The following is a 57671-nucleotide window of genomic DNA, read 5'->3' on the forward strand; positions in this document are numbered from 1 at the left end:
CTTTGCCCAGTCCCGCTAGTTTGACCATGAAAATCTCGCTCCTGTTATACTGCCTGCATCACGCGGGCGCCTTCAGGACCCGCGATGATGGCAAGCGATGCCAAATTTATGAAAAGTCCGTGCTCGACGACACCGGGAATCGTGTTCAGCTCGCGTGCTAGCGCTTCTGCATCAGGAATACGGCCAAAAGATGCGTCAAGGATGAGGTGTCCACCGTCGGTCATGAAGGCGCCATCGCCGGACGAGCGCATCGTCAACGCGCCCGAAAGACCGGATCGTGCCGCCAGCTTCTCGATGGCGATGCGCGTTGCCACCTGGCCGAATGGGTTGATTTCGATGGGAAGCGGAAAGGCGCCAAGCGTCTCGACGACCTTGCTCTGGTCGGCGATGACGATTACGCGGGCGGATGCCGCAGCCACGATCTTTTCGCGCAGAAGCGCGCCGCCGCCGCCCTTGACGAGACGCAGCGCATGATCGACCTCGTCGGCGCCATCGATGGTCAGATCGAGTTCCGGCAATTCATCGAGGGATTTCAGCGGCACGCCAAGCTCGACGCACAGGCGCGCGGTGCGCTCGGATGTCGGCACGCCCTCGACCTTGAGACCGGCTGCGACCTTCTCGGCCAGAAGCCGGACAAATTCCTCGGCCGTCGAACCCGTGCCGATACCAAGCCGCATCCCGTCCTGCACGTGGGACAATGCGGCCTCGGCGGCCTTGATCTTCATCTGGCGGGCATCCATGTGCCTGAAACTCCGGTAGCTTTGTCGTCGCCGTGCTGTTTACACGGGTCGAAAGCCAAACGAAAGCCTTTTTCAAGGCAACGAACAGAACGTTGTGACGCGGTTGCAAAGACAGGCCCGTTTGCCTAGGCTTGGCGCAAATGAAAGCACCCATATCCCAGCATCCGCATTCTCCAAGAGGCCAGTTCCCGTGACAACCCGCACGCTCTCCCCGCTCGCCATTTTCGATCTCGACGGCACGCTGGTCGATACCGCCGCCGATCTCGTCTCGAGCCTTAACCACACCATCGCTGCAGCCGGGCTTGCCCCCGTTACCTATGACGACCTGACGCATCTCGTCGGCCAGGGCGCTCGGGTGATGATCAAGCGCGCCTTCGCACTGCGCGAGACGGAACTGCCGGAAGCCGAGATCGATCCGCTCTATGAGCGCTTCATCACCCATTACCGGGCCGAAATGCCCGGCGAAAGCCTTCCCTATCCGGGCATCGTCGCGGCTCTGGACGCGCTAAAGGCCGCCGGCATCACGCTTGCCGTCTGCACCAACAAGACCGAAATCCTCGCTGTGCCGCTACTCGAAAAACTCGGCCTCACGCCCTATTTCGCCGCCATCACCTGCGGCGATACCTTTGAGTACCGCAAGCCCGATGCGCGCCACATCCTCGGCACCATCGAAAAGGCCGGCGGTGACACGCAACGCACGGTGATGGTCGGCGACAGCATCAACGACATCCTCGCCGCAAAGAACGCTGGCGTGCCATCGATCGGCGTCACTTTCGGTTATACGGATGTGCCGATGGTGAAACTCGAGCCGGATGTCGTGATCGACGATTTCAATGAATTGACGCCGGCGCTGTTCGAAGAACTGGTTGCTAAGGGTGCCGCAGCGGCCTGAGAGGCTGTGGGCTAGGCGGAAAAAGCGAGGGAGCGGCACACTCAACCGCATTGAGGGTTGCGCGCCCCTTCTTCCTTCATGCCGGACTTGATCCGGCATCCAGCCACGGCGCGTCTGCACCGTGAGAAGAGTCTCTCGCGATCAAGGACTTGATCGCGCTGGACCCCGGATCAAGTCCGGGGTGACAGAGTACGGTGTTGCCGTTAACGCCAAATGTAGCAGGCGGACCCTACCACCAAACAAATCGGGAAGGCCTTCCCTTCAAACAAAAAAGCGCCGTCTCCGGCGCTTTTTCTCTTGATGGTATGCTGATCAGATCGACGCGGCCCGCGCCTTCGTCGTCACGGCGAACGCCTTCTGTACATAGCTGTCGCGATCATAGACATCGTCGAAGAATTGCACCTTGCCATCCTTGTCCGGCCATGCGGTGAAATAGGCCACATAGACAGGAACCTTCTCCGGCACCTGCACGGCCCGGTTCTTGCCGGATGCGATCTGCTCGCCAACCTTGTCGACGCTGGTGCCGAGAACGGCCGCGGCCATGCGGCGCGGATCGACCAGGCGGATACAGCCATGGCTCAGCGCCCGCATGTCGCGGTTGAAAAAGCTCTTGGCCGGCGTGTCATGCATGTAGATGGCATGCGCATTGGGGAACAGGATCTTCAGGTCGCCCAGCGCATTGTCGCTGCTCGGCGGCTGACGAACGGAAATCGCGTTGGTCGAGCCGTACCAGTTGACGCTGGTGGAAGAAACAGCACGGCCGCCCACCTGCACTTCGTAACCCAGACGGTCGAGATAGGACGGATCACGGCGCAGCTTCGGCAGCATCTCGTTGACGATGATCGACTGCGGCACGCCCCAATAGGGGTTGAACTCGACGGTCTGGATCTCATCCTGGAAGAAATAGGTCTGGTTGGCCTTCGAGCCGACCACCACCTTCATGCCGAACTGTTCCAGGCCGTCATTGTGGTAATAGGCCATGAAAGCGGGTTGGTTGATGAAGACGTAACGCTGGCCGAGATCGGCCGGCAGCCAGCGGACCTGCTCCATGGCCACCTGCACCTTGGCGATCTTGGCGTCATTGCTTTCGCCGACCATGGCGCGCACGGTCGCGCGGCCAATCACGCCATCCGGCTTCAGGCCGTTTTCGCTCTGGAACGCCTTCACCAGATCGACGAGATCAGGCGTATAATCCGGCGTCTGCTGATAGGCGGAAATGATCGCCGCATGCTCGGCCTTGAAGGCGGGCGAAGCACGATGTTCGATGGCCTTGACGACATTGGCCATATCCGCGCTGCTGTTGCCGGGCTTCAGCACCAGATCGGCGGGAACGCGCACGACATGTGCCGCATCACCCTCGCCGCGCAGGCCGGCAAGTTCGGTCTTCAACGCAAGATATTCGGCGCTAGACGGTTCGCGGCTGCGAAGATAGGCGGCGACATCGGGGCTGAGACCCGCAAGCTTCAGCACGGGTGCGAGGTTCACCGTCTTGCGCTTGAAATCATGGTAGCCAGAAAGCCGGTTCGGATCGACACGGCCACGGGTCGTATCCTGCACATAGGCAAGAACCTTGGCGGAGAGCGCAAGTTCGAACTGCATCTGCGCCCGCTGATAGGCGTCGGATACTGGTGCCGAGGCGGTTTCGACCGGCGTACCCGTTGCAGTCGTGCCGGCAGCGTTGCTGCTGATGCTGGCGGTCACGTCCTTTGCCGGTGCGGAAATGCTGTAATCGGCCGGATCGAGGCCACTTTCGCCCACCGTCTCGAAAAAGGTGATGACGGCATTGGCGCGCGCGGTAAGCTCACCTTCCGAAACCCACAGCGTCTTGCCGCCGGCGCCATAATAGGCTTCCAGCGCCTTGGCGATCTCAGGCGTGGCGCTGAACTTCAGATTGGCGAGACCTTCGCCGAAATTCGCGGTGTTTACGACACGGGCCGTATCCGCCTTGTAGTCGTAATAGCGCGGGCCGGAAACGCGCGGCAAAGGCTCGGGGTCGGAAGCGTCCGCACTCTGTCCTGCGCCCGGTCCAGAGGTCGAGGGCGAGGTGACGATGCCGGCCGGCGGCAATTCACCGCGATCACGCGCGATCTTGCCGGGGCCGCCGCGCAGGAGGTCCATCAGCGTTACCGCCCCGGCGCTGCCGGGAAGAGCGGTGGAAACGGAAAGACCGAGAGCCAGCACCAGCGCTGCCGATGATTTTCCAGATGTGACTTGCAATTTGATCCTCGTAGCACCCAGCACCGCCAGCAAAGGGCGGGCATCAGTTTCATGCCTGTCTAGCCGATCGCCGGCCCGTTGAAAAGAAAACGCCCAAAGCCCACAACCGTGCCGAAATGAACCTTATGATACAGCCAAAGCCATAAAAACGTAATTTCCAGAATTGGCGAGAATGGTTAAATTTCTATTTATTTCATTCACTTTACCCTGCCCCAACGGAGCGTCAGCGCACCCGGTAAAGCCCGGTTTTCCGGCCATTTCGCGTCGTAGTAAAAATGACACGCCGACGCCTTTTTCTCCGCGCACCACGCCACACGGTAAAATCGCTTTTGCACGGCGGGAAATATCTGCCTCCGCCCCATTGCAGCGCTTTCATTGCCGGCGCGATGATTCTATATATCGGCCGCGCAAGGCGGGCGAAGGCGCCGTTTTGGCGGAGGAACACGAGTAAAAAGGCAATACTGATGACAGCCACACGCACGGAAACCGATACATTTGGACCCATTGAAGTTCAGGCCGATCGCTATTGGGGCGCGCAGGCGCAGCGCTCGCTCGGCAACTTCAAGATCGGCTGGGAAAAGCAGCCCGCCTCTGTCGTTCGCGCGCTCGGCATCGTCAAGCAGGCAGCGGCCCGCGCCAACATGGCGCTTGCAGGCCTCGACCCCAAGGTCGGCGACGCCATCATCGCGGCCGCACAGGAAGTCATCGACGGCAAGCTGACCGAACATTTCCCGCTCGTCGTCTGGCAGACCGGTTCCGGCACGCAGTCGAACATGAACGCCAACGAGGTGATTTCGAACCGCGCAATCGAAATGCTCGGCGGCGAAATGGGCACCAAGAAGCCGGTTCACCCCAACGACCACGTCAATATGAGCCAGTCCTCGAACGACACCTACCCGACGGCGATGCACATCGCCTGCGTGGAAGAGATCGTTCACCACCTGCTGCCGGCCCTCAAGCACCTGCACAAGGCGCTGGAAGCCAAGGTCAAGCAGTTCGAGCACATCATCAAGATCGGCCGCACCCACACGCAGGATGCGACGCCGCTGACGCTCGGCCAGGAATTTTCCGGCTATGCCGCGCAGGTCGCCTCCGCCATTGCCAATATCGAACTCACCCTGCCCGCACTATCCAAGCTCGCCCAGGGCGGCACGGCTGTAGGCACGGGCCTCAACGCGCCAATCGGCTTCGCCGAGAAGGTCGCGGAAGAAATCTCCAAGATCACCGGCCTGCCCTTCGTCACTGCGCCAAACAAGTTCGAAGCGCTCGCTTCGCACGATTCCATGGTCTTCTCCCATGGCGCGATCAATGCGGCTGCCGCAGCCCTGTTCAAGATCGCCAACGACATCCGCTTCCTCGGTTCCGGCCCGCGCGCCGGTCTCGGCGAATTGTCGCTGCCGGAAAACGAGCCCGGCTCGTCGATCATGCCGGGCAAGGTGAACCCCACCCAGTCGGAAGCATTGACGCAGGTTTGCGCCCACATCTTCGGCAACAATGCAGCGCTCTCGTTTGCCGGTTCGCAGGGCCACTTCGAGCTCAACGTCTATAACCCGATGATGGCCTACAACTTCCTGCAGTCGGTCCAGCTTCTGGGCGATGCGGCCGTCTCCTTCACCGACAATTGCGTTGTCGGTATCGAGGCACGCGAAGATAACATCCGGAAGGGCGTCGAAAACTCGCTGATGCTGGTGACTGCGCTCAACAGCAAGCTCGGCTACGATATCTGCGCCAAGATCGCCAAGACCGCGCACAAGAACGGCACGACCCTGCGCGAAGAAACGGTCGGTGGCGGATACCTCACCAACGAGGAATTCGACCAGTTTGTACGCCCGGAAAACATGATCGGCCCGAAATAAGCCGGTCGGGATTTATCGCTGGAATTGGAACGGGCCTTCGGGCCCGTTTTTTATTGCCGGATGGATAAGGACAGGCTCCAAGCTGGACAGGCTGCGATGGTCCGGTATTGACCTCACCTGCCGTTTTGAAGATCGTCCTTGTGAACCGGTCTCCGGCGCACATGCCGAAACCCCAAGCGCGATGAGGATGACGCCATGATGTGCCGCCGCAATCTCCTGCTGGGCGGCGCGCTTTTCGCGGCGGCCTTGAAAATCCCAGATGTCTTGGCCCGGGACAGGCGGCTGCAAATACCTCTCTGGCCCGGCCCGCCTCCCGGCGGCAGCGGTCCGGGTGGCGCTCTGGAGATCAGCAGGAAAGGCGCGGTCAGCAATATCAGCCTGCCGAGCCTCGAAATATTCGCGCCCGATGAACCAAACGGTTCCGCCATCATTATCGCGGGTGGCGGTGGATATAAACGCATCGAAGAAGGCAAGGAATCCTATCCTGCAGCACGCTGGCTTGCCGCAAGGGGTATCCACGCCTTCGTCCTCACCTATCGCCTGCCGATCGAAGGCTGGGTCGCCGGTCCGCTTGCCCCGCTTCAGGATGCACAGCGTGCCGTCAGGCTCATCCGCGCCCGCGCTTCGCAATGGCAGATCGATACGCACAAGATCGGCGCGCTTGGCTTTTCTGCGGGCGGCCACCTGATGGGCCTGACTGCGGCCCGCTCCGCCTTCTCATCTTACGATGCCCTCGATGATATCGACAGGCAATCAGCCCGGCCGGATATCGCAGCGCTGATCTACCCGGTCATCACGCTATCGGCTCCCTATGACGATACCTCGACCCGCAAATCGCTTGTCGGCAGACATCCGACGGATGCGGCAACGCGGCAATGGTCGGTGGAAAGCCATGTGGGCAAGGATTGCCCGCCGATTTTCCTGACGCAGGCTGATGACGATCGCATTTCCGATCCGACCAACAGCCGTATCATGCAGCAGGCCTGCGAAAAGGCCGGCGCGGATGTCGAGTTTCATCCAATCGCGTCCGGCGGTCACGGCTTTGGCATGGGCAAGCCCGGAACTCTCACCGAAGCATGGCCGACATGGTACGAAGCGTGGCTTAAGAAACGCAGCTTTCTGACCTGATGCATGTGGCGCATCGCGCGTCCCAAGCCCATTATCACCAAACAAAAAAGGGCCGCAAAAGCGGCCCTCTTCATCTCATTCAAACTGTCAAACCAGCCGGCTCTGCTCCACCGCCGCTTCGACGAAGCTGGCGAAAAGCGGATGCGGATCAAGCGGACGACTCTTCAGTTCCGGGTGGTACTGCACACCGATGAACCACGGATGGTCAGGATATTCCACCGTTTCCGGCAGGACACCATCAGGAGACATGCCGGAGAAGACGAGGCCGCAATTTTCCAGCCGGTCCTTGTAGTCCACGTTCACCTCGTAGCGGTGGCGGTGGCGCTCGGAAATATCCGTGGTGCCGTAGATTTCGGCGATCTTGGTATCTTTCTTCAGCGCCGCCTTGTAAGCGCCAAGACGCATCGTACCGCCGAGATCGCCCTTGGAGGAGCGCTTCTCCAGCTCGTTGCCCTTCACCCATTCGGTCATCAGACCAACGACGGGTTCCGCCGTCGGGCCGAATTCGGTGGACGAGGCATTTTCGATACCGGCCAGATGACGGGCCGCTTCCACGACCGCCATCTGCATGCCGAAGCAGATACCGAAATAGGGCACGTTGCGCTCACGCGCGAACTGCGCCGCCATGATCTTGCCTTCGGAACCACGCTCGCCGAAACCGCCCGGCACCAGAATGCCGTTGACCTTTTCGAGATAGGGTGTGGGATCTTCCTTTTCGAAGACCTCGGACTCGATCCATTCCAGCTTGACCTTGACGCGATTGGCGAAGCCACCATGATGCAGCGCCTCGATCAGCGACTTGTAGGCATCCTTGAGGCCGGTGTATTTGCCGACGATCGCAATAGTCACTTCGCCTTCCGGCGTGCGGATGCGGTTGCAGACCTCTTCCCACGGCTCCAGACGCGGCTTGGGCGCCGGCTCGATGCCGAAGGCGGCCAGCACTTCCGAATCGAGGCCTTCCTTGTGGTAGGCAATCGGAACGTCATAGATATTCGCCACATCCAGCGCCTGGATGACGGCGGAAGGACGCACGTTGCAGAACAGCGAAAGCTTGCGGCGTTCCGCTTCCGGGATTTCCCGGTCGGCGCGCACAAGCAGGATGTCGGGGTGAATGCCGAGCGCCTGCAGTTCCTTCACGGAATGCTGGGTCGGCTTTGTCTTCAACTCGCCGGCTGCCGGAATGTAAGGCATCAGCGTCAGGTGAAGATAGATCGCCGTGCCGCGCGGCAGGTCGTTGCCGAGCTGGCGGATCGCTTCCATGAACGGCATCGCCTCGATATCACCCACCGTGCCGCCGATCTCGCAGATGACGAAGTCGTAATCGTCATTGCCCTCGATCACGAAATCCTTGATCTCGTTGGTGACATGCGGAATGACCTGAACGGTTGCGCCGAGATAGTCGCCGCGCCGTTCCTTGTCGATGATGTTCTTGTAGATACGACCGGTCGTGATGTTATCGGTCTTGGTGGCCGAACGCCCCGTGAAGCGCTCATAGTGGCCAAGATCGAGGTCCGTCTCGGCACCGTCGTCAGTCACGAACACTTCGCCGTGCTGTGTCGGGCTCATGGTGCCGGGATCGACGTTCAGATAGGGGTCGAGTTTACGAAGCCGCACCCGATAACCACGGGATTGCAACAAAGCTCCGAGTGCTGCCGCAGCGATGCCCTTGCCTAGAGAGGAGACCACGCCGCCTGTGATGAATACATATCGCGCCATGGGATTCACCGGATACCTTTTTACCTCTGATTCCGCCAGCCCAAAATTAATGGTTTCGAAAATTCGCTGTTGACGAATCCGCGATGGGGCGAGCCGGAATGCGAACAAAAGAAAACCGGCAGGCTTTTGGCCTGCCGGAGCGTTAAATCAAAACCGGGCTTATTGACCGGTCGGAACTGCGTTCGGATCGGCGGGCTGCGCCGGTGCCGGGGCGGCCGTGCCGGAAGCGGCAGGGGCCGGTGTCGTCTGCGCCGGAGCGGCCGCACCATTATTTGTCGGAACGCCATTTTCAGCCGGAGCCGGGGCCGGCGTCGTGGACGGGCCGAGCGTGTCGAGAATGCCGTTGCCCTGACCCTGCGTGGCCGGAATACGGTTCAGGATGTCGGTCGGGCGCGATTCGTAGCGGGTCATAAGACCAAGGCCGAGCGACGTCAGGAAGAACAGCGCGGCGAGGATGCCCGTTGTGCGGGTCAACGCATTGGCCGTTCCGCGCGCGGACATGAAGCCCGAACCGCCGCCGATACCGAGGCCGCCGCCTTCGGAACGCTGAATCAGGACCACGCCGACAAGCGCCAGCACGATCATGAGGTGAATAACAATCAAAACGGTCTGCATGACAATCCATTCCATGCCCCGCGCGGAGCACCATAAAGAAGGTTTTGCGGCTCTTTACATGAGGCGACGGCTTATTCCAAGCCCCTTTCCCGCCACTCGTGCAGGAAAGCTTCGATCAAGCCGTCAGTTGCTCGTATGCCGCATAGATGGAAAGGAAGTCGGAAGCTTTCAAGCTCGCACCGCCAATCAGCGCACCATCGACGTTCTCGACGCCCATCAGTTCCAGCGCATTGGCCGGCTTTACCGAGCCGCCATAGAGGATGCGCATGGTCTTGCCGGCATCGCCGAAGCGCTTGACGAGTTCGTCGCGCATGAAGGCATGGGCCTCGCGCACGTCTTCGACCGTCGGCGTCAGGCCCGTGCCGATTGCCCAGACAGGCTCATAGGCGATGACGGTATTTTCGGCCGTCGCCTCATCCGGCAGCGAGCCGGCAAGCTGGCGCTTGAGAATATCGAGCGTCTGGCCCGCCTTGCGCTCATCCGCCGTCTCGCCGATGCAGACGATGGCGATGAGGTCGGCCTGATGGGCGGCAGAGGTCTTGGCGCGGACCAGATGATCCGTCTCGGCATGGTCGGTGCGGCGCTCGGAATGGCCGACGATGACATGGGTGCCGAAGCAGTCGGCGATCATCTCGGCGGAAATATCGCCGGTATGAGCGCCGGATGCGTTCTGGTGGCAATCCTGCGCGCCGATCATCAGCGGGCTGTCATCACAGAGCGCTGTTGCGACATAGAGCAGTGTCGAGGGCGGGCAGATCAGCGCATCCACCTTTTCGGACAGCGCGCCCTTGACGCCTTCTGCCATGGCCTTGATCTGATCGAGCGAGGCACGGGTGCCGTTCATCTTCCAGTTTCCGGCAACAAGCGGTCGAACATTCGGCGTCATGCGTATCCATTCCCTTTGTCTCTGGCCCCGCCTTTGGCGGCGCCCCATCCCTCAGCCGCAACGCGGCCCTTAATCACGACAGAAATACTGCCGGAAATCCCGGGATATTCCTTTAACCGCAGCCGGCAACAAATGGTACAAAAAAGCGGCCCGAAGGTTCAAAACGACGGCCGATTTCGCAAATTTCGCCGCCGCTGACCCAAATTGAGGCCTCAGCGGCTCAAAATCCAGTTCAAAACCGCCCGCCAGTCGGTCATGCGCACCGGCGTGCCGTGGCTGCCGGTCTCATACCGCGTGAACCGCGCCGGCTCACCGGCCTTCAGCAGGGTACGGAAGATCGTCGCCTGCTGATCGGCCGAATAGACCTTGTCGGCGCTGCCGTGGGTGAACCACACCGGCTTCCTGGCCTTGGCAAAGGCACTTTTCGGAAAATCGGGATCGACCGCACCACCGAGGATCGCCATGCCCTTGAGCTTGGCGACAGCAGCCTTGTCGCGGCTGATGCCATAGCAGATGAAGCTGCCCATCGAGGCACAGGTTAGTACGACCGGCTTGCCGCCCGATTTTTTGGCCGCATCGGCAATCAGCGCCGCGACATCTGCAACGCCGTTCTCATCGAAGGAACGCACGCTCGGCACATAATAGGTGCCGCGATTGGCGACGGCCAGGTTCTTCAGCCGGTTGAAGTTGCCGCCGAAGGTGTAGTCATTCATGCCGAGCCGCCGGTCACCGCCGCGCCCGTGGATGAAGATGACGGTGAAAGCCTGCCCGCTTGCCGGCCCGACGCGGCCGACCTCAAGCGCCCTGCCCTCAACGGATATGGTTTCGAGCGCCTGCGCGCTCTTCGGCGCCATATCCACATATTGTCGCTTCACCCGTCGCTCCGGCACCTCGTCGCGGCCGTTGATGTCGCGCATCTCCTGATAGTCGATGACCTCGGATGCGCCGCCATCACCGGTGGAAAGCACCGTCTGGCTGGAAAACAGCTCATCCTTGAAGGGGCGCAGCGGCCCGTCGGAGGCCGAAGCCGCAACCGGCATGGCCGCAACAGTCAGGCTGAAAAGAGTACAAAACGTGAAATGAGCTGTGGACATGCCTTGGCTAACCGTTCATTCGTGGCTGCGAGACTTGCCATTGCAAGGCCGGCAGCGCAATCCTCCTGTTGCGAAACCCTGACACAATCGTGGCATAGGATGCGCCGCGTTTGCCCGACGGACCCACTTCAATCGGACGGGAACCGCGTTTGGCGTTATGATTGACGCTACTGGCATAATGATTCGCATGGCGAAATTCTGACACACGCTTTTGAACTTTGGACATGATGGACGACAGCAACGATCTCTTCTCCGGTCTTCCGGCAGCACGAAACAGCGATACGGAAACGAACGAGGACGCCGCGAAGACGCCGGCGACCGCGGCCGCCAACGTGCCCGCCAACCTGAATGTGCAGCCGAAACCCGCAGCCGTTGCGGCCGTTACGCCGCCTGCCCCTCCGGCCCCCGTGTCTCCTTCCGGTGACGACTACGGTGCTTCGTCGATCCGCGTGCTCGAAGGGCTGGAACCGGTGCGCATGCGCCCCGGCATGTATATTGGCGGCACCGATGAAAAGGCGCTGCACCACCTCTTTGCCGAAGTCATCGACAACTCCATGGACGAGGCCGTCGCCGGCCACGCCAACTTCATCGAAGTCCATCTCGATACCGAAGGTTTCCTGACAGTCACCGATAACGGCCGTGGTATTCCCGTGGAAAACCATCCGCAGGTTCCGGGCAAGTCGACGCTCGAAGTCATCATGACCAAGCTGCATGCCGGCGGCAAGTTCGACGGCAAGGCCTATGAGACATCGGGCGGCCTGCACGGCGTCGGCGTGTCCGTGGTCAATGCGCTGTCCGATCTTCTGGAAGTGGAAGTGGCGCGTAATCGCAAGCTTTACCGCCAGCGTTTTTCGCGCGGCGCGCCGATCGGCGGGCTGGAGGAGCTGGGCGACGTGCACAACCGTCGCGGCACCCGCGTGCGTTTCCATCCGGACCCGCAAATCTTTGGCGATCACGCCAAGTTCGAACCGGCCCGCATCTTCCGCATGGCCCGCTCCAAGGCCTATCTCTTCGGCGGCGTCGAAATCCGCTGGAGCTGCGATCCCGGCATGGTGCCGGCCGGCGGCGAAATCCCTGAGAAGGCCGTGTTCCATTTCCCCGGTGGCCTCAAGGATTATCTTGCCGCCACGCTCGGCAAGGAATTCACCGTCACCCGCGAGATTTTCTCGGGCCGCACCGAAAAGACCGGCGGCCACGGCGCGCTGGAATGGGCCGTCACCTGGTATGGCGGCGATACGCAGATCCATTCCTATTGCAACACCATCCCGACGCCCGAAGGCGGCACGCATGAGGCGGGTTTCCGCATCGCGCTCACCAAGGGCCTCAAAAATTACGCTGATCTGACGCAGAACAAGCGCGCCAAGGACATCACCACCGACGACGTGATGATCTCTGCCGCCGGCATGCTCTCGGTCTTCATCCGCGAGCCTGAATTCGTCGGCCAGACCAAGGACAAGCTCGCCACCGTCGAGGCCCAGCGCATCGTTGAAAACGCGCTGCGCGATCCCTTCGACCACTATCTCGCCGGCAATCCGGGCGAAGCGGCGAAGCTGCTCGACTGGGTGATCGAGCGCGCCGAAGAGCGCCTGCGCCGCCGCAAGGAAAAAGAAGTCAACCGCAAGACCGCGGTGCGCAAGCTGCGCCTGCCCGGCAAGCTGGCGGACTGCGCCCAGAACACGGCGGAAAATGCGGAACTCTTCATCGTCGAGGGTGACTCGGCGGGCGGCTCCGCCAAGCAGGCCCGCAACCGCGCCAATCAGGCCATTCTGCCGCTGCGCGGCAAGATCCTCAACGTCGGCAGCGCCAGCCGCGAAAAGCTCTCGGCCAACCAGCAGATCGCCGATCTCATCCAGGCGCTCGGCTGCGGCACCCGCACCAAATACCGCGAAGAAGACCTGCGGTATGAACGCATCATCATCATGACCGATGCCGATGTCGACGGCGCCCATATCGCCTCGCTGCTCATCACCTTCTTCTATCAGGAAATGCCGGAACTCATTCGCGGCAATCACCTCTATCTGGCGGTGCCGCCGCTCTACGTCATCCGTCAGGGCGCCAAGAGCGCCTATGCCCGCGACGACGCCCACCGCGCCGAACTGATGGAAACCGTCTTCAAGGGCAAGAAGGTCGAAATCGGCCGCTTCAAAGGCCTTGGCGAAATGATGGCCCAGCAGCTGAAGGAAACCACCATGGATCCCGAAAAGCGCACCTTGCTGCGCGTCGAGATCGACGATGTGGATTTCGAAGGCACCCGCGAGGCCGTCGACAATCTGATGGGCACCAAGGCCGATGCCCGCTTCCGTTTCATTCAGGAACGAGCGGCCTTCGCGGATAATCTGGATATCTGATCATCCGGATGCACCCTTGAAAGGCAGCGCATGGCGCTGCCTTTTGTGTTGATGTGGAGGGAACCTCATGCGGATAGTGCTGACGGGCAGTTCCGGTCGGGTCGGCCGCGCGATTTTCAGCGCCCTGGCCGGCAGGCACGATGTTACCGGCATTGACCGCTCCCCCTTTTCCACCACTCACATTGTCGGCGATTTCGCGGACATAAAACTGCTGCGTTCCGCTCTGGAGCGAGCGGATGCGGTGATCCATGCGGCAGCGCTCCATGCACCGCATGTCGGCATCGTTCCAGACGCAGAATTTCAGCGCATCAACGTCGGCGGGACCCGCATGCTGGCGGAAGCGGCCATGGCGGCGGGTGTGCCACGGCTGGTTTTCACCAGCACCACGGCGCTTTACGGACAGGCGGTATCTGCAGGGTCCTGCACATTTATCGATGAAGAGACGCCGCCCCGGCCGAAAAGCATCTATCACCGCACCAAGCTCGAAGCCGAGCAGGTGCTGGCGGAGATGGCCGGCCCGCATCTCGCCGTGCGCGTGCTGCGCATGTCCAGAAGTTTCCCGGAGCCCGCCGATGTGATGGCGGCCTACCGGCTGCATCGCGGCGTCGATATCCGCGATGTCGCCGATGCCCATGTGCAGGCGCTGAGCAATGCTGGAGACGATTTCCAACGCTATATCATATCGGCCGCCACCCCGTTTTCCGCTGATGACTGCGACATCCTCGCTCGGGATGCAGCCTCCATCCTGCGGCAGCGGACCCCCACCCTCGCCGCCGCTTTCGCGCAGATGGGATGGGCGCTGCCGGCGACCATTGACCGGATCTATTCACCCGCACGCGCCGCAGAGGGGCTGGGCTGGACATCCCGCTTCGGTTTCGAGGAAGTAGTGGCTGAGCTTGCCCGGCGCAGCCTGGAAGTCCTGCCAGCCGGCGCCAATATCAGCCGGAAATCCGAGTAAGTCCGGCCCTATGCCGCCGCATCCTCGCGGACTTCCAGAATGCGGTCGATCAGGCCCCATTCCAGAGCCTCCTGCACCGTCATGAACCGGTCGCGATCCATCGCCCTCTCGAACTCCTCGTAGCTGCGCCCGCAATGTTCGGCATAAAGCCGCGTCATGCGGTGTTTTGTCTGCCTGATTTCCTCGGCGTGGATAAGCATGTCCGACGCCTGCCCCTGAAAACCGCCTGATGGCTGGTGAATGAGGATGCTGGCATTGGGCAGCGCCGCCCGCATGCCGGGTTCGCCCGCCATCAGCAGGAACGAGCCCATGGAACGGGCCGTCCCCATGCACAAGGTGTGAACCGGCGCGCGAATGTAGCGCATGGTGTCATACATGGCGAAACCGCTGGTCACCATGCCACCCGGCGAATTGATGTAGAGATGGATCGGCTTCTTCGGGTTTTCCGCTTCAAGAAACAGCAATTGCGCGCAGACCAGCGCGGAAACCGTATCGTTCACCTCTCCGTTGAGGAAGATGATCCTCTCGCGCAACAGGCGGGAGTAGATGTCGAAAGACCTTTCTCCCCTTGACGATTGTTCGACTACCATAGGGACGAGTTGCATCGTTTCGCGCATCGGCGAACTCCTGTCGTTTAAGAATATTGGGAAACGTGCCGGATCAGGCTGCGAGCTTGATCGGCGAACCGTTGTGGTTTGCGGCGGCCTTCGTCATGCGGCCGGTATTTACGGGCAGGTCATGAATGATGCGCAGGCTGGTGCCGCCACGGTCATTCGCTGCGATCTGGAACGTGACGGTGCTTTCCAGAAATGGCGGATGATCCTCCCGCAGCCGGTAGCAGACCTCCTGCCCCGGCGTGGTTCTTATCGCCTCTGATTCCGCCAGGGCTTGCCTCGGCAACCAGTGTTCGCGAAAAGCGGTAATGCTGATCGCACGCCACACTTTCTGCGGCGGCTCGTCCAGATCATATTCAAGCTCCAGACCGTTTTTCGGTGCTTCCGGTATTTGCCTGTTCATTGATCCATATCCTTCAGCAGGCGCTTCAGAGCCTCGATGCGCTGCGGCCAATAGGCGCGATATTTGGCGAGCCATGCCGCAATGCGGGTCAATCCTCCCGGATCGACCTCATAATTGACGAAACGGCCCTGCCGTCTTTCAACCACCAGCCCCGCCCCGCGCAGGACAGAAAGATGCTGCGACATGGCCGGCTGGCTAATCTCGATGCCTTCGCGCAAGGCGGAAGCGTTCATGGCGCCGTCCGCCAGCTTCTCGAAAATGGCGCGGCGTGTCGGATCGGCCAGCGCACGGAAAATATCGTTCTCAGTCATGACAACACATAAGCACACACTTATCTGATTCACAAGTCCCTTCGGCGGGCGGAAGGCAGCGTTTTTCATCCACAGCGTCCAATTCCGTGAACGCTTTCTCCCCTCGCGCGTTTTCACTGCGCCTGATACTCTTCGGGCCGGGAGCGATCAAAACAAGTGACTGCATTTACGGTCTTCATCATCATCATTCTTCTCCTGGTCATAGGACCGAGCCTGTTCGTCGTCATCGGCAAGCAGCGGGAAAAGGCCATTCCCAAGCGCCCTTCCACCGCCCTGCCCGTTGCCGAAGATGAAACGGCGCTGGACCGGCACTGGCAATCGATCAGAAACGGCTGGAACGAGAAGAATGCGCTCTGCCTCTTACATTCCAATCTCGATGCCTTTGCGGTGCGCGTGGCGGCGGCCCGGGCGGCGGGGCGCAGCCTCGATCTCATGTATTACATGTGGAATGCCGACCTGACCGGACGGCTGATGATGCGCGAAGTCATCGCCGCCGCCGATCGCGGTGTGCGCGTGCGTCTGCTCCTCGACGATCTCGGCGTTTCCATTTCCGACCGTATCTTCCACGCCATCGACAGCCATCCGAATATCGAACTCAGGCTGTTCAATCCCACCCGGGCGCGGGAAAACATGCTGCATCGAGGCATCGAACTGGTGCTGCGTTTCCGAAGCGTCAACCGGCGCATGCATAACAAGGCGTGGATTGCCGATGGGCGGGCCGTGATCGTCGGCGGACGCAATATTGGCGACGCCTATTTCGATGCCGCCGAGCGCGCGAATTTCCATGATTTCGATATTCTCGGTTTCGGCAGGATCGTCGCTGACGCCACCGAAATATTCGACGATTATTGGAACAGCGCCGTTTCCGTTCCCGTGCGGTCGCTTCTGGCAAGACGGCCAAACAAACTCGCCAAATTGCGCCGCGAACTGGATGCCCTGCCGAAAAGCGAGGCGGCCAAACCCTATCTGGAACGCGTCGAAAGCCAGTATGGCCGCGACCACTTCCTGATGTCGGACCGCCTGCACTGGGTCGAGGCGGCGGATATCCTTGCCGATCCGCCGGAGAAAGCGGCGGGCAAACGCCGCAAGGGTCACAACTTCCTGATGGAAAGCCTGCTGCCGCTGATGCAGGCAGCAGGCGACAGTCTGCACATAACCTCCCCCTATTTCATTCCCGGCAAACAGGGGGTGGGGATATTCCTGCAACTCGCCGAAAACGGCGTGTCAGTCGCCATCCTCACCAATTCGCTGGCGGCGACCGATGTTGCCGCCGTTCACGCCGGTTATGCCCGCTATCGAAAACCGCTCCTCTCCGGCGGGGTGCAGCTGCATGAGCTGCGCGCGCAGGCGGATCAGTCGAACTTCACCCTGCGCGGTTCGGGACAGGCGAGCCTGCACACCAAGGCCTTCACCCGTGATGGCAAGAGCGGCTATATCGGCTCGCTCAACTTCGATCCACGTTCCGCCTCGCTCAATACGGAAATGGGCGTCGTGTTCAACTCAGCCCCGCTGGTTGCCCGCATGGATGAGATATTCGCCGACGAAATCCGCCGCACCATGAGCTTCGAGCTGGAAATCGACAAAGGCAGGCACATTGTCTGGATGACGGAAGAACAGGGGCGGACGAAAACCTACCGGCGCGAACCCGACGCCGCCATCAGCCGCCGCATCGTCGCCGGTATCATGCGCTTCCTGCCGTTTGAATCGCAGCTTTGACAGGCCGTCACGCCGCTCCCCTTCAGGCCGCCGGCCTGACCCCCGCTTTCGCCAGCCGTATCTGAACCAGCGTATCGAGGTTCTGATTGACGCGGCAATAGAACTCCTCGTCGATGAAGGGCCGCAGCATGAAATCATTGCCGCCCGCCTTCAGGAACCGTGCGGAAAGCAGCCGGTTGGTGGAGGAAGACACGCCGATGATGCGCAGCTCATGCGACCCGCGCACGGTGCGGATGCGCCGCGTCAGTTCGAAGCCGTCAATGTCGGGCATGTTATAGTCGGTCACCACGAGGCCGATATCGGAATTGGCCTTCAGGATTTCGAGCGCCTTGGCGCCGCTATCTGCCAGGCTGACGCGGAAATTATAGCGCTTGAGACGGCTCGAAAGCAGCGCCCGCGCCGTCGGGCTGTCATCAACGATCAGCACATGGTGGCGGTGGTTGGTGAGAAAGCGGCAGACGGATTCCGTCAGCATATCCACGGCGAAAATATTGTCCTTCAGGATATAATCGACCACATCCTTGGCGATCAGCGTTTCGCGCGTCCCCTCGTGAAAGGTGCTGGTGAAAACGATGGTCGGGATCGAAAGATCGATCAGATATTCCAGCGCCTCGCCCTTTTCCGCCCCCGGCAGGTTGATGTTGGAAATCGCCAGCGTCACCGGTTCGGGAGAATGTTCGTAACAGGCCTGCAACTCCTCGAAATTGCGGCACACTTCCACGGTAACGCCCAGTAATTCATTCAGGCGCATGCTCACCATCTGGGTGAACACATTTGTATCTTCCGCCAGCAAGATGCGGCTGTTGGTAAAAGGCACGCCAGAATATTGCATGCCCGTAATGCCCAGGAAATTCATTCTGCCCCGATCCCCCATCGTATGTCAGGGAAAGATAGCAGGCTCATTTTTCAGAATGATTAATAACACTTTTGCGTGAAAGCCAGTTGAGCACATGCTTACTTAAAAGGAAATACGGCCCGCGAGGGGCCGTATTCCGACTTTGGGAGGGGATGTGGTCTTATACGCGCAGAAGCGCATTTTCGGTGTCGAACGGGCTCTCTTCAACCACTTCGGCATCATAGGACGTGCCGAGAATGCGGATCTTGAGCTTGGTGCCGACGGCCGCATAATCCGGCTTGAGCATGGCGAGCGCAATTGACTTGCCCATGCGCCAGCCGAAACCGCCGCTTGTCACGCGGCCGGCAAGCACGCCGTTTTCATCGACGATTGCTTCCGAACCGCGCGCATCGACATCCGTATTGCCAGACACGGTCAGCGTCGAGAACACCCATTTCGCGCCGGCTTCCTTGTAAGCCACCAGCGCATCGCGGCCGATGAAGGATTTTTCCGGGCGCACGAAGCGGTCGAGACCGGATTCATAGGCGTTATATTCGACCGACAGTTCGCGGCCCATGTTGCGATAGGATTTTTCGAGCGACATGGACACCATGGCGCGAATACCGAAAGGCTTGATGCCGAATTCGGCGCCCGCTTCCATCAGCCGGTCGAAGATGTAGTTCTGCATCTCGATCGGATGGTGCAGCTCCCAGCCAAGCTCACCCACGAAGTTGACGCGCAGCGCATGCGCCGTCGCCACGCCGACGGAAATCTGCTTGCCGGTGAGCCAGGGGAAATCCTTGTTATCAAGGCTGGTGCGAGTGAGCTTCTTCAGGAGATCGCGCGACTTCGGACCGGCCAGAACCAGCACGCCGTATTTCTGCGTGATCGGCTGCAGCACCACGGACCCGTCAGTGGGCGCAAGGCGGCGCAGCACGTCATGGTCATGCGTCTCGAGACCACCGGCCGAAACCATGTAGAAGCGGCCCGGTGCCCACTCATAGACGGTGAATTCCGCCTTCACGCCGCCAGTCGGCGTCAGAAGATGGGTGAGCGCGATGCGGCCACGCTTCTTCGGCACGATGTTGGCGAGAATGCTGTCGAGCCATGCCCGTGCACCGGGGCCGGAAACCTCCATCTTCGCGAAGGCGGACATATCAAGCACGCCGACATTCTGGTGAACGTTCTTCACCTCGTTGCCGACATGTTCGAAATAATTCGAGCGACGGAAGGACCATTTTTCAACGATACGGCCATCATCCAGAGCCGGCGCATGATTGTGGCTGGTGATGACATCGGCACCGACGCCGAGATCTTCCTCGCGCAGCGAATAACCTTCCGGCGCATACCAGTTGGCACGTTCCCAGCCATAAACCGAGCCGAACACGCCGCCGAGCTTCTTCAGGCGGTCATAAACCGGCGTGGTCTTCAGTGGACGGGCGGCGGAGCGTTCTTCGTCCGGATAATGCATGGTGAAGACGTTGGCATAGGCTTCCTCGTTCTTGGCGATGAGGTAACCTTCCGTTGCGTAAGGCCCGAAGCGGCGCGGATCGACACCCATCAGGTCGAGCGTCGGCTCGCCGTCGACGATCCATTCAGCCAGCTGCCAGCCGGCGCCGCCGGCAGCGGTGATGCCGAAGGAATGGCCTTCGTTCAGCCAGAAATTCTTCAGGCCCGGTGCGGGACCAACGATCGGGTTACCGTCAGGCGTATAGGCGATAGCGCCATTATAGACTTTCTTGATGCCCACTTCGCCGAAGGCCGGAACACGCACCATGGCGGTTTCGATATGCGGCATCAGGCGGTCGAGTTCCTCCTGGAACAGCTCATATTCGCTGTCGTCGGAGGGGCCGTCGACATAACAGACCGGCGCGCCGACTTCGTAAGGACCGAGGATCAGACCGCCCGCTTCTTCGCGCATATACCAGGCCGAGTCGGATTCGCGCAGAACGCCCATTTCCGGCAGGCCCTGGCGGCGACGTTCCTGAATGGCCGGGTGCGGCTCGGTAACGATATACTGATGTTCGACCGGAATGACCGGAATGTTGATGCCGACCATCTCGCCGGTCTTGCGGGCAAAGGAGCCCGTGCAGGAGATGATATGTTCGGCGATGATCTCGCCCTTGTCGGTTGTCACCTTCCAGTGACCATCTTCCAGCTGCTCGATGGCGGTGACGGTGGTGTTGCGATAGATGGTCGCGCCACGATCACGCGCACCCTTGGCCAGCGCCTGTGTCAGATCGGCGGGCTGGATATAACCGTCATCCGGATGCTGGATGGCGCCCAGCAGACCGTCCGTCTCGCAGAGCGGCCAGATTTCCTTCACCTGCTCCGGTGTCAGCATGTTGACCCGCACACCGATGGTCTCGGCGATGCCGGCATAATACATATATTCGTCCCAGCGATCCTTGGTGCGGGCGAGACGGATATTGGAGACCTTGGAGAAGCCGACATTCATGCCGGTCTCTTCCTGAAGCTCCTCATAGAACTTGACGGAATATTTGTGGATCTGGCCGACCGAATAGCTCATGTTGAACAGCGGCAGAAGCCCGGCGGCATGCCAGGTGGAACCCGAGGTGAGCTCCTTGCGCTCGATGAGAACGCTGTCGCTCCAGCCCTTCTTGGCAAGATGATAAAGCGTCGAAACGCCGACGACGCCGCCACCGATCACCACCGCCCGTGCATGTGTCTTCATTTACAGAACCCCTGAAAAGCGCCGGCCTTGCCTTATTCCGCCGACATTGGATGGGAGGAATATGAAGCGCTTGTCGACCGTTCAGCCGCCTGATTGCGACATGGCCATAGGGTGCTGCGACAGGGAAGAAATTGCCTCCACCGGGGTGGGCTTTCTTATTGCCGCCGCCTCTTGCAGAGACGGCAGCAAAGATATCGAGAAATATCCGGCCGAAACAGACCGGGATTGCGACCCGCGACCAAAAGGCAGGCCACGGGCCGGACTTGCCGACTATCGGTTCTGAAGCTGCATTTGCAGCCCCCGCACATCCGGGCCGTCCAGTTTCAAACCCTTGAGGACATCATTGCCCGGAACGATGATCGAGTCCTTGAAGACAGGACCACCTGGCAGATTGTGTATCCCACCGCCCCCACCGGGCGGAGGCGGTGGCGGTGGATAGCCACCGCCGCCACAAGGCGGAATACGATAGATACAATCAGCGGTGAATTGCTCAAGGGCCCCTGCAGTCACAGACGGGCGAACGACATCCTGCGCACTTGCTAAAACCGGAAAAAACATACCGAAGAGAAAAATGACCCGTCTCAATTCGCAACCTCCTGCGAAGACGCACAAATCCTGGCGCTGTCTTTAACTTCCTTGCCGGCGGCCGCCTTTGCTGCGGCATCCAGCCAGGCAGGCGTGCTGTTGCGCATGCCTATGGAAACACTATTGAAGCCTATGACGAGCGGCCGCGCGAACTGGCGATCGGAAAACAGGCCAGAGCTGTTTGTGCTGTGAATGCTGTTGTCACTATCGGCCATATATTGGGTCCCGGGCTGCTTGCCCTGCGGCGCGGTGGTCGCAGCCTCAGCGGCATCGGACATACCCTTTTCGGGGTCTCCCCTGTTACCCCCCGCATCCAGAAAAGCCGAGCGGCCCCGTCCGTTGGTAACTTTGACGCCGCGTGTCAGAAACGCCTGGCGCACAACCAGCAGACGGATATCGTAAATATAACGCGGACCACAATCCTCCGTATCCCCGGTTCTCAAAATGTCGCGGCTGAGAATATAGGACAGTTTCTCGCGAAGATATTCGTCCGCACAATAGACCTTGGTGTCTTTGTCATTGCAAAACGCCATCAGCGCATTTTGCGCATGGAAAGGGTTGATCGCGTAGGTCTGAACATTCTGAAGTTCGATTTCCTCGACATCCGCCCGTGCGCCACCGAAGGCGATATTGCGCAGAAGCCCCGCCATGCCTTCCTTGCGCTCTATCTTGATGACGGGAAAAAGCGCGTCCTTCACCTGCAGGCCCGAGGTGGTTCCGTCCGTTGCAATCTCCGCACGGGGTTGAGCAACCGAGAGCGTCTTCTTGTCCTCCAGCCAGGTGCTGTCGCCAAAATAGGGCGCCTCCGACTTCACGCCGAGATAACCCCGCAAATTTGGTATCTGGGTTATCTTGACGTAACGGCCGATGAAGGACTCACTTTCAAGATCGGGAGGTAAAGACTTGAATTTGTGCCCTGAATCGACAATTTCGGCGATAATGTCTCCGACATAAATATCCTCCTGCGGAGGATAGACCGGCTCGATGCCCAACCGGCGGATGGATTCGTTCCAGCGTTTGGGCAGGTAATCGTCGGTCACATCCGTCTCGCCCATCAGGAAAAACAGACCCGCCGAGCCGATAACGACCCCAGCCGTCAGAAGGGACAGCCGGGTGGCATGGGGCTGCATCTACGCCCAAAAACCCTTCAGTCTTTCCCGAAGAGATGTTTTCGCAGAAACCGGGCCCGGAGGCTGGGCAGGCTGGGCAGGCTGGGCAGGCTGGGCAGGCTGGGCATTCTCATCGATTGGATCCGGCATTTGAACCCCGACAGAAAAGAAATAAACTAAATAATAACCACAATATATCAACTTACAGTTTACACAACAATACAGTCATTGCGGGTATTCTGATTATATTTTCATGACGGCAGTCGGGCGCATCCCGCCTCCATCAAGTAAAAGCCGCCCCGGTGCGCCCATCATTCACCGCAAGACAGTCGGATGCGAGGCCTGCCCCGCACCCGTCCGGACTGATACCAGCCGCAGCCGCTCACTTGTCCTTTCCGGCCGCTTTTGCCGCGGCTGGCTGTTCCGCAACAGTCTTGTCGCCCGCCTTGCCGGCATCCTTTTCCGGCGCATTGCCGGCAACGGGCGATGCCGCACCCGTATGGGCCACCACCGCCTTGTCGCCCTCTTCCGAAAGCAGCGCCGCCAGCATCTGCGGATTGGCGTCGCCTTCGACGTGGATATTGAGGTTGCGCTGCGGGAACGGGATGTCGATCCCCTCCTCCCGGAAGCGCTGGAGGATGGCGATACGCAGCGCGTTTTTCACGCCAAGCCCGTTCGACAGATCGGCGAGATGGAAACGCAGTTCGAAATCCAGCGAAAAATCGCCGAAGCGCAGGAATTCCACATGCGGCTCGGGATTGCGCAGCACCGGCGGCTGGGCGCGCACGAGTTCCAGCAGAATATCCATGACCTTCTGCGGATCGGAATCGTAAGACACGGAAACCGGGATTTCGGCGCGCATGATGCGGTTGCGGTGCGTCCAGTTGCCAACAGAGGAATTGATGAATTCGGAATTCGGCACGATGATCGATTGTCCACGGAAAGTTTCGATCTCGGTGGCGCGCACGGAAAGCCGCTTGACGGTGCCCTCCGTCGTGCCTGTCACCACCCAGTCCCCCACCTTGAAGGGGCGCTCGACCAGCAGGATGAGGCCGGAGACGAAGTTCGAGACGATGTTCTGCAGGCCGAAACCGATACCGACCGAAAGGGCAGAAGCCACCAGCGCCAGGCTTGAAAGGTTGAGACCGGCGGAAGAGACACCGAAGATGGCCGCAACTGCGATACCGAGATAACCGATACCTGTCTTGACCGAGTTGCGCACGCCGGCATCCACCTGCCCGCGCGCCATGACGTTGTTGTCCAGCCACTTCTGGAACCAGCGGGTGATGATATAACCGATGGCGAAGACGAGAACACCGCCAAAGAGGCCGATCAGCGAAATCGAGGCATTGCCGACGGTGATGCCGGTCAGCAGGCGATAGGCCCAGCTTTCGATATCGCCCGGCTGGAAACCCCAGGAAAACAGGATGAGCGGCACGCCGAAGGCAAGTGCTACCGCATAGATGCCGAGCCCGGCGGCAAGACCGGCCTGATCGAGCGCTACCGGGCCGAGGCCGAACCGTCGTCCGAGATAACGGCCGGCAAGGGATTCCGAAAAGGCCCCCTGCCGTGAAATCGCCTTGCCGGAGAGAATGCCGATATACATCGTCGCCAGCACCGCGCCGGTGGCGACGATCTGCGTGGCGAGGAAGCGCGCAAGACCGACATAACCCGTCAGGCAGGCGCCGATGAGAACGAGACCGCCAACCCGCAGCAGAATGACGAGCCAGCGCGGCAGTCGCTGGTTGCCGGTCTCGTAATCCTGCCCCTCGCCGATGACCGGCCGCAGGAACGACACGGTGAGCAGGATAAGGCCGATAATGATCGAGGCGACGAAACTCTTGGCAACGGTGACGATCAGCGGCGAATACAGCGTCTCGCTGATCGTACCGAACAGATAATCGAGCCCGTTAACGAGCGCCATCAGCAGTATAGCCGAGGACAGCGTGTGTGCGCCGCGATTGGAAACCTGCAGCAGACGCCATTCCGACTGCGTCGGCGCAAAGATCGCATAGCTCAGCCGCGACACGAAATAAACGAAGCCCGTGACCGCCATGGCCCCGAACAGGATGGGCGCGATATCAGACCGCAGCACGTTGAAATTATCGAGGAAAAACGCCGAGGTGACGAGAAACAGGAAAAGCGACAGCGACTGCACCATGGTGGACCAGAAGGCCACCGAAAGCCGTCTCAGATAGGAAGGCTCGCCCGTAAACGCCCGCCGGTCCATGCGGCTGCCGAAAAAGCGGTAACCACCCACCAGAAACAGGAGCGCCGCCATGATCGACAGCGTCACGGCCCCGAACATCGGCAGGCGCTTGTAATTCCAGACGAAACTCGCCCAGCCGCTGAAAGCGTTGTTCAGGTTGGTCAGCTCGGTCAGAAAGGCGGAGGACGCATCGCCCAGCGTCTGCGCCGAAACTTCCGTGCGCTTGAACAGCGTGGCGGCGAAAAGCGCCCGGCGAACGGCGGTGATATTGTTGGAGATCTGCGCGGCATTGGTGGCCGTGCTCTCCACCTCGCCGGCAATCGCATTCACCTCGGCCCGTTCCGCCGTCAGCCGGTTTCGCTCTTCCGTCACCATGCTGGCTTCCGGCGGCTGGTCGTCCGCAGGCGCCGCACCCAGCGCATCCAGCCGGGTCTTGATCTGGTCGAGACGGGTGCGCAGCTTGGTGTTGGCGGCGGCCGCATCGGCGGCAATGGTATCGGCCCGTCCCTTGAGGTCCACAAGCTGCACGTCGTCGCTGCCGCCCGCTTCCACCTGTCTGGCGATTGCCGCGACATCGGCCTTCCATTTCTCCAGCTCCGCCCTCGCCTGTTCGACGGTCGAAGCCTGGATCGCCACCGGGGCGGGCGATGTCGTTCCCTCCTGCGCCGAGGCGGGCATTGCCGACAAAAGACCGCCGACCAGGAACAGCACCATGGCCATTATCGCCGCCATGGCGGTCCTTTGCCGCCGATCCCGCGTCAAGCCGTCGAACACCCGTTTGCCGTCCATCAATCCGCCCAACATCAACCGCACATCCATGCCTTTCGTCTCTTTGCGCCGCATCAGGCTATTTAGCGCCTGCCGTGCGGAAAACCACCCGCATAAAGCGAGGTTTTCAGGAGTTTGCCTTGCTTTTCACCACGGGAATCATCACCTTTGATGATGCAGCAACATGGGAGGAAATCATGGAATCTGCTGGCATTGGCTGGATCGCAGCCATCATCATCGGTGGTGTCGCCGGGTGGCTCGCCGAACAATTCATGAAAAGCAATATGGGTGTTTTCATGAACATCCTTCTTGGAATCGTCGGTGCGATCGTCGCCAACGCCATCCTTTCGCTATTTGGAATCGTTCTGCAAGGTTGGCTCGGTTATCTCATCGCCGGCTTCATCGGCGCCTGCATCCTCATCCTTATCGGCCGGGCTTTCAGACGCGGATGAATAAAAGGAAAAATCCGTAAAACCCCGGATTTCCAGGCTTTTCCAGCGCGACTGAAATTTTTTCGTCACAAAAATCGAAGAAATTTCATTTCCGCGCTGGACAAGCCCAAACTTCCCCTTTATACGCCCCCTCACACCGCCACACGGTGCCGGTCGGGTGATTAGCTCAGTTGGTAGAGCAGCTGACTCTTAATCAGCGGGTCGTAGGTTCGAGCCCTACATCACCCACCATTAACTCCTTGATTTATCATAAAATTAACGGACGCAGCCAGCGTCGGCCATACGGGCCGATGATGCCCCGGGGCAAGTTGCGAGCCTTAGACACCGTCCGTTAAAAAGGCGGTTTGCGCCGCCTCTGTCGGTGCTCCCAAAGCGAATTGTTCACGCGGAGCAAAAAGCCTGTCAGCGGCATTGCCCCGCCAGCTCGATACCTTCCTTGATCAACCCTTCATTGACCGCAAAACCGGTCTCCCGCCGGAATTTGCTTCCGAGAACGGCAACCAGATTGCCGACATTCGGTGAGCCGTCAGCACCAAAAAGCGCAAGATTGTCATTGATCCCGGCGTTCACGCTGGCCGCCATGCCCCGCGCAACGCCATCGGGGCAATTGCAGCTTCCGCACTGGCCGGCCGCCGGAGTGCCGTTTGCGGGTTTTGCGCAGAGAGGACCTTTGAAGCCTGCGGGCGGCTGCGGACCACCAGCGCATGATCTGCCCCAGCCGTTTCGAACCCCGACGGTGCCGAGCGTATCGCACCAGGGTGAATAGGTCTCGGCAATCTGCATTGCAGATCGCAATCCCCTCCGGTTCTTCGAGCAATAATCCCGGACAACTGCGCGTACCGACCATTTCGGATGCTCGAAGATGGCATGACCGGCCCTGTCGTTGCCGGCTGCCCCTTGCCAGCTTCTCCCCATAACGCATCCGTAATTATTCATTTTAACGCAACGCAAGCGGTTCTGGTGGCGCTGCAGGTCTGCCGCGTCGAACGTCAGGGCCTGACCATTATAGGTCAAATATTCGGAACCAAATTTTTTCCAGTCAGGAGCTGTATCCTGAGCAACCGACGGCGGTATGGCGAAGAGAAAAAATGCGAGCGTAATAAAAACGACCCTGATCATCTGAAAATCCCCATTTATAACCCCGAAGTAATAAAACCAGAATTCCCGTAAAACGCGAGTCATATTTAAAATTCGACTTAATGTTTTCGTCAATTCGTTGCGACTGGAAAAGATCTTCATTCCTTCTCAATGCTGCCGAAACGGTGAATATAGGTCTCGCCGTGACGCCGTTTCCCCAAAGCTGTCTCAATCATCCCTATGATCGGGGTCATGAGATTGTTCATCAACATATTGCTTTTCATTCTCGGCGCAGTCGGGAGCGGGATATGTGCGTTTTTATTGTCGGCAGCGCTTGCCGATTCCGGATTTCTCGGCTCCTGTTTTGAGGGAAACTGCGCTTATGCGGCGCTTTTCATGGTGCTGCCCGTCACATGGTTCGTGCTTTTTGCGCTTTACGTGATGGCGCTGCTGATCTGGCGGCGAAAGCCTTTCCGGAGCGGAAGGCTCTGAAAACGAGCATGGCGACATCCCCTGCCACCCCACGCTCGTTGACAGCGATCAAGACTTACCGTTAACGTCCGCCTGCTGGGGGATTCGCTGCCAGTGATATGCGGGCCTCATGACCATACCCGATATCACCGGCCTCTGAATGTGCATGTTCCGATTTGCGTCTTGCGTATGATGGCATGCCGGAAAACAGGGAGACCAAAGGATGCGGGCCGCAATCAATTCCCCGTCGCTTTCGATCGACACCATGGACTATCAGGCAGAGTGCCAATTCGCGCTGGAGCCTTCCATTCAAGGGCTGATCGAAAAAGCGGAACATGCCGGCTGGAACCGCCAGCAGGCCGCCCTTGCCATCGTCGCGCTCGCCAGCGAGCATCTCACCGATCTCTTGACCGCCGGCGGCCTTCCCGCGCCGGATCAACGTCCCCTCTCCTGATCCCCTCCTGAAACCGGGCGGATCAGCCCCGCGCCTTCGAAACATCATCGTGAAAATCGACGTAGCTGGCCCGGAGTGTCCCTCTAGACACTGCCGGAACAGATCCGTGCCGTGAAGGTCAGCGCGTGGAGCAAAGCCGATCCCATGCGGCGACGCTTCCCACGCGGCCTTTCGCACCGCCGTGCCCAGCGTGGCGGGACGTATCGATTACCTGCCCGCAACCCTGCCATAGTGTTGACACAAGCCACCAATAATGAGAACATAAAGTGAACATTATGGAGGTCAGCGATGAACACAGCAGACGCAACCATAGAAAATGCCCTTTCCGTCGTCGCCCGCTCCCGCGACATGCGCGAGCGCGCGCTCGAACGACGCCGCGAACTGCAACGGCGAACGGAAGTCATCATCACTCGGCCGCTTTACGTGCTGAAAAAGAACGAAGGGCCGAAACAGCTGTCGCTGAAACTCGACAGCTAGTCGCCCTGGAAATGCCGGAGAAGGCTCGCGAAGCAGGCCTTTACCGTTAGCATTCCTGCCTCCTCTCGTCTTCAAAAAGCAAAATCCCGTGCGGATCACCTCACGCACGGGATTTCTGAATGAAGAGGTTATTGTTCTGTCTATTGCATGCGCTGCATTGCGGCTTCGGGCTCACCGGTCGTCGCAACCGCAGCCGGAAGGCGGTCGGTCTTTTTCAGGATGACGACAGGCTTCTCGACCGGGTCCGTCGGCGGAACGATGCTTGCAGTTTTGAATTCACGGTCTACGGCAGGAACGGAAGCGTTGATCTGTTGATGACCTGCGCATTCCGCAAGCGCTGCACTGGCGGAAAAACCAAAGACAGCGGCGATAATGAGAACTGATTTCATGTCATTCTCCCTTCGCTCTTGTGGCGATCTCCAGTCTAAGTGGAGACGGGCCGGATTGAAAATCACACTTTAGAGACATCTAAAGCTCTCGATCATTTCGGCAGTGTCGTCATCGATGTGCGGGGCCAAGTAACAGGCAGATTCCCCTGCCCTTATTTCTTCCGCACATCCAGCGGATTTCGGCAAAGCGGTCTGCGAAATATCATCGCCACATAGCTTCCCTTGAGGGAAATGAGGCTTGGCGTGTAAGTCGAAACCTTCGCCGTGTTGGCGGCCTTGATCGTTCTTCCTTCAGAGGAATTCTGCTGCATGGCACGCCTCCTTCCATAAGCGATAACGAAAATGCGCCGGTCTTGTTCCGATCACGGTTTCGTTGGGGCGCGCGAGAGAAACGAACGCGTTGCCGCGTGTTTTCTTCTCCCCGCCCGAGAGAGGAAACAGGCGGAACACTCCCAGCCCCCAAATGCGCAGCGCTTGAAAATTCCGCCCAAAGGTTCTATATGACCCAGCGCGAGGACGACCTCGGCCATATCGGCGACAGCATGCGGGACGGCCCGGTCACATACCGGAGAATGAAATGCGTTCCCTGCAAGATCGTATCCGCCACGCCCTCAGTTTCGAAATCATCGGCCTTCTGCTCGTCATTCCCTTGGGCGCACTGCTCTTTGGCATGCCTATGGAAGATATCGGCATTGTCGGCCTCGTCAGCGCCACGCTGGCGACGGTCTGGAACTATGTCTATAATCTCGGCTTCGACCACGCCATGCAGCGGCTGAAAGGCACGACGCTGAAAACGCCCGCTCTTCGGGTCGCCCACGCCGTGCTGTTCGAACTGGGCCTCCTGATCGTGCTGATGCCCTTCATTGCCTGGTATCTGAATATCAGCCTTGCGCACGCCCTGGTGATGGATATCTCGTTTGCGCTGTTTTACGTGGTCTATGCTTTTGTCTTCAACTGGAGCTACGACCGGGTTTTCCCCCTTCCGGAATGGAAGTCGCAGCAGGACGCCGTCTGATCGACGGCTTCCACTGCACGCTAGGGCAGCGCCTCAGCGCAGCGATGCCTTGAAGAAGCTGACGACATCGGCGTTGAAGCCGCGATGGAACTCCACCCGGTCGAAGCCAGCCGCATCGCTGCAAATCTGGGGCACGGCCTTTTCCATCTCGGCGGGGCAAGGGGCGATAAACGAAAAGTGCCCCGCCCCTTTCACCATCCGATAGTCCGGTTTCGCCGGCAGATCGCCGCGCAGCCGCAAAACATCCTGCGGCGCGACACCGTCACCACCGCGTTCCGAACTCCAGAGCTGGACCGGGATCGTGATATTCTTCAGGTCGCCCGCGCCGGGAAAGGCATTCAACGGGTCGGCAGCAACCACAACCTTCACACGTGCATCCTGACCGCCGTGCTGCGGTAATGTCGTCTTCTGCCGCATCTGCGCGCAAATCGGCGCCTGCGGGTCCGGACAGGGCAGCGCGGCATTGGCAAAGTCGGGAGTGCCGCCGGCAAGCACCAGCGCGGTATAACCGCCACGCGAAAATCCGAAAACGCCGATCCGTCCGGCATCGATGGAACCGGCTTCGCTAAAACCTTCAAGCAGATGATCCAGCAAGCGGGCAATCTCCGCCGGCCGGCCCGTCAGCGCGGAAAGTTCACCCGCCTTCTGCATTTCAAGCGCATTGTCTCCGGGGTGATTGATCGCCGCGACAATGAAGCCGGCATCCGCCAGCGCCGCCGCCGTGTCCCGATGGCTGAAATAGGTGCCGCCAAAACCATGAGAGATGACGACGAGCGGATATTTCCCTTCGGGCACAGGGCAATCCCTGACAGCGGGTAAAAGGAAGGGGCCAATCCTGACCTCCACCGGCGCGGCCGCGCAGGGCGACCACACCGCAGCCTTCATGGCAGCTTTGCCATTCGCGGCTGGAACCTCGATCAGCCGGAGACCGGCCGCCATGGCGGCACCGGCTCCAGACAGGGTGGAAAGCACAAGGCAAAGCAGCAGCAGAAATCGCATCACGAACTCACGGATCGGCAATATTGCATATGGACCGATCAGCAACCGGTCTGACGCAAACATAAAGCGATTTCTTCTGACGGCAATGACCGCTGAAACGCCTAGAGCGATTTCAGCGTCCAGGCCACGATCTCCCGCGTGGCGGCAGCGAAAGCCTGATCCAGCGCCTTTACGAAATTGGCGTTGCCGGAGCCGCTGACACGGGCGCTGGCGCGGAACACTTCCTGCGCCTTCACCGTGCCATTGCGGTCATTCAGCAGCTTCACCGAGATTTCGATATTGGCGAGGTTCTTTGCCGTATCGATTTCGAAAGCGCGAATATCGGTCACGACCTGATAGTCGATTGCCAGCCCCTGCCCCGGCCGGCCGACGCCGCCGAGCTTGCCGGTATCCTCGAAGGCTTCCACGAGCTTGGATTGCACCATGCGCGGCAGGCGGTCGCTCCATTGCGAATTGCCGAGATACTGCACCTCCGAGCCGGAAAGGCGCACCACGATGTTTTCGCTGTCCAGCGCCTTTAACGCCGTCGGATCGGCGATCAGCAGCTGCCGGCTCCTGAGCGAAGGCCCCTGCGTCACCGTCGCCGAAGACACGGAGAGATCGAAAGTATCGTTCTTCGGCGCACCCGCACAGCCCGCCATCATCGCGGCAAGCAGCGGAGCCAGAACGAGGGCGCGGCGCTTTTGGCCGTTCATCGATAGTCTCATTGGCCCATACCCCTCTTAGCGCCTTGTTCTGCCGTCATATTGTTTCACGGTTTCGCCGCCGAAGATCAACCGCTGCGGATCGCGGTCGATATTGGTGATGGCGTTGTTGAGATTGTCGACCGTCACCCGCGTGCTGCCGATGAGCGCCTGGAAATCTTTCAGGCCCGAGCTGGAGAAGCGTGTGAGATTGTCGGCAATCGGCCCGATACGGGCATTGAGATTGTCGGCCACCGCCTTGAAGGAAGTGAGCGTCTCGCGGGCCTTGGCAAACAGCGAATTGGCGTCATCCGTGCCGAGCATGCCGTCCACCTTGGCGAGAATGCCATCAACGCGGCTGGAGGCGAGGTTCAGCTTGCGGCCCATTTCGGTGAAATCGGAAACCGCCTGGTCGATATCGGCGCGGCGCGCGCCGACATCGTCGGCGATCCGCTTGAAGTTCGCCACCGCGTCGCGCGCATCGGCCGTGGCAGCCGAGACGTCGTTGACGACGGTGCCCACCTTGGCGGGATCAACCGAGGCGAGAAGCTCATCCGCGCGCTTCACGACCGTCTGCACTTCCGTGCTCGCCGCCTCGAAATTGCGCGCCGTGCTCTGCACCGTCTCCATGATGCCCTGGATATCGCTCGAAGCCGAGGCCACATCCTTCGTCACCTTGTCGACATTCGACAGGATGGAATCGATCTTGCCGGCATCCACAGCCTTCACCAGATCTTCGATCGCGGTCAGCGTGCCATCGAGACGCACCGAGACCGACTGCACGGTGGTCGAAAGCGAGCTGAGGCTTGCAATGAAGTTTTTGATGCCGTCGGAATTGGCCGCCAGCGCATCGGAGAATTTCTCGGCGTTGCGCACCGTCTGCGTCAGCGGGCCGCGCGCATCCTGCACGAAGCCCTGCAGCTCGCCGATCGCTCCGTCCGCACGTTTCAGTATCTTGTCTGCGGTGGCAAGCAGGTTGGTGACACTGGAAAGATCGGCCGTCAGCTCGGCGGGAACGCCGCTTTCGACGGCTTTCTGCAGAATACGCTCGCCATCCTTGTTGCCGCCGGAAAGCTCGATATAGGCAGCGCCCGTCAGGCCCTGGATTTCAAGCACGGCGCGCGTGGACGGGAAAACCGGGGCATCGGCCTGCACTTCAGTAAAGGCTATGGAATAGGCCGGGTCGTCGCGGTCGATGGCAAGGCCGCGCACGGTGCCGACAGGAATACCGTTGAAGCGCACGGGAGAACCGACGGACAAGCCGTTGGCCGAACCGGGAATACGCACGACAAGCTGCGCCGTCGGGCCGCCACGGCCGAATTCCGCCATCCAGTAAACGAAGCCGAATGCGGCGGCGATCACGATCAGCGTGAAAATTCCGACTATGGTGTAGTTCGCCTTGGTTTCCATTCTTCTTGTTACTCCACCGGATTTTCGTGTCTGCCGTCCGGAAGAACGACAGAGCGCGCCCGTTTGCCGCGGAAATAGGACTGCACCCAAGGGTCGTCGCAGGCGAACATGTCCTGCAATGTCCCTTCCACCAGCACCTTCTTCTGGCCGAGCACCGCAATGCGGTCGCAGACGGAGAACAGGCTGTCGAGGTCGTGTGTCACCATATAGACGGTCAGGCCGAGCGAATCGCGCAAGCGCGCAATCAGCATATCAAATTCCGCCGCCCCGATGGGATCGAGGCCGGAAGTCGGCTCATCGAGGAAAACGAGGTCGGGATCGAGCGACAGCGCCCGGGCAAGGGCTGCGCGCTTGATCATGCCGCCTGACAGTTCGGACGGGTATTTGTCGCCCGCATCGGGCTTCAGCCCCACCATCTCGATCTTGAGATAGGCAAGCTCGTCCATCAGCTTTTTCGGCAGATCAAGATATTCGCGCATCGGCAGCTGGATGTTTTCCTTCACCGTCAGGCCGGAAAACAGCGCCCCCTGCTGGAACAGCACGCCAAGACGCTGGTCGAGCATCATGCGGTCGTCTTCGCTCGCCTTGTCGTAATCGGTGCCCAGAATGCGGATCGCACCCGCCTGCCGCGGCAGGAGCCGCAAGATCGCGCGCATCAACACGGATTTGCCAGCGCCGGAGGGGCCGATAAAGCCTAGGATTTCACCGCGATAGACATCGAGGTCGAGATTTTCGAGCACGTTCCGGCCGTTGAAACCGACGGTCACGCCCTCGACGGAAAGCACCACCTCGCGGCCGTCTTTTCCGGTTCTGGTCTCGTGCGGTTTCTGGTCCAGTTTCTCCAACGCGCCCTCCCTTAAAAATCGATGGCTGCGTAGAAGATGGCGAAAAGACCATCCACCAGAATGACGACGAAGATCGACTTCACCACCGAGGAGGTGACGTGCTGGCCAAGCGATTCCGCCGAACCGCCCACCTTCATGCCCTCAACCGCCGCGACAATGCCGATGATGAGCGCCATGAACGGCGCCTTGATCATGCCCGCTGCAATGGTCGATTCCTCGACAGCGCCATGCAGGCGCGACAGGAACACCTCGAACGTGATGCCGGAATAAAGCAGCGCCACGATGGCCGCGCCGAAAAGCGCTGCAAAATTGGCGAGAATGGTCAAAAGCGGCAGTGCGATGGTGAGCGCCACCAGCCGCGGAAACACCAGCACGCCGACGGGATTGAGACCGATCACCTTCAGCGCGTCGATTTCCTCGCGCATCTTCATCGAGCCGATTTCCGCGGTGATGGCGCTGCCGGAACGGCCGGCGATCATGATCGCGGTCAGAAGCACACCGATTTCACGCAATTGCAGAATGCCGACGAGATCGACAACGAAGACTTCCGCACCGAAATATCTGAGCTGGAACGCACCCTGCTGGGCGATGATCGCGCCGATCAGGAACGACATCAACATGATGATCGGCACGGCGCGCACGCCCATATGGTCGATCTGGTTGACGATCGCCGCCGGTGAGACGCCACGCCCGCGCCCGAGCTTCATCTGCGCGCCGCGCACGGCGGAGCCGAGAATATACATTCCCGCCAAGAAATCCGCGCCGTTCTGGATCACGGCCTTGCCGATGGGCGCAAAAATACGCTCGGCAAGCCCCTCCTTCGGACCGGCTTCGCCCTCCATCTCCACCTTTTCGGGCAACTGGCCGATGACCTCTTCAATATGGTCATTACCCGTCACGGTGACGGTGGCGCCGTTGACCTCAAGGTCCTTGCGCAGACGCTGGATGATCCACGCGCCCGTGGTATCGATGGCCTCGACGGCAGAAAGATCGATTTCCACCGCGCCGGCGGATCTGCTTTTTTCGATCTTTTCGAGACTGGGGAAAACACCGGAGAGATTGCTGTTGCGCCAGGAGCCGCTCATGACAAAACGCAAGCCGCCGCCGGAGACGCTATCGTCTTCGGTGATGGCGGCCGGGTTCGCCTGTTGCCGTGTGTCCTGTTCTTGCATAATGCTCCGAGCGAGTGCAGCCGTCACGAGATTCTTAAAGGTTTCATAACGGTTTGGCCTTCGGCAAGCCACAGTGACCGCCGACAATTCGTGATAAATTTGGCGTCATGTGTCTTTTGCCGCCCAATCGGAAGTGAAAAAACATGCCCCGTTACCTGCAAGCCACAACAGAACGTTTTCCCGTTGCCGGCAGCTTCACCATTTCACGCGGCACCCGCACGCATGCGGATGTCGTAACGTGCACCATCCTCGATGGTTCCTTCGCCGGCAGAGGTGAATGTGTGCCCTATCCGCGTTATGGCGAAAGCATCGAGGGCGTCATCGCCGATATCGAGACGATGGCGGAGCGGATCGCCGACGGCCTGACCCGACAGGAATTGCAGCAGGCGATGCAACCCGGCGCCGCCCGCAATGCGGTCGATTGCGCGCTGTGGGATCTCGAAGCCAAGATGAGCGGTAAAAGCGCCGCCGAAAGCATTCTCGGACAGGCGGCAAAACCGCTCGTCACCGCCTATACGATTTCACTCGCCGACCCCGAGACCATGGCCGCGAAAACGGCGGAAAACGCGGGCCGCCCGCTGCTGAAGATCAAGACCGGAACCGCCGATGACGAGGCACGCCTGCGCGCCGTGCGCGCCGCAGCACCGGAGGCGCGCATCATCATCGACGCCAATGAGGGCTGGAACGATTATAATATCGAATATTATCTGAGACTTGCGGCGGAACTGAAGATATCGCTGATCGAGCAGCCGCTGCCCGCCGGCAAGGACGCCATTCTCTCCCGTATCGACCATCCGGTGCTGATCTGCGCCGATGAAAGCGTGCATTCCACCAAGGACCTCGCCGACCTGCGCGACCGCTACGACGCGATCAACATCAAGCTCGACAAGACCGGTGGGTTGACGGAAGCGCTTGTCATGAAGGCGGAAGCGGAACGGCTCGGTTTCACCATCATGGTCGGCTGCATGCTCGGCACCTCGCTCGGCATGGCCCCCGCCATACTCGCCGCCCAGGGAGCAGCCTTTTCCGATCTCGACGGGCCGCTGCTGCTGGCCGAGGATCGCGAGCCGGGGCTGGTTTATGAGGGTTCGCTGGTTTATCCGGCGCGGCCGGAATTGTGGGGGTAAGCCCTAGATATTGAAGGCAGAGAAACAAGATAAAGGCACGACCTCACCGCTTGTTTGTTCTCCCCGCCGGGGAGAAGATGGCCCCGAAGGGTCGGATGAGCGGGCAAGCTTTCGGGTTATCGCTAACGTCGCCCCCTCATCCCGCTGCCGCGACCTTCTCCCCTCCTCGGGGAGAAAGACACAAGCGGCACGCGCTCGCCTCGCATGAAGGAGCTGGGGCATATCTCTAAAGGGTCGCTGATTTATCCGGCCTGCTGGAAATTGGAGGGCGCCGCTCTCGCGTGGACTAAGAATGACGCGACTGCGTGCCGTAATTCCGTCCGCGCCGGCCTTCACCAAAAGCAAACGGCAATCTAAACCTCTCCACTGTCATCCTCGGGCTTGACCCGAGGATCCATCGCTCCGGTTTGTGGATCCTCGGGTCAAGCCCGAGGATGACATAAGCAAGCTATATCAGAGTATGTCGGCACCACCAGCGAGGTCACACCATCGCCTTCATACACATTAGCCAACCTGCCCCAGCGCATCCCCAACGAAACGCGTCGTCGCGAAAGCTGGCATACCTCAATCAGGCCGCGTGTTTCCCGATCAGCCCCGGAATATCCACCGGCTCCATCTCATCCGATGCCTGTTCGACGGTAACGTCGCTTGTCTGCATCCAGGTGATCAGCTCGAAGCTGCCATCGGCATTTTCGGCAATCGCCGTGCAGCTTTCCACCCAGTCGCCGGTGTTGATGTAACGAATGCCGTCCATGTCTTCCATGACAGCATGGTGAATGTGTCCACAGATGACGCCGTCGACATTGTTGCGGCGTGCCTCGTCTGCCACCACGCGCTGGAATTCGCCGATGAAGTTGACGGCGTGCTTGACCTGCAGCTTGGCCCAGGCCGAGAACGACCAGTAAGGCAGGCCGATGCGGCGGCGTACGGCGGCGATGACGATGTTGAGCGCGATTGCAGCGTCATAGGCCCAGTCGCCGAGATAAGCGAGCAGGCGGGCGTTGCGCACCACCACGTCGAACTCGTCGCCATGGATGATGAGATATTTCTTGCCGTCGGCCGCCTCGTGGATCATGCGCTCGGCCACTTCGATGCCGCCGAAATGCATGCCCGGAAATTCCCGCAGGAATTCATCGTGATTGCCGGGAATATAGACGATGCGGGTTCCCTTGCGGGCCTTGCGCAGAAGCTTCTGCACCACGTCGTTGCAGCCCTGCGGCCAGTACCAGCTGCGGCGCAGGCGCCAGCCGTCGACGATGTCGCCGACCAGAATGATCGTCTCGGCCTCGTGATATTTCAGGAAGTCGAGCAGATAATCCGTCTTGGCCGCCTTGGAGCCGAGATGAACATCCGAAATGAAAAGCGTTCTGAACTGTCTGGTTTCGATTTGACCGGCCACGGATTTCATCCCCCTGTTCGGTTGCGTCCCTGCGGCTTTCTTACCTCTCAGAACCAGACTCGTGTTGCAGCAACATGACAAACGCCCGTTTTTATAGGGAATATGACGAAGACCATCACGAAAACGCGAATAAGCCATGGCCGCATTTGCATAAGGGGGCGGTAAATAACGGCTGTACCATGGGAAAGTTTGTTGTATTCAGGGGGCCGGAATTGAACCAGACATGACGGTGGAAGAATGACCTCTCACGATAAGAACAACACGCCCGCCAACACGGCAAAGGCCGACATCGAGGAACAGGCGCTCTTTTTCCACCGCTACCCGCGCCCCGGCAAGCTGGAAATCCAGGCCACCAAGCCGCTCGGCAACCAGCGCGATCTGGCGCTTGCCTATTCGCCGGGTGTTGCCGCCCCCTGCCTCGCCATCCATGAAAATCCGGAAATGGCAGCGGAATATACCGCCCGCGCCAACCTCGTCGCGGTCATTTCCAACGGCACGGCAGTTCTCGGGCTTGGCAATATCGGCCCGCTCGCCTCCAAGCCCGTGATGGAAGGCAAGGCCGTTCTCTTCAAGAAATTCGCCGGTATCGACGTCTTCGACATCGAAATCGATGCGCCCGGCATCAACGACATGGTTTCCACCATCGCAGCGCTGGAGCCCACCTTCGGCGGCATCAACCTTGAAGACATCAAGGCGCCGGAATGTTTCGAGGTGGAACGCCAGCTGCGCGAAAAGATGAATATCCCGGTTTTCCATGATGACCAGCATGGCACCGCGATCATCGTCGCCGCCGCTGTCACCAACGCTCTGGAACTGGCCGGAAAGTCACTCTCAAGCGTCAAGATCGTCGCGTCAGGCGCGGGTGCTGCGGCGCTTGCCTGCCTCAACCTGCTGGTCGCCATGGGCGCGAAGAAGGAAAACATCTGGGTCCACGACATCGAAGGCCTCGTTTATGACGGCCGCAACGAGCTGATGGACGAGTGGAAGGAAGTTTACGCCCAGAAGACCGACAAGCGTGTGCTGGCCGAAACCATCGACGGCGCCGACGTCTTCCTCGGCCTTTCGGCCGCCGGTGTTCTGAAGCCGGAACTGCTGGAGCGCATGGCGGAAAACCCGCTGATCCTGGCGCTTGCCAACCCCAATCCGGAAATCATGCCGGAAGTGGCGCGTGCGGCCCGCCCGGATGCGATGATCTGCACCGGCCGTTCGGACTTCCCGAACCAGGTCAACAACGTATTGTGCTTCCCCTATATCTTCCGCGGCGCGCTGGATTGCGGCGCAACCACGATCAACGAGGAAATGAAGATGGCCGCCGTGCAGGCCATCGCCGAGCTTGCGCGTGAGGAAGTCTCGGAAGTCGCGGCAAAAGCCTATAGCGGTGAAACACCGGTCTTCGGCCCGAACTATCTCATTCCCTCGCCTTTCGATCCGCGTCTCATCCTGCGCATCGCGCCGGCTGTCGCCCGTGCAGCGGCCGCAAGCGGCGTCGCCGCCCGGCCGATCACCGATTTCGAAGCCTATTTCGACCAGCTGAACCGTTTCGTCTGGCGCTCCGGCTTCATCATGAAGCCGGTCTTCAATGCCGCGAAAGCCGCCGAAAAGAAGCGCATCATCTTTGCCGAAGGCGAAGATGAGCGCGTGCTGCGCGCCGCCCAGGTGCTCTTGGAAGAAGGCACCGGCATCCCGATCCTCATCGGCCGTCCGCAGATCATCGAAACGCGCCTCAAGCGCTTCGGCCTGCGCATCCGTCCGCATACGGATTTCGCCGTGGTCAACCCGGAAGACGATCCGCGTTACCGCGACTATGTCGATGATTATTTCGCCCTTGTCGGCCGCGCCGGCATCAACCCGGAAGCGGCGCGTACCATCGTGCGTACCAACACGACCGTCATCGGCGCGCTTTCGGTGAAGCGTGGCGAGGCGGATGCGCTGATCTGCGGTCTCGAAGGCCGTTATGACCGGCACCTGCGCGACGTGAACCAGATCATCGGCAAGCAGGAAGGCGTGCGTTCCTTTGCGGGTCTCAGCCTGCTCATCACCCAGCAGGGTGCGCTGTTCCTCACCGACACCTTCGTCAACAACGACCCGACGTCAGAGGAAGTGGCTGAGATGGCCATTCTCGCGGCCAAGGAAATCCGCCGCTTCGGCATCACGCCGAAGATCGCACTCGCCAGCCATTCCAATTTCGGCTCGCGCGATTCCGAAAGCGCCCGCAAGATGCGCCGCGCCCTGAAGATCGTGCAGGCGGCAGCACCGGAACTGGAAGTGGACGGCGAAATGCAGGGCGGCTCCGCACTTTCGGAAGCGCTGCGCAAGCGCGCGATGCCGAACAGCGTGCTGACGGGCGAGGCGAACCTTCTGGTCTTCCCGAACCTCGATGCCGCCAACATCACGCTCGGCGTCACCCGCACGCTGACGGAAGGCCTGCATGTCGGCCCGATCCTGCTTGGCAGCGCCCTGCCCGCCCATATCCTGTCGCCCAGCGTCACCTCGCGCGGCGTGGTCAACATGGCGGCGTTTGCCGTGGTGCAGGCCTCGCATCCTTCGGTGTGATAGAGGCCGCATTAACGCAATTTTGAACATGCTGTTGCCGCATTGCGGCAACAGCTTATGTTATCTTCCTGAAACACGGATTTCGTGAAGTATAACGCCTCTGCCACCGGTCGGGGACATCAAACGGATCGCACAATTGACCCGGCGCAGCCGCATCATCGGCCTCCTGCTTCCCCTTGTTTTCATTGCTCCGGCCACCGCTTTTGCGGATCAGGTCTGCGATACGCTTTATGCGCAGTTGCGCGAGCCGCCACGCGTCATCGGCAATACGGCCGAGGTGCGGCGTTATGCCAATGCGCTCGCCCGCCAGAACATCGTCATTCGCAAGATCAGGAACGACCTGCGCGGCTATGGCTGCTCGTCTGGCAGCGTCATCGTCTACGGCAATCCCAATGCCGGTGTCTGCGCCGAGATCGGCGATGCGCTGGCGGAAGCGGAAAGCGAACGCGACGCCATCATCCGTGATCGCGACGATGCCATGGCGGCCGCGCGTGACAACGATGGCGATATCAGGCGTCAGCGTATCCTCGCCGCCCTCGATGCCAATGGCTGCAGCACCGCGCCGCAGACGGAAGCACAGTTGCCGCCGCCTTCCGATGTGACGCGTTACCCCGACGCCTTCCGGCAGAATGGCGGTGAGCCGGGACAGGCGGGGCTTTCCCCCTACCCCAACGCCGCCGCCGAAGGTGGGCTTCGCACACTGTGCGTGCGCACCTGCGACGGCTCGTTCTTCCCCATCGCCGCCAATGCCTCGCCGCTCGATTTCCGCGCCCAGGCCGAGCAATGCCAGAAAATGTGTCCGGGGACGGAGACGGAACTTTATTTCCACTCCATGACGGATCAGGAAACCGCCGACATGGTGTCTGCGGAAACCGGAAAACCTTACAGGGACCTGCCGACCGCCTTCGCCTACAGGAACGCCCCGGCGAAAGCGCCGGGCTGCGCCTGCAACATGGCCGCCTATCACGAAGAAATGCAGAAGCAGGAAGAGGCCGCCCGGCCGGAATCCGAAACACCCTATTCCGGCATCACGAAAATCCCCTCGCCGCAAGGTGACAAGGCAGCCCCCAACTCCACCGAGCAGCAGGCCGCCAAGCCGCCGGAACAACCCGTTCCCGAACGCGACTATGACCCGAACGATACGAAAGTTCGCGTCATCGGCCCCAAATTTCTGCCAGACCAGACAGGCCGGATCGACCTGAAGAACCCGGCATTGAAGGGTATACAGCCGCAGCAGTGAAGCCGTCGTGGAGCGAGCGGACGCCGCTTGTTTCTTCAGTCCGCGGCAGCGGGATGAGAGGGCTACGGTAGAGATATGCTGAGAGCTTGCCCCCTCATCTGACCCTTCGGGCCATCTTCTCCCCACCGGGGAGAAGAACAAGCAGCAACGCCCCGCTTCCCTCGCAGAACTTTTATCTGTCTTACACCCCGCCCCAGCGGTTGCGGAACACAAGCTCCTCCAACGGCACGCGCTGCCGCCAGCCTTTCACCGCCAGTTCCGGCTCGGTATAGAGCGCATCGACACGGCCGACGCAGAGCCAGGCGACGATTTCGATGTGGTCGGGAATACCGAGAATGGTGCGAATGTCGCTATCGTGGAAAATGCTGACCCAGCCGACGCCGATGCCTTCGGCGCGGGCTGCGAGCCAGAGATTCTGGATGGCGCAGACGGTGGAATAGACATCCGTGCGCGGATTATGGGTGCGGCCCAGCACCACCTTGCCGCCGCGTGTGGGATCGCAGGTGACGCAGATGCTGAGCGGGGCCTTGCGGATGCCTTCAAGTTTCAAGCTCCGGTAGAGAGCCTGTTGCTCGCCCTCGAACATCGCCGCCGCCTCCTCATTGGCGCGGCTGAAGGCCACAAAGGCCGCCTGACGGATCGCGCCATCGGTGATGAGGGTAAAATTCCACGGCTGCATGAAACCGACCGAGGGTGCCGAATGGGCCGCCTTCAGGAGACGCTCCACCAGATCATCCGGCAACGGATCGGACAGGAACTGATCGCGCACGTCACGACGGGTTTCAATGGCGCGGTAAATCGCCTCACGCTCCTCACCAGAAAACGGGCGGGCGGGTGACAGCGCATGATCGAAAGAACTGGCGCCGGGCGGATTGCTCATGGACGGATCGGCTGGCATCGTTTATCCCCAACAATGCGAAGGCCGGGCGCAAACATACACCCCACCTCGACAACAACCTGCCGCCGTCCGCGCGGTTCGGTCTATCCCGTCAGGCCGGTCTTCTGACTTGGCTTCATCCGCCCTTTTCGCCTTCCCGAATTGCTTCAGTGGCTTCTAAAAAAGAGCGTCCGCCTCACAGCGCTGGGCACGTTCCGGTCTTTCACCGGATTCCCGATTCTCCCGCCGCAAGGGCGGGCACCTGACAAAGGAAGCTATGGGCAAAAAAGTTTGTGAATGCAAGTATTCTGCCGGTGGTGCGGCAATGTGGCCTGCCTCCCCCCATTACACCGGGAAATACCTGACATAGGCGAACTCGTCCCCCTCAGGTGACCAGTTGGGCGAGTTCATCGTTCCCTGCCCGCCGAAAAGCTCAAACAGCGTCTCGGCACTACCGCCATCCATATCCATCAGCCGCACCCGTACATCAAGATCGCGCGGATGGTCGAAAACGTCGCCGTCATAGGAGACGAACACCACCTTGTCTCCCTTCGGAGACGGGTGCGGAAACCAGTCGCCATAGGGGCTGTCGGTGATGCGCTCGACGGCGGAGCCATCCACCCGCACGCGCCAGATCTGCATCAATCCGGTGCGGCTGGAATTGAAATAGATCCACGCACCGTCAGGCGAATAATCCGGCCCGTCATTGCGACCTTCGCCATGGGTCAGCCGCGTCTCGACGCCGCTTTCTATATCCATGGAGTAGATATCGAAGACCTGATCGCGAATGCCGCAATAGGCGAAGCTCTTCCCGTCCGGCGACCAACCATGCCAGTAGGAAGGAAGGTTCTTCGTCATCAGCCGTGGCGCGCCGCCCGCGGAGGCCATGAGATAGATGGCGCTCTTGCCGAATTCCACCTTGTCGGAAATGGCGTAGAGCGAACCATCGGGCGAAATGCCGTGATCGTTATTGCAGAGCGTGGCGACGCCGGTATCGACCTTCTCCGGCGCAACATCACCGGTCAGAGACAGGCGATAAAGCAGGCCTTCGCTGTTCAACAGCAGGTATTTTCCATCCGGCGACCAGTTCGGCGCTTCAAAGAGATCAGGTGTCTGCCACACCACCCGCATCTGCCGGGTGCGGATGTTGAAGATTTCGATGGAACTGCGCATTCTGCCTCCCGGGCGTGTCCGTGTTCTCGTTCAAAGCGCTGGGCAATGCAGACATTCCGTTTGCATCCGCCATCGCCTCGATTATGATCCTAGGGCGGCAGGCACCGTCCTGCAAATTCAAACCGGAAAAAACGCCAGCGCTCCGGCACCGTCCGCGCCGCTTCCCGTTTCTCCCAGATCCGAGGTTCCGCGATGAATACCATCGCCGATCACGGCATCCGCTTCGGCCGGATCGCCGCAATGCTTCCTGTCAAAAATATCGAAACGGCCCATGATTTTTACGTTGGCGTGCTGGGCTTTGAAAAGACCTTCGAAAACGGCAACCCCGTCGGCTTCATGATCCTGAAACAGGGCAATGCCGAGCTGCATCTGACATTGCAGCCCACGCACAAGGCGGCGCCCTTCAACGTGGCGCATATGATGGTGAGCGATGTCGATGCGCTGCACGCGCTCTGCAAGAGCCAGGGCTTGCGCATCATCAAGGGCCTGCAGGACAAGGATTACGGCCTGCGCGCCTTCGTCTTTGAAGACCCCGATGGCAACCGTATCGATGTGGGGCAGGTTATTTGAGATGAGCGAGCGGCGCGGGGTGTTCTCCGCGCCGTTTATGCGTTGTCAAAAAGCTCCTCACACGCGACGTCATCCTCGGGCTTGACCCGAGGACCCACAATCTCAACCGCGCATGGATCCTCGCCTCAAGGGCGAGGATGACGGAGAAAGGCACTTAACTCACCCGCCAGAAATCAATGGCGCGCGCCCTCAATCACCGATCCCGGAACCGGTTGGTGATCGGATAACGCCGGTCACGGCCGAAGTTCTTCTTGGTGATCTTAACACCCGGAGCCGATTGCCGGCGCTTGTATTCGGCGAGATAAAGCAGATGCTCCACCCGGTGCACGGTGGCCACATCATGGCCGCGTGCGAGAATCTCCTCGACCGACATTTCCTTCTCGACAAGGCATTCCAGAATATCGTCGAGCACCGGATAGGGCGGCAGCGAATCCTGGTCGGTCTGGTTGGGACGCAATTCCGCCGACGGGGCCTTGGAAATGATATTGGCGGGGATCACCTCGCCGGAAGGGCCGAGAGCACCCGGCGGAACATGGGCGTTGCGCCAGCTGGAAATGGCATAGACCTGCATCTTGTAGAGGTCCTTGATGGGGTTGAAACCGCCATTCATGTCGCCGTAGAGCGTGGCGTAACCCACTGACATCTCGGACTTGTTGCCCGTCGTCACCACCATCGAACCGAACTTGTTCGAGACGGCCATCAGGATGGTGCCGCGCGTGCGGCTCTGCAGGTTTTCCTCGGTAATGCCCTCTTCCGTGCCCTCGAAGAGATCGGACAGCGCCGAGAGGAACCCTTCCACCGGTTCCACGATCGGCACGATATCGTAGCGGCAGCCCAGCGCCCTGGCGCAATCGGCCGCGTCCTTCAGCGATTCTTCCGAGGTATAACGGTAAGGCAGCATGATGCAGCGCACCCGCTCCTCGCCCAGCGCATCGACGGCAAGGGCGGCACAGATCGCCGAATCGATGCCGCCGGAAAGGCCGAGAACCACGCTCTTGAAGCCGTTCTTGTTGACGTAATCACGGAAGCCCAGCATGCAGGCGCGGTAATCCGCTTCCTCACCTTCGGGAATCTTCGAGAAAGGCCCGCTTTCGCAGCGCCAGCCATCTGCCGTGCGTTTCCAGTCGGTGACGGCAAGTGTGGCCTCGAACTGGCTCATCTGGAAGGCAAGCGTCTTGTCGGCATTGAAGCCGAAGCTTGCGCCGTCGAACACCAGCTCGTCCTGTCCGCCCAGCTGGTTGGCGAAAACGAGCGGCAGGCCGCTTTCGATCACCTGCCTGAGCGCCACCTGATGGCGCACATCCAGCTTGCCGCGATAATAGGGCGAACCGTTCGGCACCAGCAGGATTTCCGCCCCGCTTTCGGAGAGCGTCTCGCAGACACCCATATCGTTCCAGATTTCCTCGCAGATCGGAATGCCGATCCTGACCCCACGGAAATTATAGGGACCGGAAATCGAACCCTCGGAGAAAACACGCTTTTCGTCGAATTCACCGTAATTCGGCAGGTCTATCTTGTCGCGCAGCGCGATGATCTTGCCGCCATCCAGAAGCGCCACGGAATTGTGCCGGCCCGTCTCGCCCTGTCGCGGAAAACCGATAACGACGCCCGGCCCGCCATCGGCGGTCTCCGCCGCCAGTTCTTCCACCGCTTTCAGGCATGCTTTCAGGAAAGCCGGCTTCAGCACCAGATCCTCAGGCGGATAGCCTGAAATGAACAGTTCGGTCAGAAGCAGAAGGTCTGCGCCCTGCGTTGCCGCATCGGCCCTTGCCTCGCGCGCCTTGGCGAGATTGCCCGCCACGTCGCCAACAGTGGGATTGAACTGCCCGACGGCAATCCGGAGGTGGTTCTGGATATCGTGTCTGTCGCTCATGGCTTTTCAATACCGCGCCCGTGCCCGCTCCGCAACGCGGCAATTGCATGGCGGCGCCCGTTACGCATCGGGCGCGCGCGTTCACGCTAAGGTTATCGCCGCACCGGCCAGGCTGCGCAAAGTTCATGTCGCGTTCATCGCGCTTATGTGACAGTTACATGACACTTTTGCGACACCCGATTCACCTCCCCGGATCGGCCGTGCCGCCTGAAATACCGGAGTATGGGTTTGAGACATTCGGCGCCAAAAACAACGGCTTCCGAAAAGGCTGGTTTTGTCTTTTCGCCTGCAGGGATTAGGAGCCTTTCGAAGCTTTCGGGCACGGCCTATCCGCTTGCCAATCTGACGGTCGCATCCGTTGTGCTCGTTGTGGTGCTGGAGTGGATCGCCCGCGGTTCGCTCACGGATGTCGGTGCTTTCCTCACCTCATCCGCACGCCCCGGCATGACCACCATTGCCGCCGTGCTCGCCCTTCTCGTGGCGCTGGATGCCATCCTTGGCCGGCGTTACCTGTCGCTGATCGCCATTGCACCGCTCTGCGCGATGACCGGGCTGATCTCCGCGCAGAAACAGACCTATCTTTCCGATCCGCTTTACCCCTCCGACCTGCTGTTCGGCCGGCAGATCCTCGAGCTTCTGCCGACCATGCTGAAGGCCCAGCCCTTGACGGCCGTGCTGCTCGGGCTTGGCATCTGCGCCACCATTGCGGCACTTGTGGCGCTATGGCTGCTGGCGCGCCGCCATTCGCCCGTCCTGCGCTGGCGTGAGCGCGCGGCTGGTCTCGCGCTGGCGCTGCCGCTTCTTGCCGGTCTGGCCTCGCTGATGGACTATTCGCACTATTCCTGGGCACGTGACCGTCTCAACATCATACCCATGATGTGGGATCAGCAGGAAAACTACCGCCACAACGGTTTTCTGATGGCCTTCGCCTTCAATATTCCGATGGCCAATGTCTCGGCGCCGCAGGGTTACGGTGAAAACAGCATCGCCGACCTGACGTCCGAACCCGCCGCCTTCGCCGCCAACAAGGGCGACTACCCTGACGTCATCATGCTGATGAGCGAATCGCTCTGGGACCCGGCGCGGCTCGAAAACGTGAAGCTCTCGGCCGATCCGATGCCGACCATCCGCGCCAAACAGTCGGGCAACGTCTTTTCGCCCGAGTTCGGCGGCATGACGGCGAATGTGGAATTCGAGGCGCTGACCGGCTTTTCCAACGCCTTCCTGCCCTATGGCAGCATACCCTATCAGCAATATATCCGCCGCCCTGTGCCCTCGCTCGCCAGTTTCTTCCGCGGTGAAGGCTATTCGGCCATCGCCATGCATCCGTTCCAGGAATGGTTCTGGAACCGCAAGCAGGTCTACAGGAATTTCGGCTTCGAGGAATTCCGCTCGGAAGAGACGCTGCCGGCCATGGAAAAACGCGGCAACTTCGCCTCCGACGATGCGCTGATGGATGAGATCATGGCGACGGCGGACCGGACGCAGAATCCGCTTTTCCTCTTCGCCGTCACCCTGCAGGGACACGGTCCTTACGAGGCCACCCGTTACGCCGAAAACACCATCGGCGTCGAAGGTGATCTCTCCGCCTCCGCCTCGCGGGCGCTTGCCACCTATTCGCAAGGGGTGGCGGAAGCCGATGAAGCGCTGCTGAAACTGATGCGCTGGGCAAAAAAACGCGACCGTGAAACCATCATCGTCCTCTTCGGCGATCACCTGCCGCCGCTCGGCCAGACCTTCGTGGAAAGCGGTTACATGCCGGGCATGGTGGCAAGCCGCCGTGCGCCGCTGGAGGTGATGAAGAAGGAACACGAGACACCGCTCGTCGTCTGGTCCTCCAGGAAGGGTGTGCGCAAGAATATCGGCACCATCAGCCCGGCGCTTTTGCCTTACCATGTGCTGAAGACGGCCGGCTTCTCCGATCCCTTCTATACCGGCACACTGGGCGAGGTGCAGAAGGCCTTCTCCGTCATCGACCGGCATATGCTGGTGGCGACCGACGGCAAGGCCCTGCCCGACTGGTCGATTGCGCCCAATTCCATTCCCGACGTGGTGCGCGATTACCGCCTGCTGCAGTTCGACATGATGTTCGGCCAGCAATATGGCCGCGAGCGCTTCTTCCCCGGTTTCAACTGGCTGCATGAGGGCGCGCCGTCGGTCTGATGGTTTTCGGCGGGGACGCCTGAACCGCATGGCCGTGGAAATCGTTTGAATTCCACCGCCATGCGGGTTTATCTCGGGAAACATCCGCATCGCCCCATCAGAACCGGAGAAACACCGTGTCAGATATCTCCGACTATATCGTTTCGCACTTCAAGCGCTCCTCCCGCGAAATCGGCGAGGTGGAGCAGCGTATTCTCGAACTCTCGCACCAGAAAAAGCTGGTTTCGAGCGACATCAACGCGGAATTTTCCGCCGGCGCCAGCCTCGGCGACAGGCTGGCCGACAATATCGCCAAGGTCGGCGGCTCCTGGGGTTTCATCCTCAGCTTCTGCTTTTTCCTGTTGGTCTGGGCCATCGTCAACACCATCGTGCTGACGACGCGCGCCTTCGACCCCTATCCCTTCATCTTCCTCAACCTGCTGCTCTCCATGCTGGCCGCCATTCAGGCGCCGATCATCATGATGTCGCAGAACCGTCAGGCCGCCCGTGACCGTTTTGAGGCCGCCAAGGATTATGAGGTGAACCTGAAGGCCGAGCTCGAGGTTCTTTCACTGCATGAAAAGATCGATGTGAAAGTGCTGGCCGAACTGGCGGCGCTCCGCCAGGACCTTGCCGCGCTCCACCGCCACGTTACCCGCAAGGAAGACTGACGCCGGAAAAATTCGTCCCCGCTTTTCCCCGCTCCGCGGCGCGCTGTTAGAGTGAACGCAGTCCTGCCGGGTGGCTGCCAGACGTGGCGGAAACCAAGGGACGGTCCTGTGGTGGGAACGCTGGCAACGTTCGTGGAAAGGACCATTTCGCAACAGGCGGTGCACGGCCCTTTGCGAAATACGGCATGGTGAAAGACCCGGCTGCGCAACGCATCCGACCCACACCAACCCCAACCAAAGCGCGGCCGGGCAATCGCCCGACGCCCAAACCATCCCCGCCCGTTAGCGCCGTGCGGGATGAAGCTGTTGGGTTTTTGGGGCATTTTCAGGAGTGAACGGAGGAGCGTGAACACCACTTCATTCGCAAATATTGAGATGGGCGAAACCTGCCCGCGAGTCGATCTCCCCCCTTGAGGGGGAGATGCCCGGCAGGGCAGAGGGGGGTAAGCCCCGCGCACCCCGCCCACTAATAATCACACAACCTTCTGAAACCTCACCCCCAGTTACGAATCCGTCAGATTCTTACGCTACAGATTGACGCAGGCGTTTGTTGCATTGCACTCTTGCGGGCAAGGCTGAAGGGGGAATCACTCCCCATCGTCAAAATGGCATCACGACCATTTCGCGGCGACGCCATGCCGGATGCGACATCCGGTCATTGCAATAATTCTGTTCCGGGGTTTTTCATGCACCAGTTCGATCTGATTGTTGTCGGCAGCGGTCCGGCGGGAAGACGGGCCGCCATTCAGGCCGCCAAGCTCGAAAAGAGGGTTCTGGTCATCGAGAAGGGCAGCCGCGTCGGCGGCGTTTCGGTGCACACCGGCACCATCCCTTCGAAGACCCTGCGCGAAACGGCGCTCAACCTCACCGGCTGGCGCGAGCGCGGTTTTTACGGGCGCGCCTATCGTGTCAAGCAGGAGATCGACGCCGAAGACCTGCGCCGCCGCCTGCTCATCACGCTGGATCACGAAGTGGAAGTGCTGGAGCACCAGTTCGCCCGCAACCGCGTCCAGCACATTCGCGGCACGGCAAGCTTCATCGACGCCAACACCATGAAGGTGGTGAAAAGCGATGGTGAGATCATGACCGTTACCGCGACCTCGATCCTGCTGACCATTGGCACCCGCCCCTACCGGCCGCCGCACATTCCCTTCGATGGCGAGGCGGTGCTCGATTCGGACGAGATTCTCGAGATCAAGGAACTGCCGCGCTCGATGATCGTTGTCGGCGCCGGCGTCATCGGCATCGAATACGCCACCATCTTCAGCGCGCTCGACACGCAGGTGACGGTGGTGGAGCCGCGCGAAACGATGCTGGAATTCATCGACAAGGAAATCGTCGAGGATTTCGCCTATCAGCTGCGCGACCGCAACATGAAGCTGATCTTCGGCCAGAAGGCGGAAAAGGTGGAGCGTGACGAAAGCGGCAAATGCCTCGTCTCGCTCGGCAATGGCCGCGTCCTCAAGGCCGAGACGGTGCTGTTTGCCGCCGGCCGCGTCGGCGCTACCGATACGCTCAACCTTTCGGCCTGCGGGCTGGAGGCCGACAGCCGCGGCCGCCTGAAGGTCGATCCCGAGACCTTCCAGACCTCGGTGCCGAACATCTATGCCGCCGGCGACATCATCGGTTTCCCGAGCCTTGCATCCACGTCCATGGAACAGGGCCGCATCGCCGCCCGCCATGCCGTCGGTGCACCGGCCGGCGAACCGCCGCAATTCTTCCCCTACGGCATCTATGCCGTGCCTGAGATCTCCACCTGCGGCCTGACGGAAGAAGAAGTCATCGAACGCGCCATTCCCTATGAATGCGGCATCGCCCATTTCCGCGAAACCTCGCGCGGCCATATCATGGGTCTCGACAGCGGGCTCTTGAAGATGATCTTCTCGCTGAAAACCCGCCGCCTGCTCGGCGTCCACATCGTCGGCGAAGGTGCGACCGAACTGGTGCATATCGGCCAGGCGGTGCTGAATCTCAAAGGCACGGTGGAATATTTCGTGGAGAATACGTTCAATTACCCCACGCTCGCGGAAGCCTACAAGATTGCCGGGCTGGATGCGTGGAACCGCATGGGTGAGATCAAGAAGGATTGAGAGAGTATTCAGCGGAACGGCACAACGCCATACGGGCGCTTGTGGTAAGGTCGTAGCCTCCTCTCCTCGTCACCCCGGACTTGATCCGGGGTCCAGCCAGCCCAAGTCCTTGGGCTGAAAAGACTCGCCTCAAGGCGCAGACGCGCCGTGGCTGGATGCCGGATCAGGTCCGGCATGACGGAAGAGAGACATTCACCTGCATCTTTCCTCTTGTCCAGAGATGATCCCGGCCCAAGCAGCCCGCCCCCCTCACCAGCGAATACTATACCGCGCACTCACCCCCGGCCGGAAATGATCCGCAAAACCCTGGTCAAGCGTTCCGCGCACCGTCAGATTATCGCCGATCTTCTGCTCCACCGCCACGCCGCTGCTGAACTCGTTGAAGCTGTTGCGGCTCGCCCCCGTCAGCACGAAGGCCGTGCCGGTTTCCGAGCGGGACAGGCGCAACGACTGCGACACATCAAGACCGTTCCATTGCTGCGCCGTGCCGTCGTAACGCACGGTGAAATTGCGGTTCGCCTCGATATCCAGTTCCGGCGTGACGATGCGCTTCTGCTGCGATGTCATGGAGAGGCTGCTCGACCCCGTCAATGCATTGACGATGACACCGACATCGCGTGCAAGCGAGACACCGGGCAGCTGTTCCGCCAGCAGCGTGACATTACCCCACAGCCGAACCGGCGTATCCACCACCTGCCCCGTCCTCGAGGCATTCATGCCCATTTCCAGCCCCGCCCGGATCGGCGTATCGACCGGCAGCTTGGCGCCGATGCGCGCCGTGTAGGAACGATCGGAATTCTTGACCGGTTTCCAGATCAGCCCGGCCTCATCGGCATGAGCGGCCGTGGCGGCGGTGAAGAGCGACAATGCAAGGGCAGAACCCGTTCGGAGCGACATACTTGTCCCCTGGCAAATTAAGGGCGCGCCGGAAGAACCCGGCAGGCACGGTAAAAGCTCAAGGCCAATGGTTTGGCAGCGATGAGGCCACATCAGAGCGGCGCACGATACCCGAGCGACCGCGTTCAGCGACCGGGGCAAATCATGCTGCGCAGGGTGCCAGATGAACGGGAGATGAACAAGAGCAGATGCAGCAAAAAATCATGCTGCACCGCATTGTGATCAAAACGAAGAATCCCCGTGCTGCTCATTTCCTGAGGTCGGGCCAACGCAGCGGGCCAGGATTTCATCGATCACCACGTCTAAAGGCCTCGATGAATCAATGACCGTTGCATTGGCGGGAAGGTCTTCTTTCGTCGCATGGAGTCGCAAGACAAATTCACGTTCGTCCGCCTTTCCGCCGAACTCGTCTTCACTCCTCTCCATCAACCGCCTTTGCAGGGTGGCGACGTCGATATCCAGAACGAAGACCTGATCGAAGCGGTCTATAAAACGCCCAAAGTTCCTTGAGCCGCCGCAGAAGAACGTGATCGCGTGACGTCGATCAGTCACCAGCGCCTGCACTTTTTTGACATCCCAAATATGATGCCGATGACGGTAGATAATATCCCCATCCCCTTGAAACAGCGAGAGATCGACCGGTTCGCCTGTTTCAGGATCACCTTTGTAGGCAAGTTCACGGTCGCCGTGGATGACATGATAGCCACGTCGCTGGAGTTCGGTTGCCACCGAGGTTTTACCGGTGCCGGAAACACCCTCGATCAAATAGTTTCTGACACCCATAACACGACCCTTCAACATTCCCCGGCGTCGTGGCGATGGTGCCTATATTTCCGGTTCGGCGGCCACGGTCTCTAACGATAATGATTCAGAATGACGCAACGATGTCAAAAGCCCGAAACCGGGCGGGCAATACTGCCAGAAAACCGGCGCCCAAACAAAAAGGCCGCAGCTTTCGCCGCGGCCCTTTGTTCAATCAGCTTGCACCGAAGAAGATTATTCGGCGTCGCCTTCGGCGGCCTTTTTCTTGGCCGGAGCCTTCTTCTTCGGAGCGGCTTCTTCGCCTTCAGCGGCGGCGTCAGCCTTGGCAGCAGCCTTTTTCTTGGCCGGAGCCTTCTTCTTGGTTTCCGTTTCTTCTTCGCCGTCGTCAGCCAGCAGCTCTTCCTTGGAAACGGTCTTGTCCGTTACCGAGATTTCGGAGAGCAGCTTGTCGATGACCTTCTCTTCAAAGATCGGAGCGCGCAGCGAAGCGGAAGCGCCGGGGGTGTTGCGGAAGAAATCGAGGATTTCCTTCTGCTGGCCGGGGAACTGCTGCAGCTGCTGGAACAGCGCGCGCTGCATTTCTTCTTCGGTCACTTCAACGCCGGCCTTTTCGCCGATTTCGGAGAGAACGAGGCCGAGACGAACGCGACGCTCAGCAAGCTTGCGATATTCTTCGCGGGCTTCTTCTTCGGTCGTGTCTTCGTCAGCGAAGGTCTTGCCGGACTGGGCGAGATCGGTGTTGATCTGGCGCCAGATGTTGTCGAACTCGGCGTCGACGAGGCCAGCCGGCGTGTCGAACTTGTACATCTCGTCCAGCTGGTCGAGGATCTGACGCTTGACCTTCTGGCGGGTGACGTTGCCGTACTGGCTTTCGATCTGGCCCTTGACGATTTCCTTCAGCTTTTCAGCCGATTCGAGACCGAGCTTGGTGGCCAGTTCGTCGTTGATTTCAACAGCAGCGGCAGCAGCAACTTCCTTGACGGTGATGTCGAAGTTGGCTTCCTTGCCCGCGAGGTTCGCAGCCGGGTAGTCGGCCGGGAAGGTCACGGTGATGGTCTTTTCGTCGCCGGCCTTGACGCCAACGAGCTGGTCTTCGAAGCCGGGGATGAAGCGGCCAGAACCGAGAACCAGTTCAGCGTCTTCAGCAGCGCCGCCGTCGAAGGCAACGCCGTCAACCTTGCCGAGATAGTTCATGGTGACGCGGTCGCCGTCGGCGGCCTTGCCCTTCTTGGTCTCGTAGGTGCGGGCGCTTTCAGCGATCTTGAGGATCTGCTCGTTGATTTCGTCTTCGGAGACTTCAACAACTTCGCGGGTAACCTTGATGCCGTCATTGGCCTTCAGTTCGATGGCCGGGATGATTTCATAGGCAACGGTGAATTCGAAATCGGATTCGGCCGACAGGATCTTTTCAGCTTCCTGCTCGTCTTCGGTCATGGAGATGGCCGGCTGGGTAGCAGACTTCTCGCCGCGGCTGGAAAGGATTTCGGAAGGCTTTTCACGAACCAGCTCGTTGACGAGGTCGGCCATGATGGACTTGCCATACATCTTCTTCAGGTGACCCATCGGCACCTTGCCGGGACGGAAACCGTTGATGCGAACCTTGTCCTTGGCGTCAACCAGGCGCTCGTCCAGACGGGCCTTCATGTCGGCAGCCGGGATAACGATCTTGAGTTCGCGCTTCAGCCCTTCAGCGAGCGTTTCAATAACCTGCATTTTCTCAAACCTTCACATCATGGCGGCGGTGCTCAGACAGCCGTTGGTTTACTTTCGAGCACTGCGCCGGAAACTTCGTTCCCCGGCCGTGGCTTCCCTTATTTCTTTACACAAGCGCCTGCCGCACACCTTTGCGCCTGCACCGGAGACCAAAGACCAAAGGGGAGAAAAGAACCCCGAAGCTCCCCGCATCTTATAAAGATGCACTCTGGCGCAAGCGTGGCACAGCCATGCCTTGCTTGTGGTGCGGGTAGAGAGACTCGAACTCCCACGCCGAAGCGTTGGTACCTAAAACCAATGCGTCTACCAATTCCGCCATACCCGCACGTTGGGCGGCGGTATGTCACAATGTTCTGAAAGGGTCAAGCACGCCGTTCCCCCGCCTTTCGTTTCCTCCGGACTTTTCTTGTTGCCCGCGCCGGCGGGGAGAGGCAGCCGCCCTCTATGCTTGGTTGCCGCCGCCGCCAGGGGATGAGGCGCAAGGGCGGAACCGAGGCGATTCTGGGCTGGAAACGGGAAACCGCGGGGCATCCGCCCCCTCGCCTTGCCGGCCCGCCCCAAGCGGCACATCCGCATGGAAGCAGGCGGGAAAGCCGGCAATATTTATGCGGCTACATTGACATTATATATAGCCTCTCCCGCAACCGACATTGCCGGATTGCCGCCCCCCGCTTCATATCTGCAATTCAAGGCTTCTGCGCCGTGCCCACCCCGTATCCGGCCATGCCTCCCGGATTCGCAACGCCCAACCCCATTCGATCACCAAAAGCACACAAATTGGTCACAAATTATGCACGGATCGCCGCAATCGGGTCGATTTCTCCACTTGCCTTGCGTTTAATGCATAGGTGACATCTTGCTTTGTCTGTTTTTGTTTTGATTAAACCGATTATATTCATGGTCATACAGAGATCGAGTTCAGCCCCGGACCAAAGCCTCCCAAGACTGGCCGTAGAGACTGAACAGCACGAAGAGGAAGATGAAAATGAACATCACACGCTCGCTGACCAACTGGCGCAAGTATCGTCAGACCGTAACCGAACTCGGCCGCATGACCGACCGCGAACTGAATGACCTCGGCATCGGCCGTCAGGACATCCGCCGCGTCGCCCGCACCGCCGTCGGCATCTAATTACACGCCCCGCCGCTTATTGCGGCGGATGCGAGACGACCTACCCAAAAAGGCCTGAGGCTTCCGCCTCCGGCCTTTTTTCGTTTTGGGCGACTGCACAGCCACTCGCCGCATCGGCAGATGAAAAATGCATCGATCGGCCGACCAATTGCACAGGCCTGGATCGCGCTAGAGCCTCTTCATGGCTGCTTTTCACACCGGAAAGCCTCTCCTACGCCGCCAAAAGCTGCCAAATCAGTCAAAACCGCCTGAAACACAGGCATTTCCGCTCATATTTTGCCCAACCGATACTCAAAGCCGCAAATTTAGCCGACATAGTGCACAAATGCATGGCAGTAGCCTAAATTCTGCACTGCACAACATGGCTCAATGTCTATATATAAACCTCAACAGCCGAGAGCACAGAGAAACACTGAGCCGGCAGACGAAATCAACAGAGATAGATTGAGGAAACGACCATGAACCCCATCCGCATCGCAAAGAACTGGATCTCCTACCGCCGCACGATCAACGAGCTTGGCAGCCTGTCCAACCAGGCTCTGAGCGACATCGGCCTGACCCGTTACGACATCCGTAACGTAGCAGCCCGTTCGTTCCGCTAAGGCGTAAACGATCGTCCCGCTGCCCGACCTCCAGGGCGCGACGATCGAGCGACAGGTTAAAAAAAGCGGCGCCTCTGGCGCCGTTTTTGATTCTGGCGGAATATGCGGGAAATTCTCGCCAGTCGGCCGTTGAAGAACATCAGCACCGCACATCACGCCATGCGGTGTCGCCCCCTCCTTGTCGGTTGCTCTTCCGCTACACTCCTCTCCCGCCATGCCGGACTTGATCCGGCATCCAGTCACGGCGCGTCTGCGCCGTGGGAAGAGTCCTTTCAGCCCAAAGACTTGGGCTGGCTGGATTCCGGCTCAAGGCCGGAATGACGGAGGAAGATGGCCCCCTACAAAAAAACGCTGCCAACCATCACAGCAAATTACACATCCAGACGAAGACGAGGTCACCAATCACATTGGGGCGACCTGCTAGCATAAAGACCACATCCCCTCCGTCGTAATCCTCACCCCAAAAACATTTGGCTGCCCCGGCCATGCATGCTAGTGCATCCGCAAACAATGCAGCGTCCTTCGGGACCCGCGCGGAACAATCACTCGAAAGACAGCCGCCGGACGGGAGCCTTTGCCCCGCGGCCGCCCATGGACACCGAAATGCAAGACAAGACCACTTCTCCCATTCATGTCGTGGGCGGCGGACTGGCCGGTTCGGAGGCCGCATGGCAGATCGCGCAAAGCGGCGTGCCCGTCATCCTGCATGAAATGCGCGGCGTGCGCGGCACGGATGCGCATAAGGGCGATACGCTGGCGGAACTGGTCTGTTCCAACTCCTTCCGCTCCGACGATGCAACGGCGAACGCAGTGGGCGTCATCCATGCGGAAATGCGGCTCGCCGGCTCGCTGATCATGGCCTGCGCCGACAGACACCAGGTGCCGGCCGGCGGCGCACTCGCCGTCGACCGCGACGGGTTTTCTGAAGCCGTGACGAAAGAGCTGGAAAGTCACCCCCTGGTGACGATCGTGCGCGAAGAGGTGAACGGCCTGCCGCCGAAGGAATGGGGCAACTCGATCATCGCCACCGGCCCGCTCACCTCGCCGGATCTCGCCGCCGCCATTCAGGCCGAGACGGGTGAGGATGCGCTCGCCTTTTTCGACGCCATCGCCCCCATCGTGCACCGCGATAGCATCAACATGGATATCTGCTGGTATCAGTCGCGTTACGACAAGGTCGGCCCCGGCGGCACGGGCAAGGATTACATCAACTGCCCGCTGAACGAGGAACAGTATAACGCCTTCATCGATGCGCTGATCGCCGGCGATACCGTCGGTTTCAAGGAATGGGAAGGTACGCCCTATTTCGACGGCTGCCTGCCGATCGAGATCATGGCCGAACGCGGCCGCGAGACGCTGCGCCACGGCCCGATGAAGCCAATGGGCCTGACCAACGCCCATAACCCCACCGTCAAGGCCTATGCCGTCGTCCAGCTGCGGCAGGACAATGCGCTCGGCACGCTCTACAACATGGTCGGTTTCCAGACCAAGCTGAAATATGGCGTTCAGGCGGATGTGTTCCGCATGATACCGGGCCTCGAAAATGCGGAATTCGCCCGCCTTGGCGGCCTGCACCGCAACACCTATATCGATTCCCCCATCCTGCTCGACCGCTCGCTGAAGCTGAAATCCCGGCCGGACCTGCGTTTCGCCGGCCAGATTACCGGCTGCGAAGGTTACGTGGAAAGCGCCTCCGTCGGCCTTCTCGCCG

Annotated in this window: 51 protein-coding genes, 2 tRNA genes and 1 riboswitch (2 of these 54 only partly in view); of the genes, 23 read left to right on the plus strand and 30 right to left on the minus strand. The window is 60.1% G+C overall.

Annotated elements, in window-relative coordinates; all coding sequences use genetic code 11:
- Positions 1-28, minus strand: the start of a protein-coding gene (locus tag QRN60_RS07775; protein ID WP_003524811.1) for a DUF2059 domain-containing protein. The gene continues 542 nt to the left of window position 1, outside the view; 28 of the gene's 570 nt are visible here — the first part of the coding sequence; its start codon is at positions 26-28; the stop codon falls past the left edge of the window.
- Between the two features lie 16 nt (positions 29-44).
- On the minus strand, positions 45-740 hold the full coding sequence (gene rpiA / locus QRN60_RS07780; protein ID WP_003502924.1) for a ribose-5-phosphate isomerase RpiA: 696 nt from the start codon (positions 738-740) through the stop codon (positions 45-47).
- 190 nt (positions 741-930) lie between these two features.
- Between rpiA and gph the strand changes: the two genes are divergently transcribed.
- Positions 931-1632 (plus strand): phosphoglycolate phosphatase, encoded by a 702-nt coding sequence (gene gph / locus QRN60_RS07785; protein WP_087744075.1) that lies wholly within the window; start codon positions 931-933, stop codon positions 1630-1632.
- A gap of 312 nt (positions 1633-1944) precedes the next feature.
- Here gph and QRN60_RS07790 read toward each other — a convergent pair whose 3' ends face one another.
- A complete protein-coding gene (locus tag QRN60_RS07790; RefSeq protein ID WP_236773471.1) occupies positions 1945-3849 on the minus strand; it encodes a L,D-transpeptidase family protein in 1905 nt (634 codons plus the stop codon).
- Positions 3850-4235: 386 nt separating this feature from the next.
- Here QRN60_RS07790 and fumC point away from each other — a divergent pair, with 386 nt between their 5' ends.
- The gene (gene fumC, locus QRN60_RS07795) at positions 4236-5705 is read left to right on the plus strand and encodes a class II fumarate hydratase (RefSeq protein WP_376904342.1); all 1470 of its coding nucleotides are present in this window, start codon (positions 4236-4238) and stop codon (positions 5703-5705) included.
- A gap of 195 nt (positions 5706-5900) precedes the next feature.
- Entirely contained in the window at positions 5901-6833 is a 933-nt protein-coding gene (locus tag QRN60_RS07800; protein ID WP_129564956.1) for an alpha/beta hydrolase, read from the plus strand.
- A gap of 87 nt (positions 6834-6920) precedes the next feature.
- On the opposite strand, the gene pyrG is transcribed toward QRN60_RS07800, so the two are convergent.
- From pyrG to QRN60_RS07820, 4 genes are all read right to left on the minus strand, one after another.
- Positions 6921-8549, minus strand: a complete 1629-nt coding sequence (gene pyrG, locus QRN60_RS07805) for a CTP synthase (RefSeq protein ID WP_162687162.1) — start codon at positions 8547-8549, stop codon at positions 6921-6923.
- A 159-nt stretch (positions 8550-8708) separates the two neighbouring features.
- Complete coding sequence (secG, locus tag QRN60_RS07810) at positions 8709-9164, minus strand: preprotein translocase subunit SecG (RefSeq protein WP_107675663.1); 456 nt, start codon at positions 9162-9164, stop codon at positions 8709-8711.
- A gap of 115 nt (positions 9165-9279) precedes the next feature.
- Positions 9280-10050 carry a triose-phosphate isomerase gene (gene tpiA, locus QRN60_RS07815; RefSeq protein ID WP_087744079.1) on the minus strand — a complete coding sequence of 257 codons (771 nt, stop codon included), beginning with the start codon at positions 10048-10050 and terminating at the stop codon, positions 9280-9282.
- Positions 10051-10262: 212 nt separating this feature from the next.
- Positions 10263-11144, minus strand: coding sequence for an alpha/beta fold hydrolase (locus QRN60_RS07820; protein WP_129564957.1), 882 nt, complete (start codon positions 11142-11144; stop codon positions 10263-10265).
- Positions 11145-11368: 224 nt separating this feature from the next.
- On the opposite strand from QRN60_RS07820, the gene parE reads away from it, so the two are divergent.
- Together parE and QRN60_RS07830 are read left to right on the plus strand one after the other, a co-directional pair.
- Positions 11369-13492 (plus strand): DNA topoisomerase IV subunit B, encoded by a 2124-nt coding sequence (gene parE, locus QRN60_RS07825; RefSeq protein WP_080866160.1) that lies wholly within the window; start codon positions 11369-11371, stop codon positions 13490-13492.
- Between the two features lie 67 nt (positions 13493-13559).
- Complete coding sequence (locus QRN60_RS07830) at positions 13560-14450, plus strand: NAD-dependent epimerase/dehydratase family protein (RefSeq protein ID WP_112977890.1); 891 nt, start codon at positions 13560-13562, stop codon at positions 14448-14450.
- 8 nt (positions 14451-14458) lie between these two features.
- Here QRN60_RS07830 and QRN60_RS07835 read toward each other — a convergent pair whose 3' ends face one another.
- From QRN60_RS07835 to QRN60_RS07845, 3 genes are read right to left on the minus strand one after another with little or no spacing between them, the layout of a single operon-like run.
- On the minus strand, positions 14459-15067 hold the full coding sequence (locus tag QRN60_RS07835; protein WP_020809782.1) for an ATP-dependent Clp protease proteolytic subunit: 609 nt from the start codon (positions 15065-15067) through the stop codon (positions 14459-14461).
- Positions 15068-15110: 43 nt separating this feature from the next.
- Positions 15111-15467, minus strand: coding sequence for an SRPBCC family protein (locus QRN60_RS07840; RefSeq protein WP_020809781.1), 357 nt, complete (start codon positions 15465-15467; stop codon positions 15111-15113).
- Positions 15464-15778, minus strand: a complete 315-nt coding sequence (locus QRN60_RS07845; protein ID WP_031233739.1) for an ArsR/SmtB family transcription factor — start codon at positions 15776-15778, stop codon at positions 15464-15466. Before QRN60_RS07845 ends, QRN60_RS07840 begins: the two co-directional genes overlap by 4 nt.
- Before the next feature lie 156 nt (positions 15779-15934).
- On the opposite strand from QRN60_RS07845, the gene QRN60_RS07850 reads away from it, so the two are divergent.
- Positions 15935-17494: a phospholipase D family protein gene (locus QRN60_RS07850; RefSeq protein WP_020809779.1), complete on the plus strand. Its 1560-nt coding sequence runs from the start codon at positions 15935-15937 to the stop codon at positions 17492-17494.
- A gap of 22 nt (positions 17495-17516) precedes the next feature.
- Here the strand turns inward: QRN60_RS07850 and QRN60_RS07855 are convergent, their stop codons facing one another.
- Positions 17517-18350 (minus strand): response regulator, encoded by an 834-nt coding sequence (locus QRN60_RS07855; protein WP_107675664.1) that lies wholly within the window; start codon positions 18348-18350, stop codon positions 17517-17519.
- A 160-nt stretch (positions 18351-18510) separates the two neighbouring features.
- Positions 18511-21024, minus strand: coding sequence for a GcvT family protein (locus QRN60_RS07860; RefSeq protein ID WP_003502951.1), 2514 nt, complete (start codon positions 21022-21024; stop codon positions 18511-18513).
- 61 nt (positions 21025-21085) lie between these two features.
- Here QRN60_RS07860 and QRN60_RS07865 point away from each other — a divergent pair, with 61 nt between their 5' ends.
- Positions 21086-21307 (plus strand): hypothetical protein, encoded by a 222-nt coding sequence (locus tag QRN60_RS07865; protein ID WP_060725767.1) that lies wholly within the window; start codon positions 21086-21088, stop codon positions 21305-21307.
- 298 nt (positions 21308-21605) lie between these two features.
- Here QRN60_RS07865 and QRN60_RS07870 read toward each other — a convergent pair whose 3' ends face one another.
- Complete coding sequence (locus QRN60_RS07870) at positions 21606-22739, minus strand: hypothetical protein (RefSeq protein ID WP_129564958.1); 1134 nt, start codon at positions 22737-22739, stop codon at positions 21606-21608.
- A gap of 361 nt (positions 22740-23100) precedes the next feature.
- Positions 23101-25770: a mechanosensitive ion channel family protein gene (locus QRN60_RS07875; RefSeq protein ID WP_165000583.1), complete on the minus strand. Its 2670-nt coding sequence runs from the start codon at positions 25768-25770 to the stop codon at positions 23101-23103.
- Positions 25771-25892: 122 nt separating this feature from the next.
- Here QRN60_RS07875 and QRN60_RS07880 point away from each other — a divergent pair, with 122 nt between their 5' ends.
- Both QRN60_RS07880 and QRN60_RS07885 read left to right on the plus strand, forming a co-directional pair.
- Complete coding sequence (locus QRN60_RS07880; protein WP_060725837.1) at positions 25893-26147, plus strand: GlsB/YeaQ/YmgE family stress response membrane protein; 255 nt, start codon at positions 25893-25895, stop codon at positions 26145-26147.
- Between the two features lie 155 nt (positions 26148-26302).
- Positions 26303-26378, plus strand: a tRNA-Lys gene (locus QRN60_RS07885).
- Positions 26379-26549: 171 nt separating this feature from the next.
- On the opposite strand, the gene QRN60_RS07890 is transcribed toward QRN60_RS07885, so the two are convergent.
- Positions 26550-27386 carry a hypothetical protein gene (locus QRN60_RS07890; protein ID WP_223568624.1) on the minus strand — a complete coding sequence of 279 codons (837 nt, stop codon included), beginning with the start codon at positions 27384-27386 and terminating at the stop codon, positions 26550-26552.
- 78 nt (positions 27387-27464) lie between these two features.
- On the opposite strand from QRN60_RS07890, the gene QRN60_RS07895 reads away from it, so the two are divergent.
- The 3 genes from QRN60_RS07895 to QRN60_RS07905 all read left to right on the plus strand — a co-directional run bounded on the left by QRN60_RS07895 (position 27465) and on the right by QRN60_RS07905 (position 28626).
- Positions 27465-27716, plus strand: a complete 252-nt coding sequence (locus QRN60_RS07895) for a hypothetical protein (protein WP_020812120.1) — start codon at positions 27465-27467, stop codon at positions 27714-27716.
- Between the two features lie 202 nt (positions 27717-27918).
- Positions 27919-28149, plus strand: coding sequence for a hypothetical protein (locus tag QRN60_RS07900; protein WP_003502959.1), 231 nt, complete (start codon positions 27919-27921; stop codon positions 28147-28149).
- Between the two features lie 288 nt (positions 28150-28437).
- Complete coding sequence (locus QRN60_RS07905) at positions 28438-28626, plus strand: hypothetical protein (RefSeq protein WP_020012681.1); 189 nt, start codon at positions 28438-28440, stop codon at positions 28624-28626.
- A 140-nt stretch (positions 28627-28766) separates the two neighbouring features.
- Here QRN60_RS07905 and QRN60_RS07910 read toward each other — a convergent pair whose 3' ends face one another.
- Positions 28767-29015 (minus strand): hypothetical protein, encoded by a 249-nt coding sequence (locus QRN60_RS07910; protein WP_003502962.1) that lies wholly within the window; start codon positions 29013-29015, stop codon positions 28767-28769.
- A 152-nt stretch (positions 29016-29167) separates the two neighbouring features.
- The gene (locus QRN60_RS07915; RefSeq protein ID WP_003502964.1) at positions 29168-29326 is read right to left on the minus strand and encodes a hypothetical protein; all 159 of its coding nucleotides are present in this window, start codon (positions 29324-29326) and stop codon (positions 29168-29170) included.
- Positions 29327-29592: 266 nt separating this feature from the next.
- On the opposite strand from QRN60_RS07915, the gene QRN60_RS07920 reads away from it, so the two are divergent.
- Positions 29593-30030: a PACE efflux transporter gene (locus QRN60_RS07920; protein WP_003502966.1), complete on the plus strand. Its 438-nt coding sequence runs from the start codon at positions 29593-29595 to the stop codon at positions 30028-30030.
- 33 nt (positions 30031-30063) lie between these two features.
- Here QRN60_RS07920 and QRN60_RS07925 read toward each other — a convergent pair whose 3' ends face one another.
- From QRN60_RS07925 to QRN60_RS07945, 5 genes are all read right to left on the minus strand, one after another.
- On the minus strand, positions 30064-31029 hold the full coding sequence (locus QRN60_RS07925; RefSeq protein ID WP_035212521.1) for an alpha/beta hydrolase family protein: 966 nt from the start codon (positions 31027-31029) through the stop codon (positions 30064-30066).
- Positions 31030-31130: 101 nt separating this feature from the next.
- Complete coding sequence (locus QRN60_RS07930) at positions 31131-31736, minus strand: ABC-type transport auxiliary lipoprotein family protein (protein ID WP_060725760.1); 606 nt, start codon at positions 31734-31736, stop codon at positions 31131-31133.
- Positions 31737-31751: 15 nt separating this feature from the next.
- Positions 31752-33122: an MlaD family protein gene (locus tag QRN60_RS07935; RefSeq protein ID WP_003502971.1), complete on the minus strand. Its 1371-nt coding sequence runs from the start codon at positions 33120-33122 to the stop codon at positions 31752-31754.
- An 8-nt stretch (positions 33123-33130) separates the two neighbouring features.
- On the minus strand, positions 33131-33967 hold the full coding sequence (locus QRN60_RS07940) for an ABC transporter ATP-binding protein (protein ID WP_065656139.1): 837 nt from the start codon (positions 33965-33967) through the stop codon (positions 33131-33133).
- Positions 33968-33978: 11 nt separating this feature from the next.
- Complete coding sequence (locus QRN60_RS07945; RefSeq protein WP_003502973.1) at positions 33979-35139, minus strand: ABC transporter permease; 1161 nt, start codon at positions 35137-35139, stop codon at positions 33979-33981.
- A gap of 143 nt (positions 35140-35282) precedes the next feature.
- Between QRN60_RS07945 and dgcA the strand changes: the two genes are divergently transcribed.
- Positions 35283-36266, plus strand: a complete 984-nt coding sequence (gene dgcA / locus QRN60_RS07950) for an N-acetyl-D-Glu racemase DgcA (RefSeq protein WP_087744088.1) — start codon at positions 35283-35285, stop codon at positions 36264-36266.
- A gap of 568 nt (positions 36267-36834) precedes the next feature.
- Here dgcA and QRN60_RS07955 read toward each other — a convergent pair.
- Positions 36835-37674, minus strand: a complete 840-nt coding sequence (locus tag QRN60_RS07955; protein ID WP_020809556.1) for a UDP-2,3-diacylglucosamine diphosphatase — start codon at positions 37672-37674, stop codon at positions 36835-36837.
- 228 nt (positions 37675-37902) lie between these two features.
- Here QRN60_RS07955 and QRN60_RS07960 point away from each other — a divergent pair, with 228 nt between their 5' ends.
- Together QRN60_RS07960 and QRN60_RS07965 are read left to right on the plus strand one after the other, a co-directional pair.
- Positions 37903-40218, plus strand: coding sequence for an NADP-dependent malic enzyme (locus tag QRN60_RS07960; protein WP_129564960.1), 2316 nt, complete (start codon positions 37903-37905; stop codon positions 40216-40218).
- 136 nt (positions 40219-40354) lie between these two features.
- Positions 40355-41458 carry a DUF2865 domain-containing protein gene (locus QRN60_RS07965; protein WP_162726472.1) on the plus strand — a complete coding sequence of 368 codons (1104 nt, stop codon included), beginning with the start codon at positions 40355-40357 and terminating at the stop codon, positions 41456-41458.
- 181 nt (positions 41459-41639) lie between these two features.
- On the opposite strand, the gene bluB is transcribed toward QRN60_RS07965, so the two are convergent.
- Positions 41640-42356 carry a 5,6-dimethylbenzimidazole synthase gene (gene bluB, locus QRN60_RS07970; RefSeq protein WP_107675593.1) on the minus strand — a complete coding sequence of 239 codons (717 nt, stop codon included), beginning with the start codon at positions 42354-42356 and terminating at the stop codon, positions 41640-41642.
- Positions 42357-42433: 77 nt separating this feature from the next.
- Positions 42434-42616: riboswitch (cobalamin riboswitch) on the minus strand.
- Between the two features lie 64 nt (positions 42617-42680).
- The gene (locus tag QRN60_RS07975) at positions 42681-43508 is read right to left on the minus strand and encodes a TolB family protein (protein ID WP_129564961.1); all 828 of its coding nucleotides are present in this window, start codon (positions 43506-43508) and stop codon (positions 42681-42683) included.
- 192 nt (positions 43509-43700) lie between these two features.
- Here QRN60_RS07975 and QRN60_RS07980 point away from each other — a divergent pair, with 192 nt between their 5' ends.
- Positions 43701-44078: a glyoxalase superfamily protein gene (locus tag QRN60_RS07980; protein ID WP_020012695.1), complete on the plus strand. Its 378-nt coding sequence runs from the start codon at positions 43701-43703 to the stop codon at positions 44076-44078.
- 193 nt (positions 44079-44271) lie between these two features.
- On the opposite strand, the gene QRN60_RS07985 is transcribed toward QRN60_RS07980, so the two are convergent.
- The gene (locus QRN60_RS07985; protein WP_003502981.1) at positions 44272-45951 is read right to left on the minus strand and encodes an NAD+ synthase; all 1680 of its coding nucleotides are present in this window, start codon (positions 45949-45951) and stop codon (positions 44272-44274) included.
- A 222-nt stretch (positions 45952-46173) separates the two neighbouring features.
- Between QRN60_RS07985 and QRN60_RS07990 the strand changes: the two genes are divergently transcribed.
- The 3 genes from QRN60_RS07990 (at position 46174) to sthA (ending at position 50854) form a co-directional block, all read left to right on the plus strand.
- Positions 46174-48114 (plus strand): LTA synthase family protein, encoded by a 1941-nt coding sequence (locus tag QRN60_RS07990; RefSeq protein WP_165000584.1) that lies wholly within the window; start codon positions 46174-46176, stop codon positions 48112-48114.
- Positions 48115-48230: 116 nt separating this feature from the next.
- Positions 48231-48764: a DUF1003 domain-containing protein gene (locus QRN60_RS07995; protein WP_020809562.1), complete on the plus strand. Its 534-nt coding sequence runs from the start codon at positions 48231-48233 to the stop codon at positions 48762-48764.
- Between the two features lie 686 nt (positions 48765-49450).
- Complete coding sequence (gene sthA / locus QRN60_RS08000; protein ID WP_080866588.1) at positions 49451-50854, plus strand: Si-specific NAD(P)(+) transhydrogenase; 1404 nt, start codon at positions 49451-49453, stop codon at positions 50852-50854.
- Between the two features lie 249 nt (positions 50855-51103).
- Here sthA and QRN60_RS08005 read toward each other — a convergent pair whose 3' ends face one another.
- From QRN60_RS08005 to QRN60_RS08020, 4 genes are all read right to left on the minus strand, one after another.
- Complete coding sequence (locus QRN60_RS08005; protein WP_003502986.1) at positions 51104-51751, minus strand: hypothetical protein; 648 nt, start codon at positions 51749-51751, stop codon at positions 51104-51106.
- A gap of 222 nt (positions 51752-51973) precedes the next feature.
- On the minus strand, positions 51974-52534 hold the full coding sequence (locus tag QRN60_RS08010; protein ID WP_129564962.1) for a nucleoside/nucleotide kinase family protein: 561 nt from the start codon (positions 52532-52534) through the stop codon (positions 51974-51976).
- A gap of 213 nt (positions 52535-52747) precedes the next feature.
- Entirely contained in the window at positions 52748-54226 is a 1479-nt protein-coding gene (gene tig, locus QRN60_RS08015; RefSeq protein WP_129564963.1) for a trigger factor, read from the minus strand.
- Positions 54227-54468: 242 nt separating this feature from the next.
- A tRNA-Leu gene (locus QRN60_RS08020) sits at positions 54469-54551 on the minus strand.
- 660 nt (positions 54552-55211) lie between these two features.
- On the opposite strand from QRN60_RS08020, the gene QRN60_RS08025 reads away from it, so the two are divergent.
- From QRN60_RS08025 to trmFO, 3 genes are all read left to right on the plus strand, one after another.
- Complete coding sequence (locus QRN60_RS08025; RefSeq protein ID WP_003502992.1) at positions 55212-55358, plus strand: DUF1127 domain-containing protein; 147 nt, start codon at positions 55212-55214, stop codon at positions 55356-55358.
- Between the two features lie 458 nt (positions 55359-55816).
- Positions 55817-55960, plus strand: coding sequence for a DUF1127 domain-containing protein (locus tag QRN60_RS08030; RefSeq protein WP_003495735.1), 144 nt, complete (start codon positions 55817-55819; stop codon positions 55958-55960).
- A gap of 591 nt (positions 55961-56551) precedes the next feature.
- On the plus strand, positions 56552-57671 hold the 5' portion of the coding sequence (trmFO, locus tag QRN60_RS08035) for a methylenetetrahydrofolate--tRNA-(uracil(54)-C(5))-methyltransferase (FADH(2)-oxidizing) TrmFO (RefSeq protein WP_165000585.1). It continues 323 nt past the right edge of the window; the window shows 1120 of its 1443 coding nt (coding positions 1-1120); the start codon lies at positions 56552-56554; the stop codon falls past the right edge of the window.

This window comes from Agrobacterium sp. CFBP2214 (genome assembly GCF_030209895.1).
GTDB lineage: Bacteria > Pseudomonadota > Alphaproteobacteria > Rhizobiales > Rhizobiaceae > Agrobacterium > Agrobacterium radiobacter.

What these genes read in the sequence shown, in the direction of transcription:
- rpiA (WP_003502924.1), bottom strand. Translation starts at nt 740, where the DNA reads ATGGATGCCCGCCAGATGAAGATCAAGGCCGCCGAGGCCGCATTGTCC.
- fumC (WP_376904342.1), top strand. Translation starts at nt 4,236, where the DNA reads ATGATTCTATATATCGGCCGCGCAAGGCGGGCGAAGGCGCCGTTTTGG.
- QRN60_RS07800 (WP_129564956.1), top strand. Translation starts at nt 5,901, where the DNA reads ATGATGTGCCGCCGCAATCTCCTGCTGGGCGGCGCGCTTTTCGCGGCG.
- pyrG (WP_162687162.1), bottom strand. Translation starts at nt 8,549, where the DNA reads ATGGCGCGATATGTATTCATCACAGGCGGCGTGGTCTCCTCTCTAGGC.
- secG (WP_107675663.1), bottom strand. Translation starts at nt 9,164, where the DNA reads ATGCAGACCGTTTTGATTGTTATTCACCTCATGATCGTGCTGGCGCTT.
- tpiA (WP_087744079.1), bottom strand. Translation starts at nt 10,050, where the DNA reads ATGACGCCGAATGTTCGACCGCTTGTTGCCGGAAACTGGAAGATGAAC.
- QRN60_RS07820 (WP_129564957.1), bottom strand. Translation starts at nt 11,144, where the DNA reads ATGTCCACAGCTCATTTCACGTTTTGTACTCTTTTCAGCCTGACTGTT.
- parE (WP_080866160.1), top strand. Translation starts at nt 11,369, where the DNA reads ATGATGGACGACAGCAACGATCTCTTCTCCGGTCTTCCGGCAGCACGA.
- QRN60_RS07830 (WP_112977890.1), top strand. Translation starts at nt 13,560, where the DNA reads ATGCGGATAGTGCTGACGGGCAGTTCCGGTCGGGTCGGCCGCGCGATT.
- QRN60_RS07835 (WP_020809782.1), bottom strand. Translation starts at nt 15,067, where the DNA reads ATGCGCGAAACGATGCAACTCGTCCCTATGGTAGTCGAACAATCGTCA.
- QRN60_RS07840 (WP_020809781.1), bottom strand. Translation starts at nt 15,467, where the DNA reads ATGAACAGGCAAATACCGGAAGCACCGAAAAACGGTCTGGAGCTTGAA.
- QRN60_RS07845 (WP_031233739.1), bottom strand. Translation starts at nt 15,778, where the DNA reads ATGACTGAGAACGATATTTTCCGTGCGCTGGCCGATCCGACACGCCGC.
- QRN60_RS07855 (WP_107675664.1), bottom strand. Translation starts at nt 18,350, where the DNA reads ATGAATTTCCTGGGCATTACGGGCATGCAATATTCTGGCGTGCCTTTT.
- QRN60_RS07860 (WP_003502951.1), bottom strand. Translation starts at nt 21,024, where the DNA reads ATGAAGACACATGCACGGGCGGTGGTGATCGGTGGCGGCGTCGTCGGC.
- QRN60_RS07865 (WP_060725767.1), top strand. Translation starts at nt 21,086, where the DNA reads ATGAAGCGCTTGTCGACCGTTCAGCCGCCTGATTGCGACATGGCCATA.
- QRN60_RS07870 (WP_129564958.1), bottom strand. Translation starts at nt 22,739, where the DNA reads ATGCAGCCCCATGCCACCCGGCTGTCCCTTCTGACGGCTGGGGTCGTT.
- QRN60_RS07875 (WP_165000583.1), bottom strand. Translation starts at nt 25,770, where the DNA reads ATGCGGCGCAAAGAGACGAAAGGCATGGATGTGCGGTTGATGTTGGGC.
- QRN60_RS07880 (WP_060725837.1), top strand. Translation starts at nt 25,893, where the DNA reads ATGGAATCTGCTGGCATTGGCTGGATCGCAGCCATCATCATCGGTGGT.
- QRN60_RS07890 (WP_223568624.1), bottom strand. Translation starts at nt 27,386, where the DNA reads ATGAAGATCTTTTCCAGTCGCAACGAATTGACGAAAACATTAAGTCGA.
- QRN60_RS07895 (WP_020812120.1), top strand. Translation starts at nt 27,465, where the DNA reads ATGATCGGGGTCATGAGATTGTTCATCAACATATTGCTTTTCATTCTC.
- QRN60_RS07900 (WP_003502959.1), top strand. Translation starts at nt 27,919, where the DNA reads ATGCGGGCCGCAATCAATTCCCCGTCGCTTTCGATCGACACCATGGAC.
- QRN60_RS07905 (WP_020012681.1), top strand. Translation starts at nt 28,438, where the DNA reads ATGAACACAGCAGACGCAACCATAGAAAATGCCCTTTCCGTCGTCGCC.
- QRN60_RS07910 (WP_003502962.1), bottom strand. Translation starts at nt 29,015, where the DNA reads ATGAAATCAGTTCTCATTATCGCCGCTGTCTTTGGTTTTTCCGCCAGT.
- QRN60_RS07915 (WP_003502964.1), bottom strand. Translation starts at nt 29,326, where the DNA reads ATGCAGCAGAATTCCTCTGAAGGAAGAACGATCAAGGCCGCCAACACG.
- QRN60_RS07920 (WP_003502966.1), top strand. Translation starts at nt 29,593, where the DNA reads ATGCGTTCCCTGCAAGATCGTATCCGCCACGCCCTCAGTTTCGAAATC.
- QRN60_RS07925 (WP_035212521.1), bottom strand. Translation starts at nt 31,029, where the DNA reads ATGCGATTTCTGCTGCTGCTTTGCCTTGTGCTTTCCACCCTGTCTGGA.
- QRN60_RS07930 (WP_060725760.1), bottom strand. Translation starts at nt 31,736, where the DNA reads ATGAGACTATCGATGAACGGCCAAAAGCGCCGCGCCCTCGTTCTGGCT.
- QRN60_RS07935 (WP_003502971.1), bottom strand. Translation starts at nt 33,122, where the DNA reads ATGGAAACCAAGGCGAACTACACCATAGTCGGAATTTTCACGCTGATC.
- QRN60_RS07945 (WP_003502973.1), bottom strand. Translation starts at nt 35,139, where the DNA reads ATGCAAGAACAGGACACACGGCAACAGGCGAACCCGGCCGCCATCACC.
- dgcA (WP_087744088.1), top strand. Translation starts at nt 35,283, where the DNA reads ATGCCCCGTTACCTGCAAGCCACAACAGAACGTTTTCCCGTTGCCGGC.
- QRN60_RS07955 (WP_020809556.1), bottom strand. Translation starts at nt 37,674, where the DNA reads ATGAAATCCGTGGCCGGTCAAATCGAAACCAGACAGTTCAGAACGCTT.
- QRN60_RS07960 (WP_129564960.1), top strand. Translation starts at nt 37,903, where the DNA reads ATGACCTCTCACGATAAGAACAACACGCCCGCCAACACGGCAAAGGCC.
- bluB (WP_107675593.1), bottom strand. Translation starts at nt 42,356, where the DNA reads ATGCCAGCCGATCCGTCCATGAGCAATCCGCCCGGCGCCAGTTCTTTC.
- QRN60_RS07975 (WP_129564961.1), bottom strand. Translation starts at nt 43,508, where the DNA reads ATGCGCAGTTCCATCGAAATCTTCAACATCCGCACCCGGCAGATGCGG.
- QRN60_RS07980 (WP_020012695.1), top strand. Translation starts at nt 43,701, where the DNA reads ATGAATACCATCGCCGATCACGGCATCCGCTTCGGCCGGATCGCCGCA.
- QRN60_RS07985 (WP_003502981.1), bottom strand. Translation starts at nt 45,951, where the DNA reads ATGAGCGACAGACACGATATCCAGAACCACCTCCGGATTGCCGTCGGG.
- QRN60_RS07990 (WP_165000584.1), top strand. Translation starts at nt 46,174, where the DNA reads ATGGGTTTGAGACATTCGGCGCCAAAAACAACGGCTTCCGAAAAGGCT.
- sthA (WP_080866588.1), top strand. Translation starts at nt 49,451, where the DNA reads ATGCACCAGTTCGATCTGATTGTTGTCGGCAGCGGTCCGGCGGGAAGA.
- QRN60_RS08005 (WP_003502986.1), bottom strand. Translation starts at nt 51,751, where the DNA reads ATGTCGCTCCGAACGGGTTCTGCCCTTGCATTGTCGCTCTTCACCGCC.
- QRN60_RS08010 (WP_129564962.1), bottom strand. Translation starts at nt 52,534, where the DNA reads ATGGGTGTCAGAAACTATTTGATCGAGGGTGTTTCCGGCACCGGTAAA.
- tig (WP_129564963.1), bottom strand. Translation starts at nt 54,226, where the DNA reads ATGCAGGTTATTGAAACGCTCGCTGAAGGGCTGAAGCGCGAACTCAAG.
- QRN60_RS08025 (WP_003502992.1), top strand. Translation starts at nt 55,212, where the DNA reads ATGAACATCACACGCTCGCTGACCAACTGGCGCAAGTATCGTCAGACC.
- QRN60_RS08030 (WP_003495735.1), top strand. Translation starts at nt 55,817, where the DNA reads ATGAACCCCATCCGCATCGCAAAGAACTGGATCTCCTACCGCCGCACG.